Annotated in this window: 59 protein-coding genes, 3 tRNA genes and 1 other RNA gene (1 of these 63 running past the window's edge); 29 read left to right on the forward strand and 34 right to left on the reverse strand. The window is 68.3% G+C overall.

Features of this window, described 5'->3' with window-relative positions:
• A partial coding sequence (locus tag KBY88_RS00005) for an integrase core domain-containing protein (protein WP_254937858.1) occupies nt 1–335 on the forward strand: 335 nt, incomplete at its 5' end.
• A 406-nt stretch (nt 336–741) separates the two neighbouring features.
• Here KBY88_RS00005 and KBY88_RS00010 read toward each other — a convergent pair.
• Nucleotides 742–885 (reverse strand): CAB/ELIP/HLIP family chlorophyll-binding protein, encoded by a 144-nt coding sequence (locus tag KBY88_RS00010; RefSeq protein ID WP_254937859.1) that lies wholly within the window; start codon nt 883–885, stop codon nt 742–744.
• 906 nt (nt 886–1791) lie between these two features.
• Between KBY88_RS00010 and KBY88_RS00015 the strand changes: the two genes are divergently transcribed.
• Nucleotides 1792–1968 (forward strand): hypothetical protein, encoded by a 177-nt coding sequence (locus KBY88_RS00015; RefSeq protein ID WP_254937860.1) that lies wholly within the window; start codon nt 1792–1794, stop codon nt 1966–1968.
• 1108 nt (nt 1969–3076) lie between these two features.
• Here the strand turns inward: KBY88_RS00015 and KBY88_RS00020 are convergent.
• Nucleotides 3077–3319, reverse strand: a complete 243-nt coding sequence (locus tag KBY88_RS00020) for a DUF8674 family protein (protein ID WP_254937861.1) — start codon at nt 3317–3319, stop codon at nt 3077–3079.
• 105 nt (nt 3320–3424) lie between these two features.
• Between KBY88_RS00020 and KBY88_RS00025 the strand changes: the two genes are divergently transcribed.
• Complete coding sequence (locus KBY88_RS00025; protein ID WP_254937862.1) at nt 3425–4618, forward strand: glycosyltransferase; 1194 nt, start codon at nt 3425–3427, stop codon at nt 4616–4618.
• 50 nt (nt 4619–4668) lie between these two features.
• Nucleotides 4669–5421 carry an undecaprenyl-phosphate galactose phosphotransferase family protein gene (locus tag KBY88_RS00030; protein WP_254937863.1) on the forward strand — a complete coding sequence of 251 codons (753 nt, stop codon included), beginning with the start codon at nt 4669–4671 and terminating at the stop codon, nt 5419–5421.
• Between the two features lie 24 nt (nt 5422–5445).
• On the opposite strand, the gene cbiB is transcribed toward KBY88_RS00030, so the two are convergent.
• The 6 genes from cbiB to KBY88_RS00060 all read right to left on the reverse strand — a co-directional run bounded on the left by cbiB (nt 5446) and on the right by KBY88_RS00060 (nt 11148).
• Nucleotides 5446–6444 carry an adenosylcobinamide-phosphate synthase CbiB gene (gene cbiB, locus KBY88_RS00035; protein WP_254938464.1) on the reverse strand — a complete coding sequence of 333 codons (999 nt, stop codon included), beginning with the start codon at nt 6442–6444 and terminating at the stop codon, nt 5446–5448.
• A 38-nt stretch (nt 6445–6482) separates the two neighbouring features.
• Nucleotides 6483–7550, reverse strand: coding sequence for a hypothetical protein (locus KBY88_RS00040; protein ID WP_254937864.1), 1068 nt, complete (start codon nt 7548–7550; stop codon nt 6483–6485).
• A gap of 64 nt (nt 7551–7614) precedes the next feature.
• Complete coding sequence (gene ilvC, locus KBY88_RS00045) at nt 7615–8610, reverse strand: ketol-acid reductoisomerase (RefSeq protein ID WP_254937865.1); 996 nt, start codon at nt 8608–8610, stop codon at nt 7615–7617.
• Between the two features lie 62 nt (nt 8611–8672).
• A complete protein-coding gene (locus KBY88_RS00050) occupies nt 8673–9275 on the reverse strand; it encodes an ATP-dependent Clp protease proteolytic subunit (protein WP_254937866.1) in 603 nt (200 codons plus the stop codon).
• Between the two features lie 84 nt (nt 9276–9359).
• Nucleotides 9360–10031: an ATP-dependent Clp protease proteolytic subunit gene (locus tag KBY88_RS00055; protein ID WP_254937867.1), complete on the reverse strand. Its 672-nt coding sequence runs from the start codon at nt 10029–10031 to the stop codon at nt 9360–9362.
• Nucleotides 10032–10065: 34 nt separating this feature from the next.
• Nucleotides 10066–11148, reverse strand: a complete 1083-nt coding sequence (locus tag KBY88_RS00060; RefSeq protein WP_254937868.1) for a PIN/TRAM domain-containing protein — start codon at nt 11146–11148, stop codon at nt 10066–10068.
• A 92-nt stretch (nt 11149–11240) separates the two neighbouring features.
• Here KBY88_RS00060 and hemW point away from each other — a divergent pair, with 92 nt between their 5' ends.
• A complete protein-coding gene (gene hemW / locus KBY88_RS00065) occupies nt 11241–12467 on the forward strand; it encodes a radical SAM family heme chaperone HemW (protein WP_254937869.1) in 1227 nt (408 codons plus the stop codon).
• Here the strand turns inward: hemW and panB are convergent.
• Nucleotides 12391–13206: a 3-methyl-2-oxobutanoate hydroxymethyltransferase gene (gene panB, locus KBY88_RS00070; RefSeq protein ID WP_254938465.1), complete on the reverse strand. Its 816-nt coding sequence runs from the start codon at nt 13204–13206 to the stop codon at nt 12391–12393. The two genes, hemW and panB, sit on opposite strands and share 77 nt — an antisense overlap.
• Nucleotides 13207–13251: 45 nt before the next feature.
• Here panB and ffs point away from each other — a divergent pair.
• Nucleotides 13252–13348, forward strand: an RNA gene (ffs, locus tag KBY88_RS00075) — signal recognition particle sRNA small type.
• A gap of 23 nt (nt 13349–13371) precedes the next feature.
• Here the strand turns inward: ffs and ftsZ are convergent.
• The 5 genes from ftsZ to miaB all read right to left on the reverse strand — a co-directional run bounded on the left by ftsZ (nt 13372) and on the right by miaB (nt 18479).
• On the reverse strand, nt 13372–14535 hold the full coding sequence (ftsZ, locus tag KBY88_RS00080; RefSeq protein ID WP_396102205.1) for a cell division protein FtsZ: 1164 nt from the start codon (nt 14533–14535) through the stop codon (nt 13372–13374).
• Between the two features lie 137 nt (nt 14536–14672).
• The gene (locus KBY88_RS00085) at nt 14673–15542 is read right to left on the reverse strand and encodes a cell division protein FtsQ/DivIB (protein WP_254937870.1); all 870 of its coding nucleotides are present in this window, start codon (nt 15540–15542) and stop codon (nt 14673–14675) included.
• Nucleotides 15539–15949 (reverse strand): hypothetical protein, encoded by a 411-nt coding sequence (locus KBY88_RS00090; RefSeq protein WP_254937871.1) that lies wholly within the window; start codon nt 15947–15949, stop codon nt 15539–15541. The genes KBY88_RS00085 and KBY88_RS00090 overlap by 4 nt, the downstream gene beginning before the upstream one ends.
• Complete coding sequence (locus tag KBY88_RS00095; protein WP_254937872.1) at nt 15946–17085, reverse strand: D-alanine--D-alanine ligase family protein; 1140 nt, start codon at nt 17083–17085, stop codon at nt 15946–15948. The genes KBY88_RS00090 and KBY88_RS00095 overlap by 4 nt, the downstream gene beginning before the upstream one ends.
• 29 nt (nt 17086–17114) lie before the next feature.
• Nucleotides 17115–18479 (reverse strand): tRNA (N6-isopentenyl adenosine(37)-C2)-methylthiotransferase MiaB, encoded by a 1365-nt coding sequence (gene miaB, locus KBY88_RS00100; protein ID WP_254937873.1) that lies wholly within the window; start codon nt 18477–18479, stop codon nt 17115–17117.
• A gap of 89 nt (nt 18480–18568) precedes the next feature.
• Between miaB and KBY88_RS00105 the strand changes: the two genes are divergently transcribed.
• Both KBY88_RS00105 and KBY88_RS00110 read left to right on the forward strand, forming a co-directional pair.
• Nucleotides 18569–19648: a dipeptide epimerase gene (locus KBY88_RS00105; RefSeq protein WP_254937874.1), complete on the forward strand. Its 1080-nt coding sequence runs from the start codon at nt 18569–18571 to the stop codon at nt 19646–19648.
• A complete protein-coding gene (locus tag KBY88_RS00110) occupies nt 19648–20739 on the forward strand; it encodes an N-acetyltransferase DgcN family protein (protein ID WP_254937875.1) in 1092 nt (363 codons plus the stop codon). The genes KBY88_RS00105 and KBY88_RS00110 overlap by 1 nt, the downstream gene beginning before the upstream one ends.
• A 23-nt stretch (nt 20740–20762) precedes the next feature.
• Here the strand turns inward: KBY88_RS00110 and KBY88_RS00115 are convergent.
• Nucleotides 20763–20835 (reverse strand) — tRNA-His (locus KBY88_RS00115).
• Nucleotides 20836–20882: 47 nt separating this feature from the next.
• On the opposite strand from KBY88_RS00115, the gene KBY88_RS00120 reads away from it, so the two are divergent.
• Genes KBY88_RS00120 through KBY88_RS00130 form a run of 3 tightly spaced genes read left to right on the forward strand, consistent with a single transcriptional unit; the run spans nt 20883 to nt 23988 of the window.
• Nucleotides 20883–21317: a DUF4359 domain-containing protein gene (locus tag KBY88_RS00120; protein ID WP_254937876.1), complete on the forward strand. Its 435-nt coding sequence runs from the start codon at nt 20883–20885 to the stop codon at nt 21315–21317.
• Nucleotides 21314–22603, forward strand: a complete 1290-nt coding sequence (locus tag KBY88_RS00125; RefSeq protein ID WP_254937877.1) for an amidohydrolase family protein — start codon at nt 21314–21316, stop codon at nt 22601–22603. The genes KBY88_RS00120 and KBY88_RS00125 overlap by 4 nt, the downstream gene beginning before the upstream one ends.
• A gap of 5 nt (nt 22604–22608) precedes the next feature.
• Nucleotides 22609–23988, forward strand: coding sequence for an FAD-binding oxidoreductase (locus KBY88_RS00130; RefSeq protein ID WP_254937878.1), 1380 nt, complete (start codon nt 22609–22611; stop codon nt 23986–23988).
• Here the strand turns inward: KBY88_RS00130 and KBY88_RS00135 are convergent.
• The 5 genes from KBY88_RS00135 to murA form a co-directional block, all read right to left on the reverse strand.
• Nucleotides 23969–24526: a pentapeptide repeat-containing protein gene (locus tag KBY88_RS00135; RefSeq protein ID WP_254937879.1), complete on the reverse strand. Its 558-nt coding sequence runs from the start codon at nt 24524–24526 to the stop codon at nt 23969–23971. The two genes, KBY88_RS00130 and KBY88_RS00135, sit on opposite strands and share 20 nt — an antisense overlap.
• A 13-nt stretch (nt 24527–24539) precedes the next feature.
• The gene (locus KBY88_RS00140; protein WP_254937880.1) at nt 24540–25796 is read right to left on the reverse strand and encodes a bifunctional folylpolyglutamate synthase/dihydrofolate synthase; all 1257 of its coding nucleotides are present in this window, start codon (nt 25794–25796) and stop codon (nt 24540–24542) included.
• A gap of 4 nt (nt 25797–25800) precedes the next feature.
• Nucleotides 25801–26988: an aspartate aminotransferase family protein gene (locus KBY88_RS00145; protein WP_254937881.1), complete on the reverse strand. Its 1188-nt coding sequence runs from the start codon at nt 26986–26988 to the stop codon at nt 25801–25803.
• An 11-nt stretch (nt 26989–26999) separates the two neighbouring features.
• A tRNA-Leu gene (locus KBY88_RS00150) sits at nt 27000–27081 on the reverse strand.
• A 52-nt stretch (nt 27082–27133) separates the two neighbouring features.
• Complete coding sequence (gene murA / locus KBY88_RS00155) at nt 27134–28435, reverse strand: UDP-N-acetylglucosamine 1-carboxyvinyltransferase (protein WP_254937882.1); 1302 nt, start codon at nt 28433–28435, stop codon at nt 27134–27136.
• 197 nt (nt 28436–28632) lie between these two features.
• Here murA and KBY88_RS00160 point away from each other — a divergent pair.
• The 6 genes from KBY88_RS00160 to KBY88_RS00185 all read left to right on the forward strand — a co-directional run bounded on the left by KBY88_RS00160 (nt 28633) and on the right by KBY88_RS00185 (nt 33292).
• Nucleotides 28633–28716, forward strand: a tRNA-Leu gene (locus tag KBY88_RS00160).
• Between the two features lie 41 nt (nt 28717–28757).
• Complete coding sequence (locus tag KBY88_RS00165) at nt 28758–29006, forward strand: DUF8653 family protein (protein WP_254937883.1); 249 nt, start codon at nt 28758–28760, stop codon at nt 29004–29006.
• A 42-nt stretch (nt 29007–29048) separates the two neighbouring features.
• On the forward strand, nt 29049–29870 hold the full coding sequence (locus KBY88_RS00170; RefSeq protein ID WP_254937884.1) for a TrmH family RNA methyltransferase: 822 nt from the start codon (nt 29049–29051) through the stop codon (nt 29868–29870).
• Nucleotides 29871–29916: 46 nt separating this feature from the next.
• Nucleotides 29917–31386, forward strand: a complete 1470-nt coding sequence (locus KBY88_RS00175; RefSeq protein ID WP_254937885.1) for a dihydrolipoyl dehydrogenase — start codon at nt 29917–29919, stop codon at nt 31384–31386.
• Between the two features lie 3 nt (nt 31387–31389).
• The gene (gene trpC / locus KBY88_RS00180; protein ID WP_254937886.1) at nt 31390–32274 is read left to right on the forward strand and encodes an indole-3-glycerol phosphate synthase TrpC; all 885 of its coding nucleotides are present in this window, start codon (nt 31390–31392) and stop codon (nt 32272–32274) included.
• 52 nt (nt 32275–32326) lie between these two features.
• Complete coding sequence (locus KBY88_RS00185; protein ID WP_254937887.1) at nt 32327–33292, forward strand: amidohydrolase family protein; 966 nt, start codon at nt 32327–32329, stop codon at nt 33290–33292.
• Nucleotides 33293–33426: 134 nt separating this feature from the next.
• On the opposite strand, the gene rpsD is transcribed toward KBY88_RS00185, so the two are convergent.
• Nucleotides 33427–34035 carry a 30S ribosomal protein S4 gene (gene rpsD / locus KBY88_RS00190; protein ID WP_254937888.1) on the reverse strand — a complete coding sequence of 203 codons (609 nt, stop codon included), beginning with the start codon at nt 34033–34035 and terminating at the stop codon, nt 33427–33429.
• 120 nt (nt 34036–34155) lie between these two features.
• Here rpsD and yidD point away from each other — a divergent pair, with 120 nt between their 5' ends.
• The 4 genes from yidD to aqpZ all read left to right on the forward strand — a co-directional run bounded on the left by yidD (nt 34156) and on the right by aqpZ (nt 37143).
• Nucleotides 34156–34386 carry a membrane protein insertion efficiency factor YidD gene (yidD, locus tag KBY88_RS00195; protein WP_254938467.1) on the forward strand — a complete coding sequence of 77 codons (231 nt, stop codon included), beginning with the start codon at nt 34156–34158 and terminating at the stop codon, nt 34384–34386.
• A gap of 28 nt (nt 34387–34414) precedes the next feature.
• Nucleotides 34415–34705, forward strand: a complete 291-nt coding sequence (locus KBY88_RS00200; protein ID WP_396102212.1) for a glutaredoxin family protein — start codon at nt 34415–34417, stop codon at nt 34703–34705.
• A gap of 55 nt (nt 34706–34760) precedes the next feature.
• Entirely contained in the window at nt 34761–36290 is a 1530-nt protein-coding gene (locus tag KBY88_RS00205) for a UDP-N-acetylmuramoyl-L-alanyl-D-glutamate--2,6-diaminopimelate ligase (RefSeq protein ID WP_254937889.1), read from the forward strand.
• A gap of 109 nt (nt 36291–36399) precedes the next feature.
• Nucleotides 36400–37143, forward strand: a complete 744-nt coding sequence (gene aqpZ / locus KBY88_RS00210; protein WP_254937890.1) for an aquaporin Z — start codon at nt 36400–36402, stop codon at nt 37141–37143.
• A gap of 713 nt (nt 37144–37856) precedes the next feature.
• Here aqpZ and KBY88_RS00215 read toward each other — a convergent pair.
• The 11 genes from KBY88_RS00215 to sppA form a co-directional block, all read right to left on the reverse strand.
• A complete protein-coding gene (locus KBY88_RS00215) occupies nt 37857–38999 on the reverse strand; it encodes an aminotransferase class V-fold PLP-dependent enzyme (protein WP_254937891.1) in 1143 nt (380 codons plus the stop codon).
• Nucleotides 39000–39109: 110 nt separating this feature from the next.
• Nucleotides 39110–39271: a hypothetical protein gene (locus tag KBY88_RS00220; protein ID WP_254938519.1), complete on the reverse strand. Its 162-nt coding sequence runs from the start codon at nt 39269–39271 to the stop codon at nt 39110–39112.
• A 104-nt stretch (nt 39272–39375) separates the two neighbouring features.
• On the reverse strand, nt 39376–40854 hold the full coding sequence (locus KBY88_RS00225) for a Ycf46 family AAA ATPase (RefSeq protein WP_254937892.1): 1479 nt from the start codon (nt 40852–40854) through the stop codon (nt 39376–39378).
• Nucleotides 40855–40860: 6 nt separating this feature from the next.
• Nucleotides 40861–41376: a YceD family protein gene (locus tag KBY88_RS00230; protein ID WP_254937893.1), complete on the reverse strand. Its 516-nt coding sequence runs from the start codon at nt 41374–41376 to the stop codon at nt 40861–40863.
• Nucleotides 41373–42509, reverse strand: a complete 1137-nt coding sequence (gene yidC, locus KBY88_RS00235) for a membrane protein insertase YidC (RefSeq protein ID WP_254937894.1) — start codon at nt 42507–42509, stop codon at nt 41373–41375. The genes KBY88_RS00230 and yidC overlap by 4 nt, the downstream gene beginning before the upstream one ends.
• 73 nt (nt 42510–42582) lie before the next feature.
• The gene (locus KBY88_RS00240; protein ID WP_254937895.1) at nt 42583–43017 is read right to left on the reverse strand and encodes a PH domain-containing protein; all 435 of its coding nucleotides are present in this window, start codon (nt 43015–43017) and stop codon (nt 42583–42585) included.
• The gene (rnpA, locus tag KBY88_RS00245; RefSeq protein WP_254937896.1) at nt 43014–43403 is read right to left on the reverse strand and encodes a ribonuclease P protein component; all 390 of its coding nucleotides are present in this window, start codon (nt 43401–43403) and stop codon (nt 43014–43016) included. The genes KBY88_RS00240 and rnpA overlap by 4 nt, the downstream gene beginning before the upstream one ends.
• A gap of 37 nt (nt 43404–43440) precedes the next feature.
• On the reverse strand, nt 43441–43578 hold the full coding sequence (gene rpmH, locus KBY88_RS00250; protein WP_006170261.1) for a 50S ribosomal protein L34: 138 nt from the start codon (nt 43576–43578) through the stop codon (nt 43441–43443).
• A gap of 55 nt (nt 43579–43633) precedes the next feature.
• A complete protein-coding gene (locus KBY88_RS00255; RefSeq protein ID WP_254937897.1) occupies nt 43634–44251 on the reverse strand; it encodes a DUF2808 domain-containing protein in 618 nt (205 codons plus the stop codon).
• Between the two features lie 99 nt (nt 44252–44350).
• A complete protein-coding gene (aroH, locus tag KBY88_RS00260) occupies nt 44351–44731 on the reverse strand; it encodes a chorismate mutase (protein ID WP_254937898.1) in 381 nt (126 codons plus the stop codon).
• Nucleotides 44728–45540: a signal peptide peptidase SppA gene (gene sppA / locus KBY88_RS00265; protein WP_254937899.1), complete on the reverse strand. Its 813-nt coding sequence runs from the start codon at nt 45538–45540 to the stop codon at nt 44728–44730. The genes aroH and sppA overlap by 4 nt, the downstream gene beginning before the upstream one ends.
• Before the next feature lie 53 nt (nt 45541–45593).
• On the opposite strand from sppA, the gene KBY88_RS00270 reads away from it, so the two are divergent.
• Genes KBY88_RS00270 through KBY88_RS00280 form a run of 3 tightly spaced genes read left to right on the forward strand, consistent with a single transcriptional unit; the run spans nt 45594 to nt 49572 of the window.
• On the forward strand, nt 45594–46544 hold the full coding sequence (locus tag KBY88_RS00270; RefSeq protein WP_254937900.1) for a DMT family transporter: 951 nt from the start codon (nt 45594–45596) through the stop codon (nt 46542–46544).
• Nucleotides 46534–47619, forward strand: a complete 1086-nt coding sequence (locus tag KBY88_RS00275) for a glycosyltransferase (protein WP_254937901.1) — start codon at nt 46534–46536, stop codon at nt 47617–47619. The genes KBY88_RS00270 and KBY88_RS00275 overlap by 11 nt, the downstream gene beginning before the upstream one ends.
• A 39-nt stretch (nt 47620–47658) precedes the next feature.
• Nucleotides 47659–49572, forward strand: coding sequence for an ArnT family glycosyltransferase (locus KBY88_RS00280; RefSeq protein ID WP_254937902.1), 1914 nt, complete (start codon nt 47659–47661; stop codon nt 49570–49572).
• A gap of 21 nt (nt 49573–49593) precedes the next feature.
• Here KBY88_RS00280 and KBY88_RS00285 read toward each other — a convergent pair whose 3' ends face one another.
• The gene (locus tag KBY88_RS00285) at nt 49594–50121 is read right to left on the reverse strand and encodes a DciA family protein (RefSeq protein WP_254937903.1); all 528 of its coding nucleotides are present in this window, start codon (nt 50119–50121) and stop codon (nt 49594–49596) included.
• A gap of 91 nt (nt 50122–50212) precedes the next feature.
• On the opposite strand from KBY88_RS00285, the gene KBY88_RS00290 reads away from it, so the two are divergent.
• The 5 genes from KBY88_RS00290 to KBY88_RS00310 all read left to right on the forward strand — a co-directional run bounded on the left by KBY88_RS00290 (nt 50213) and on the right by KBY88_RS00310 (nt 54521).
• Nucleotides 50213–50989, forward strand: coding sequence for a PspA/IM30 family protein (locus tag KBY88_RS00290; RefSeq protein ID WP_254937904.1), 777 nt, complete (start codon nt 50213–50215; stop codon nt 50987–50989).
• A 68-nt stretch (nt 50990–51057) separates the two neighbouring features.
• Entirely contained in the window at nt 51058–51378 is a 321-nt protein-coding gene (locus KBY88_RS00295; RefSeq protein WP_254937905.1) for a thioredoxin family protein, read from the forward strand.
• Entirely contained in the window at nt 51365–52573 is a 1209-nt protein-coding gene (locus tag KBY88_RS00300; protein WP_254937906.1) for an aminotransferase class I/II-fold pyridoxal phosphate-dependent enzyme, read from the forward strand. Before KBY88_RS00295 ends, KBY88_RS00300 begins: the two co-directional genes overlap by 14 nt.
• Before the next feature lie 16 nt (nt 52574–52589).
• Nucleotides 52590–53327, forward strand: a complete 738-nt coding sequence (locus KBY88_RS00305; protein WP_254937907.1) for a biotin--[acetyl-CoA-carboxylase] ligase — start codon at nt 52590–52592, stop codon at nt 53325–53327.
• Nucleotides 53328–53357: 30 nt separating this feature from the next.
• Nucleotides 53358–54521: a M23 family metallopeptidase gene (locus KBY88_RS00310; protein WP_396102220.1), complete on the forward strand. Its 1164-nt coding sequence runs from the start codon at nt 53358–53360 to the stop codon at nt 54519–54521.
• Between the two features lie 15 nt (nt 54522–54536).
• Here the strand turns inward: KBY88_RS00310 and KBY88_RS00315 are convergent, their stop codons facing one another.
• Nucleotides 54537–54629, reverse strand: the final stretch of a protein-coding gene (locus KBY88_RS00315; protein ID WP_254937908.1) for an ABC transporter ATP-binding protein. Its footprint extends 582 nt past the window's final position; 93 of the gene's 675 nt are visible here — the last part of the coding sequence; its start codon lies off the right edge, out of view; its stop codon occupies nt 54537–54539.

Genomic DNA, 54629 nt, shown 5'->3' on the forward strand with positions numbered 1-54629 from the left:
AGGAGCTCACCAGCCTCTACCCGGCGCCGACGTTCATCCGCTCCGACAACGGACCGGAATTCATCGCCGAGGCCCTGCGGGACTGGTGCGAGGCCAGTGAGACCACCAGCACGGCCTACATCGAGCCAGGATCCCCGTGGGAGAACGGCTATGCCGAATCGTTCAACGGGCGATTCCGTGATGAGTTCCTCAACACCGAGCTGTTCAGCACCGCTCCAGAGGCTCAACTCCTCGCCGATCGCTGGCCAACGCGAGGAATAAGGACGCTCAGGCCCCACTCGGCCCTCCAGGGGCGTACGCCCCTGGAGGCAGCTCAACCAAGAGCTGCCGCATGACCAAGACCACCCACTCTCATAAGCACTGGACCGATAAAGGGGGTCACGTCACCTTGACCTCCCTTTCAGCAGCGTGGTCCCGCTGGGTCCCTAGGGACCAGGTTGACGTTGCTGATGCCGCCCCCAGGGACCAGGGCCTCCTTACCCAGGGGTGCAGGCCGATCTCAACGGGCACCCCCATCACAGACGCTGTTCAGGAACGAACAAGAACTCTTCAAGCGAGCGGCAACGCAGGTTGCGTGGAGTGCAGGGCTCTGATGAGGGTGAGCCCGCCGGCGTTGGAGCCAACGGGGTCTCAAGGGCAGATCAGAGGAACCGGTGACCACGAACGTCACCCGGGCTGTGGGCACCACCCCATGGGCGAAGACCGCGGCGATGACTGTCGGGTCATTGGAGGACAGGGTGTTCAGACCAGACTGATCTGGGCCAGAACGCCCTGGCCGGTCAGCAGCTCAGTGCCCAGGCCGATCGCAAAACCAAGCATGGCAAGGTGGCCATTCCAGGTTTCAGCGAAAGCAACGAATCCAAAGCGGGGAGTGGGCTCAGCCAAGAACGTGATCAGTTGTTGCACTAAACGCAACAAGATATAAAGAAAATGGGGGGGGGCTTGGTTCGGCCAGCCGATCGACAGCCCAGTCCAGGGTGTGGATCCCCAGCAAATTGGGCCCAGGGGCCCGTCAGGGGGAGCCGGCCCCAGCCAGGTCGCCCGTGCGCCAGCACTCCGCTGACACCGCCTCATGCCGACCTGGCTGGCGCCCATGCTGCTGCTCCTGGCCGCTGGGCCATCGCAGCGGGCCTCCCCGGCCCAGTTGAGGACTCCATCAAGGCAACGGTCAAACTCAACCCAGCCGTGCCAGGACCCCATCAGCGCGTCTTGTCCTGCGGCTCCAAGGGGAGCGCCATGGGGCAAGCAGGTATCCAGGACGGTGATCCCATGGGGGAGGACCGCACCTTGAACCCCCGACCCGGTTGTTTGCAAGACGACGCTGCAAAGGTGGGGTCGTGCTGCAGCCGTGGGTGGGACGGTCACCGGAGGCGGTGCCGACGCCGGCGTGGTGAGCTCGGCTGAGCTGCTCCCTGCGACCCATCAGCTGGACAAGCACGGTCTTGGCTCAACCCGGGCCAGATGAGCGTCGACAACCAGCGATCAAATCAACCGGGGGCTTAAAGCCCCAGTCAGCTTCCGCTGGCTCCGTCAGGCAGCATCTGGGCATCCAGCCATCGGAGTGGTAGTCCGACCATCTGGCTTGCCAGGACGAAAGCCGCGCTCCCGGCCATGGCCTGCACGAAACCCTGTCGGTGCTTTGAGGCAGCGCCCTAGGACTGGCAGAGGCGAGACCGTGACCCGGAACACATTTTGGTGTAATCAACGACAGACAGTTCGGCGTTTGACCGTCAAATACTTTCCTATGGTTGATGGGTGGATGATCCATCCGCTTCGTACCCAACCTTCCCAATGGCCAAAGCCACCACGAGTCCTGCCCGCGAGCAAGCCCTTCGGGACTCCCTTCGCGTCCGTTACGCCGCCGCCGCCGCCGCTGGCAACATCGACCTGAAAAAGGCTCTCAACCACGAAGCCACCTATCTGGGCATTCAGCTCAGCAGGATCGACGGCTCGCCCGACAACCACTGAACTCAGCTGGTTCAAGGCTCCTCGATCGATGCTGGCTGAAGGTTGGTGGTGTGATCCACCCCTTCTTCTTTTTCTACACGGTCCTTGGACGTTCGTGCCTTCTTGACCCCTGGGTCGTTCCCACCCTGGCTGCAGGAAATGGCGGGCAGGGCTTTAGGGGCGAAACGAACCTCCCTAGATGTGACCTCCCAGCGGGTTGTTCAGTTGACGATGGGGTGAGAGCTCGCCATGGTCGGAGCGTCGCCGCCTTCGACAGGCCTCACCCCTCCATGCCTGGCTCACCCAATGGCAAGTGCTGATCAGCCTTTGGTCGTCCTGTAAGTGGCGGGCTCTTCCCGTGAGGGGTTGTTGTGGCATCGGCGGATCGATGCCGTAATCGTCGCAGCCAGCGGCGGATGCTCAATCAGCAACTGCTGCAGGCTGTGCCACCTGCGGACCTGCGCAGCGCTCCGCCGTATCGCCGGGGTCCTCTGAGTTCCCCTTGCCACCGTTGGCCGGCCCATCAAGGGCAGCGGTCCGCGATGACACTTGCCGATGGCATCTCCGAAGAAGTGGAACCTTGATCCCATCCATCCTTTTGGTCGCCACCAGTGGGACCCGACGGGCGACAGGCTCCCATTTCGACAGCTAGCCGCAGACTTCCGCTAAGCAGTGAAAGGCAGTGGCCGTTGGATAGGGATGACCGGCTCGGCCATCGCATCACAGGCGATCGCAGGCTGGGCTGCGCACGGGAAGCCGGCTATGGAGCACGCCAGCCGCCTGGCCCGTGCCGTCTGGTGCCTCTCTGAATAGGGGATCAACGGCCACCGGGTTCTCCTGGGCATCGCCTCCCTCTATTGCTCGGGTACTGGCGCAATGCTTGCCGCCTCCTGGAGCTCAATCCCATCCGCACCGGGTCCCCACAGCCCGCTGACCAACGGGAATGCCGAACGCTATGGCCTCCGGCCGACTTCGCCTTCATCAAGACGATTCTGGCGGAATGGGTCTACATGAGCAGCTGCCATGCCTCCAGGTGCTGCTGATCGCTGCATGGCCTGATGAGAAAACACACTTAGACCACGCACACCGCCACCTTCCCGTCCGGCCGGCTGCCCAGATTCACCGATCCTCAAGAGTGGAACAGCAGCACCAGGCCATTGGTGAGCTGGTGAAACTCCCGCTCCTCGCGGCTGAGGTCAAGGCCCACCTGCAGCCCTTCCTTGAGGGCGTCATCGAAGGGTGGCGCACCCGGGGGCTGGCCCGCCCGCCAGAGCGCGGCAATGCCCACGGGGGTGGCATGCCAGCTGAAGCAGGCCGTTGTGCCAATTGATGGCTCCTTCAGCGCGTCTTCAAGCAGCTCGCGGATCGCCATGGCCCAAGGGAACTGGGCACAGCATCGGAATCTCTGCGCTGGGTCGCAATCAGCTGAGAGCTTTCGTGACGTCTAACGTGGTGGAGGGCCATCTACGGTGCGCCCATGCATGGCCTTCCCGCTCCGATCGCCCTCGTGCACGAGTGGTTCACGCCCCGGTCCGTGGGCGGATCCGAGCAGGTGGTGCGTGCCCTCGACCCGGTGCTCACGCCCCAGCTGTTCGCCTTGGTGGATGGAGAAAGCCGCCGCGACGACAGCTGGCTGGCCGGCCGGAGCATCCGCACGTCTTTCATCCAGCATCTGCCCTGGGGGGTCAGCCATGTGCAGCACTATCTGCCGCTGCTCCCCCTGGCGATCGAGCAGCTTGATCTCGCTGGATTCCCTCTGGTGCTGAGCAGCAACCATTTGGTCGCCAAAGGGGTGCTCACGGGTCCCGACCAGCTTCACGTCAGTTACGTACATACGCCCGTGCGCTACGCCTGGGACCAGATGCACGTCTACCTGGCCCACTCCGCCCTGGCCCGCGGACCCCTGGGTCCCTTGATCCGCTGGCAGCTGCACCGGCTGCGCCTCTGGGACACGGTCAGCAGCGGCAGGGTTGATGCCCTTGTGGCCAATTCACGCTTCACGGCACGCAGGATCAGCCGTTACTGGCGCCGGGACAGTGTGGTGGTGCCGCCGCCGGTGGCGCTTGATCGTTTCCACCCTGGCGCCACCCGCGACGACGTCTATCTTTCCGTCTGTCGCCTGGTGCCCTACAAGCGGGTGGACCTGGTGATCGAGGTCTTCAATCGCCTCGGCCTGCCGTTGCTGGTGGTGGGTGATGGCCCGGAGCGGCGACGGCTGGAGGCGATGGCGGGACCCACCGTGAGGCTGCTGGGACGGCGCAGTGCGGCTGAGGTGAGCGAGTTGATGGGGCGCTGTCGCGCCTACGTCTATGCGGGGCTCGAGGATTTCGGCATTGCGCCGGTGGAGGCCATGGCGGCTGGAGCGCCCGTGATCGGTCTCGGCCAGGGAGGGCTTCTCGACAGCGTGCGCTGTTTGAGCACCGGTGTCTCCGGCCCCACCGGTCTGCTGTTTCCCGAGCAGACCGTGGCTTCGCTGCAGGCAGCCCTGTCCCACTTCCACGACCAGGCCCTCTGGCGGCGCTTCTCCGGCGAGGCCCTGCGCGTCTGGGCCGAAAGCTTCTCCCCTGAGCGCTTCCAGCAGCGAATGCTGAGCGTTCTCGAGCGCAACTGGGATCAACATCAGCGGAGGCTCGCCCATGACAGTCGCCCCGGTGCTGTGCCTCTGCTTTGAGTGACCCCGTGGGCTGGAACGCCGCACCCGGGGATCATTGAATGTTGTCCATGGCTGATAGCACGCTGAGCCCATCCACCTGCCTTTTGCCCGAATGCCCTGGGACTGTGTTGCTGGTGGATGTTGATCACCAGGGCCTGTCTGTGGCGCCAACGGCCCAGGATCTGATCAACGCCCAGGCCAAGGGGTCACGGGTGCTCAAGCGCAGCGGTGATCTGGTCTTTGCCGCCCTCGTCCTGACGCTGGGCTCCCCGGTGCTGTTGGCCCTGGCCTTGGTGGTCAAGCTGAGTTCGCGCGGGCCGGTGTTCTACGTGCAGCGGCGGGTGGGCCGTGGCTACCGTGATTTCGGCTGCATCAAGTTCCGCACGATGCGCAGGGACGCCGATCGGATCCTGCCTGATCTTCTGAAGCGCTCGCCTGAGCTGGAGGCTGAATTCAGGAACGATTTCAAGCTCAAGGACGACCCGCGCATCACACCGATCGGCAAGTTCCTCCGTCGCTCCAGTCTTGATGAGCTACCCCAGTTCGTCAATGTGCTGCGGGGTGAGATGAGTGTGGTCGGTCCACGCCCGATTGTGCGTGCAGAGTTAAAGCGCTACGGCCGACAGATGGATGAGGTGTTGGCGGTTCGGCCCGGGCTCACCGGCCTCTGGCAGGTCTCGGGGCGCAACAACCTCAGTTATGAAACCCGTGTTGGGTTGGATGTGAGCTACTCGCGCCGACGCACCCTTGTGATGGATCTGGGTATCATCCTGCGCACCATTGGCGTGATCCTCTTCCCCCGCGACCGCGGTGCCTACTGAGTCCTCGGCCAGGTTCTCAGTCGCTTAAGCCCCTGGAGCCATGGGGAGCGCCAGGGTTGCCGCGAGGGCCACCCCCAGGCTGATCCCCAGCCAGAGGGCCTCCAGCTGCCGGCTGCGCCCCAGGAGGCTCCGCACACCCGCAGCCGTCACCGGTGCCAGGCCAGCTCCCACCACGGGCTTGTCCACCCATTGGCCGCCGTAACGGTTGGCTCCCCCCAGCCGCAGCCCAAGGGCGTGGGCGTAGGCGGCCTGGGAGACCCCCGCATTGGGAGATGGATCCGATGCACCATCGGCCAGGGCTTGCTGGAGCCGCTTGATGGGCTGCCCAGCCAGCAGCCCCAGACCCAGGGCCACCAACCGGCAGGGCAGCCACGTGAGCCCATCGTCGAGGCGGGCCCCGGCGGTGCCCAACCAGCGCAGGCGTCCCCGGCGGTAGCCAAGCATCGAATCGAGCGTGCTCGTCGCCTTGAAGGACCAGGCCAAAGCCAAGGGCCCTGGGCCGCCCAGGGGCCAGAGCAATCCCCCCAGCAACATCCAGAACAGCGGCGCGAACAAGCCATCGACGGCGTTCTCGGAGGCGGTCTCCGCCGCCCCCCGCAGAATCTCCGCCTCAGGGAGCCCCTCCACGTCGCGGCCGACGATCCAGCCGAGGCGCTCTCGCGCCTGCTCCAGATCATCGCCATCCAGGGCGGCGAGCACCCCCTCGACGGCCTGCTCGAGGCTGCGGCCGGCCAGGGCGCTGGCCAGGCCGATCATCATCAGCGGCAGCCCGAGACCCGGCAGTGCCAGCGCCAGGTGTTCCACCGCCAGAGCGGTGGCGGCGCTGCCCCCCACCAGCACGAGGGTGATCAGCACCCCCGCCAGCCGCAGGGCAGCGGGCCGATCACCCGCCCAGGCCTCCCCAAGCCGGCGCAGGTCAGTGATCACCCAGCCCATCACCTGCACCGGGTGCAGCCAGCGGTGCGGGTCACCGACGAGCCGATCGAGTCCGCAGGCGCAGGCCACCAACAGCCAGGCGACCATCGGCCAGCAGGCCGCAAAGGACGCAAGCAGCGTGGGGCTCAAGCCCCCGCGCCGCGATGACCCGGTCGGTGCAGCACCAGGGCCGCCGCCGCGAAGGCCGCCACCTCCAGGGGCAAGGCGAACCGGAGCCCCAGTACCTGGGTGAGAAGACCGATCCCCAGTGCTCCCAGCAGCCCGCCGAGGGCACCGCCCCGTTCCAGGAGCAACCAGCGCAGGGGTTCGTCGCCCCGATCAGCCAGGCTCACCACCACATGACGGTCACTGCCGGCAGCCAGCAGCCCCATGGGCAGAAAGAGGAGCACCGATCCCCAGCCAGGCAAACCTGGAAGCTGGGTGGCCGCCAGCAGGATGGCGATCAGCAGGTAGGGCAGTTGGGGCCCCAGGGGGGGGCGCAGCCGTGATCCCTCCAGGGTGCGGCCCAGTCCATAGGCCGTCAGCACCATGCCGAAGTCAAAGCAGTTCCCGGCCCCCACCGTTCGCACCCAGAGCGCCAGGAGGCCAAACAGGCTGCCAAAAAGGGCCCCCTGTGCGACCGTGCGGCCGACGAAGCCAAGCCGCAGGGATGCGGCTCCATCGCTGGAGCCCTGATCAGCTGCAGCGGCCCCGGGATCATGGGTCCGCCAGACGATCGGGAGCAACGGCAGCAGCAACACCATGGCGTTGAGGTATTGCAGAACGGCCTTGCCGATCGGGAACAGCACCCCGGTGAGCAGGTTGCCGATCAACTGGCCAAGGGTGCTTCCCTGACGCAACTGGTCCATGGACGTCCAGGAGCGCCGCAGCAGGCTCTGCTGCAGCGGCAGGCCACTCATCTGCCCACCGAATCCGAACAACAGCATCGCCAACAGGGGCCAGACCACCGAGGGTCCGGTGATTTTCAGACTCACCAGCAGTAGCAGCAACGCGCTGGCGATCTGTAGGCCATAGCCCGTGCTGGCACGGAACGGCAATGGCACGAGGGCCGGCAGGGCCCCGAGAGCGGGCAGGAGGCTGTTGACCAAGGGGGAGGGGCTGAGCCCACTCACCAGCCAGCCGGTGGAGGCCACCGTAAGGGCACCGCTGGCCTGGGCACTGGCCCAGGCCAGCGAAGGAAGCAGACTGCTCATGGCACCAGGCGATCGGGGTCAGTTTGCCCCTGACCACCGATCGAGGCAGTGCCTGGGGCGTCGCTCAGGCGGCCTTGAGCCAGCTGAACATGGCGCGGAGGCCGGTGCCCACCTTCTCGATCGGGTGCTGGCTGTCCCGCTCGCGGATGCGGGTCATCTCGGGCTTGCCGGCATCGCATTCGGCCACGAAGTTGCGGGCGAAGGTGCCGTCCTGGATGTCGGTGAGGATGCGTTTCATCTCCGCCTTGGTGTCGGAGGTGATCAGGCGAGGGCCACTCACGTAGTCGCCGTACTCGGCGGTGTTGGAGATCGAATCGCGCATGGCGGTCAGACCGCCCTTCACCATCAGATCCACGATCAGTTTCACCTCGTGCAGGCACTCGAAGTAGGCCAGCTCGGGCTGGTAGCCCGCCTCCACCAGGGTTTCAAAGCCTGCCTTCACCAATTCGCTCAGACCGCCGCAGAGGACCGCCTGCTCGCCGAACAGGTCGGTTTCGGTCTCTTCCTTGAAGTTGGTTTCCAGGATCCCGGCGCGGGTGCCGCCGATCGCCTTGGCGTAGGCCATCGCCAGGGCGCGGGCGTGGCCTGAGGCATCCTGCTCGATCGCGAACAGCGCCGGGACCCCCTGGCCGTTCTGGTATTCCCAGCGCACGGTGTGGCCAGGGCCCTTGGGGGCGATCATCACCACATCCACATCGGCGGGGGGCTTGATCAACCCGAAACGGATGTTGAAGCCATGGGCGAAGCTCAGCACCTTGCCGGCGCTCAGGTGGGGCGCGATTTCAGCGTCGTAGACCTTTTTCTGGAATTCATCGGGCAGCAGCACCATGATCCAGTCAGCCTTGGCGCAGGCGTCGGGGACGCTCAGCACTTCAAGGCCATCGGCTTTGGCTTTTTCGGCCGACCGGCTGCCTTCGTAGAGGCCGACCACCACAGCGACGCCACTGTCCTTGAGGTTCAGGGCGTGGGCATGGCCCTGGGAGCCGTAGCCGATAATGGCCACCGTCTTGCCGTTCAGCAGGCTGAGGTCGGCGTCGGAGTCGTAGAAGAGCTGGGCCATTCCGGACGGTAAGCGGGGCAAACGAGGAGCTTACGAAAGCGTCCGGCCCCCCGGGGCTGGCCTCAGGCGTCGGTGGGATGGGAGATCACCCGGTCGATCAAGCCATACTCCTTGGCCTCGGCGGCGCTGAGGAAGTAGTCGCGGTCCGTGTCCTTGGCGATTTTCGCCAGGTTCTGCCCCGTCATGTCGGCCAACGACTGATTGAGCATGTCCTTGATGCGCAGGATCTCGCGCGCCTCGATCTCGATGTCGCTGGCCTGGCGCTGGCTGGTGCCCCCCAGGGGCTGATGGATCATGATCCTGCTGTGGGGCAGGGCGACGCGCTTGCCCTTGGTGCCCGCCGCCAGCAGGAACGCCCCCATGGAGGCCGCCAGGCCCACGCAGATCGTCACCACGTCTGATTTGACGTACTGGATCGTGTCGTAGATCGCCAGACCGGCGGTGACCGACCCACCCGGTGAGTTGATGTAGAGGTAAATCGGCTTGCTGTTGTCGTCGGAGTCCAGATAAAGCATCTGGGCCACGAGGCTGTTGGCGATGGCGTCATTCACCTCTGAGCCCAGAAACAGGATCCGCTCCACCCCCAGGCGGGTGTAGATGTCGACCCAGCGCTCGTACTGGCTGCCGGGGAGGCGGTAGGGAACGCTGGGGGTGCCGATGGGCATGACGAAGGCGGGAAGCGAGGGGGGTGCGAAAAAAAGAGGCGGGTTTGCTCCGGGGGCCAGGGCAGAGCGGCGGTTCCGACCGACTCAGAGAGCTGGCAGGGGCACCGGGAGGGCCTTCTGGCTGGTGAGAACCCGATCGATCAGGCCGTAGTCAACGGCCTCGGCGGCGGTGAGGTAAGTCATGCGGTCGGAGTCCTTGGAGAGCTGCTCGGGGCTGCGGCCCGTGTTCTCCGACAGCATTTCCAGCATCGTGCGCTTGTTGTGCAGCACCTCGGTGGCCCTGATCTGGATGTCTGTGGCCTGGCCCCGGGCGCCTGAACGGGGCTGGTGCAGCACGATCGAGGCGTGGGGCAGCGCGGCCCGGTGGCCCTTGGCGCCCGCCGAAAGGATCATCGCGGCGGTGCCCATGGCCTGACCGATGCAGATGGTGTGCACGGGCGGCTTGACGTAGCGGATCGTGTCGCAGATGGCGAAGGCCTCGGTTTCGAAGCCGATGGCGTCACCGGAGTACCAGCTGGTGCCGGTGGAGTTGATGTAAAAGAAAATTGGCTTCTCTGGGTTGTCGAACTCCAGATAGAGCAGCTGGGCAACGATCAGCTCGGTCACGTCGATCCCCATCTGACGCTTGGCTTCGTCGTCGGAGAACAGCGGCAGACCCAGGTAGACGATCCTCTCTTTGAGCAGCAGGGAGGGCAGATCCGGCGGCGGTGTGCGCATGACGGCCGAATCGCCGTAGTAGGGGGCCGACACCGACATAAAAGGGCTCACTCCAAAGCCTCTGCGCTGGAGCCTAGCGGGGGGGCGCGGGCTCCTGATCCCAGCGGGCGAAGACCATCCGGCCCGCAGGGGTCTGCAGGGCGCCGGTGATGGTCACCGGCAGGCGCTCGCCGATGCGCCCGCGGGCCGCTTCCACAACCACCATCGTGCCGTCCTCCAGGTACCCCACGCCTTGCTCAGCCTCCTTGCCCTCGCGCACGATCTTGAGCTGCAGGGCATCCCCCGGCCGCACCTCGGGGCGCAGGGCGATCACCAGCTCGCTGAGGTTCATCACCTTGAGCTCCTGCACCTGGGCCACCTTGGTCAGGCCGTAGTCGGTGGTCAGCAGGGTGCCACCAGTGTCGGCGGTGAGCTTCAGCAACTTCTCATCGGCGCCTGCGCCCTCGTAGCGGGTGGTGTTGACCACCAGCCGGCGGCCGTAGGTCTCCCGCAGGGCCGCCAGCAGGATCAGGCCCCGCCGCCCCTTGCCCCGCTTCTCGTTGTTGCTCGAATCGGCCAGGGCCTGCAGCTCGTCGATCACCGCCTGGGCGACGATCACCTGGCCCTCCAGCAGCCCCGATTCCAGCAGCCCACGGATGCGGCCGTCGATGATCACGCTGGTGTCGAGGATCTTGGCGGTGGCGGGCAGCAGCACCCCTTCGGCCACGAGCAGCGCCTCGGTGCTCGCGGGGTTGAACAGGCGCAGCAGGGTGCGGCCGTGCACCTCCGCCAGGTTGTAGCCCAGCACCCCGAAGAAGACGTTGCTGAGCACCGCCGCCAGGGGTTTGACGAACACCACCTCCCAAGGCAGGGGCAGCAGCAGGATCGGCGCCAGCAACAGGTTGGCCACCAGCAGTCCCAGGATCAGCCCCACCGCCCGGCTCACGAGCAGGTCGGTGGGCATGCTGCGCACCTGGGCCATCAGCCGGCGCCGCAACTGCTGGAAGAACAGCCCAGCCAGCAGGGCGACGAAGGCCCCGAATCCCCCCAGCTCCCAGCGCAGCTTGGCCAGGTCGCTGACCTGGATCAGCAGGTCCTCGGGCAGCAGATCGACCCCCAGCCAGCCCGTGGCGGCGCCGGAGACCAGGAACAGCACCAGGATCAGGGTGTCGACCATGGTCGGCCTGCGGCGATCCTGCGCTTTAGGAGCAGCATGCCGGATGCTGGCCGGTTTGACTGGGCCAGGTATCCGCACCTGGGGGCCCACCCGTGCTCCAGCCCCGCAGCGCCTATCTCCACATCCCCTTTTGCCACCGGCGCTGCTTTTATTGCGATTTCGCAGTGGTGCCCCTGGGGGACCACGCTGACGGGGCCCACTCGGGCTCGATTGCCGAGTACTTGAAGTGGATCGAAACCGAAATCGAGCGTTCGGGGGGGGGGCCTCCGCTCTCGACGGTGTACCTGGGGGGCGGCACCCCCTCGCTGCTGACCCCGGCCCAGGTGGGGACGCTGCTGACGGCGCTGGCCTGCCGGTTCGGCCTGGCCCCCGGGGCGGAGATCAGCCTGGAGCTGGATCCCGCCAGCTTCGATCAAGGGCGGCTGGCGGGCTACCTGGCCGCCGGCATCAACCGGGTGAGCCTGGGGGGCCAGAGCTTCGATGACGCCGTGCTGGTGCGTCTGGGCCGGCGCCACCGCCGCGGGGACCTGCTTGAGGCCGCCGGCTGGCTGCGCCAGGCCCACAGGGCGGGGGGGCTGCGCAGTTGGAGCCTGGATCTGATCCAGGGGCTTCCAGAACAGACCCTGGCGCACTGGGGAGATCAGTTGAACCAGGCCCTCGCCCTATGCCCCCCCCACCTCTCGATCTACGACCTCACCATCGAGCCCGGCACTGTGTTTGAGCGCCTCCAGGCCCGGGGCCAGCTGCCCCTGCCGGAACCCGACCTGGGCGCCGACCTGATGGAGCTCAGCGCCGAGCGGTTACGGGCGGCGGGGTATGGCCACTACGAGATCTCCAACTACGCCCTTCCAGGCCATGCGTCCCGCCACAACCGCGTATACTGGAGTGGGGCTGGCTGGTGGGGGTTTGGCCTCGGGGCCACCTCCGCCCCCTTTGGTCGGCGCCTGGCTCGCCCCCGCACCCGGGAGACCTACGCCGCCTGGCTGGGGGAACGCCTGGCCCCGGCGAAGCCCCTGATCGAACTCGATCCCACAGCAGCCTTGCCCCTGCCCTTCGATGAGCGCGTGCTCGTGGGTCTGCGGCGCCGGGAGGGAATCAACATGGCCGAGCTTGCTGCCGAGCATGGCTTGGGGCCCGGCGAGCTCGACCTGCTGCGGGAACTCTGCGGACCGTTCATCACTCGGGGGCTGCTGGGGATCGAGGGCCCCCGCTGGCGCCTGAGCGACCCGGAGGGCCTGGCCCTCAGCAATGCGGTGCTGCGGGAGCTGCTGGCGTGGTGGGAGCAGCGGGTTGCCGCTGCTGCACCAGCCAACCCCTGAGCGCCTCCACCGCCAGCGCCCGGCCCGGCACCAGCGGCGGGCAGAACGGGGGCTGGCTCGCAGTGAGCCCCAGCAGGTCGGCGGTGACGCGCACCTGGCCGTCACAGTCGTCGCCGGCGCCGATGCCGATCACGGGGATCGAGAGGTCCCGCCGCAGGGTGCCCGCCAGGGTGGCCGGCACGTGCTCCAGCACCAGGGCGAAGCAGCCGGCGGCCTCCAGGTCGAGGGCTGCCCGGCGCAGGCGCTCCTGGCTGATCGGATCGTTCGCCTGGCGGCGATAGCCCAGGCGGTGCACCGACTGGGGGGTGAGCCCCAGGTGGCCCATCACCGGAATACCGCTGCGCACCAGCCGGTCCACCACGGCGACGGTTTCGCTCTCGCCCCCCTCCAGCTTCACGGCGGCGGCGGCGGTCTCCTTGAGTACCCGGCCGGCGGCTTCCACGGCCTGGTCGAGGCCGCACTGGTAGCTCAGAAAGGGCAGATCGCAGACCAGCAAGGGTTGACTGGCCGAAGGCCCCCCCAGGCCCCGGGCCACGGCCCGGGTGTGGTGGATCATCTCCTCGAGGGTCACCGGAAGGGTGGTGGCGTGTCCGAGCACCGCCATCGCCAACGAGTCGCCCACCAGCACCACATCGGCGCCGGCCTCCAGCACCAGGGCGGCCGAGAGGGCGTCCCAGGCGGTCAGCACCGCGAAGCGCTGGCCGGCCTGCTTCCGCTTGATCAGATCACCGGGACGCAGGGGCACAGGCCAGAGGTGCGCAGGGGCCATTGCTAGCATCCAACCGACTCGGACCCACGCGGCTCGGACGCCCAAACCTGGTCAGACCCGGAAGGGAGCAGCCAAACGGGATGCTCAGGGCAGGCGTGGACTCCGGGTCACCCCATTTATCGTCGGGAGCTGACCTCAGCCTTCGTTCTTCTGGCGGTTGAGCAGGAAGGCAGGGATCGTGGCGCCCCGCAGTTCCGGCTCGCTGGAACTGGAGGTGCCCAACGACGAGACGAAGGTACTGATCGAGGGCTCCGGGCGGTAGCTGTTGCCGGAATCGAAGCCAGTGGCGATCACCGTGACGTGGATCTCACCCTCAAGGCTTTCGTCGACCACAGCGCCCACGATGATGTTGGCTTCGGGATCGACCACGTCATAGATCACCTCGGCGGCGCTGGTCATGTCCTCAAGGGTCATGTCCTTGCCGCCGCTGACGTTGATCACCACCCCTTTGGCGCCGTCGATGCGGGCCGCCTCCAGCAGGGGGCTGCTGATCGCCGCCTGGGCCGCCTCGGTGGCCCGGGAGCGGCCTGAGCCCACGCCGATGCCGAGCAGGGCGGTGCCGGCTTCGGCCATCACCGAGCGCACATCGGCGAAGTCGACATTCACCAGGCCGGGCTTGGTGATGATGTCGCTGATGCCTTTGACACCGCTGCGCAACACGTCGTCGGCGGCGCGGAAGGCCTCCTGCAGCGGTGCACCGGCGATGGCCTCCCGCAGCCGGTCGTTGGGGATCACGATCAGGGTGTCCACATGCTCGGCCAGGCGAGCGATGCCCTCTTCGGCCTGGCGCATGCGTTTGCGGCCCTCGAAGCTGAACGGCTTGGTGACGATCGCCACGGTGAGCGCACCGACCTCCTTGGCCACCTCGGCCAGGATCGGGGCCGCACCCGTGCCGGTGCCGCCACCCATGCCGGCGGCGATGAAGACCAGATCAGCGCCTTGAAGGGTCTGGGCCAGCTCGGCGCGGGATTCTTCCGCCGCCTTCTGGCCGATCACGGGGTTGCCCCCGGCGCCGAGGCCGCGGGTGAGCTTCTGGCCGAGTTGCACGCGCTGCTGAGCCGCCGACTGGATCAGGGCCTGGGCATCGGTGTTGAGCACCCGGTAGCTCAACCCCTGGAGATCGGAGGCGATCATCCGGTTGACCGCGTTGCTGCCACCGCCGCCGACGCCGATGACCTCGATCCGCGCGGATTGGCTTGGAACGATGCCGTTGCTGCTGGCTGGGCTCAGGGACATCTCGGCGGGTTTCGCGGGTCGGGGGTTGGGGACGGTGGGGAGGTCTTCGGGGGGCTTCTCCATCTGATGTTCCGCTCCGAAGACCTTGGCCAGCATTATGTCGGTGGGAGGCCCGATGGGTCTTTGTGTCCTGATACACCTTCGCGCGGATTCCCCCGGGCCGGCAACCGGCTCCAACCACTCCGAGGGGTTCGCGTGTCTTAGTCCACACCGGCCGCAGCGGACCCCTTGCGATCACCGTTGCCCTGAAGCGGGGCCGCTAGCCCCAGCTCGGGCTGGTCCGGGTTGCTCAGGTCGATGGCTTGCAGTTTGAGGTTGCGCACCTTGGCCGGCAACTCCTGGGACAGATGACTGATCACCTCCAGCCGTCGCTCCAGCTGAGCGTCGGGGGGGCCAAGGCGCAGCAGCCCGAGGGAGGCGGTGCGCAGCCAGAGGGAACCACTGGGTTCGAAGCGCACCTCCAGCAGGGGGCTGCCCAGGTCGTCGCGGCGGGCCAGCACTTGCCCCAGGGCCGGGCGGTAACGCTGCTGCCAGCCGACGACCGAGGTTCCGGCCGCTGGGCCGGAGCCCCCAGCCCCCTGCTGCTGCCGCCGGCTCATCCAGTTGCCGTAGCGGTCCACGTAGCCCTGCTCCATCCCCTGGGCGGTGCGGCGCTGGGCCCGGGCCACCGCCTGCCGGTCCACGAGCTGGACGCGCAGCCGGGGCGGCAGCATCAAGCGGCTCACGCGCACGTTTTCCACCGGCAGGGCCGCCCCCAGCGCGGCCGTGATCGCCTGGGGCCGCAGTTCCAGCAGTGGCACCGGAAAGGTCAGTCGGGCCGCCTGGATCACCTGCTCGCGGCTCACCTGCTGGCTTCCGCTGACGTCCACCTGTTCAGGACCGCGCAGGATCCAGCCCTGGCGCAGCAGCAGCCAGCCCAGTCCCGCTGCAGCGGCGGAGAGCACCACCACCTGCCAGCTATGGCGCAGCAAATCCTGGCGCCGTTGCTCACGCATCAGCCGCCGCCGTTCGGCCCCGGGGGAGAGCACCTGGCGCGGGCCCGCCGAGGCCGACTCCTTCCTGGGACTCACAGTTCGCAGCGGGAGCGCGCCATCAGATCGTCCATCCAGCGCCGCGCCCGCTCGGCATCGGCGAAGGGCAGATCCTTCTGCAGGCCTCCGCCCACCAGCCGCAGGCGGCAGCTGCCCTGGCTTTCCTCCGTGAGCGGCGCCTCACCGGAGCCTAAAGAGAGCAGCTCCACCAGCTCCAACGATTTGATCGGAAAGCTGCCCTGCCGTTCCAGGTTGCCGGCGTGGAAACGGCTCCAGCTCAGTTCGCCGTCGATCAGCCGGGCGGCACCGCAGCCGTCGAGCTTGGCGAGCTCCGAGCCTTCCGCCCACTCCCGAAACAAACGCTGGCGCCGCCGTTCCAGCCAGCCCAGGGCGGTGAGCAGCACGAACACCACCAGGAGTGGCAACCAAAGCAGCCCATGATTCATGCCGCCTGTGCCTCCGCGCCGTTGGGGATGTTCCATTCTCCGGCGTCTTGCACCAAATGGTGCACCAACTCCTCCAGCGGCAGACCGCTGGCGGCCCAAAGCATCGGATACATGCTCTGGCTGGTGAAGCCTGGGAGGGTGTTGATCTCGTTGAGCCAGAGGGTTCCCGCTCCAGCTTCGGCAGTCGCCCCGGCGCCGTTGGCGTCGCTGGGACTTTCTTCATAGAAGAAGTCGACCCGGGCCAACCCCTCGGCCGCCACCGCCCGGCAGGCCTCAATCGCCAGCGTCCGGGCCCGCTCGCTGACGGCCGCTGGCACCGGGGCGGGGATCACGGTGTGGCTGAGCCCTTCGGTGTATTTCGTGGTGTAGTCGTACCAATCGGCGTCAAAGCGGATTTCGCCGAGCACGGAGGCCCGCATGGATTGGCGGCCCAGCACGGCGCATTCGAGTTCCCGGGCGACGATCCCCTTCTCCACAACCAGCCGGCGGTCGTGGCGGGCCGCCGCGCGCAGGCCACCCACCAGGGCGGAGCGGTTGGTGGCCTTGCTGATCCCCACAGAGGAACCCAGGTTGGCAGGCTTGATGAAGCAGGGATAGCCGAGCTGAGCTTCCAGGCGCTCCACCAGGGACTCGAAGCGCTGGGGCTCCCCCAGCTCGACGGCGTCCACGCAGCGGTAGGGCACCTGGGGCAGGCCAGCGGCGGCGAAGGCGGCCTTCATCGCCTGCTTGTCCATCCCCACGGCCGAACCCAGCACGCCGGAGCCGACGAAGGGCACCTGCATCAGGGTGAACAGTCCCTGGATCGTGCCGTCTTCCCCATTCGGGCCGTGCAGCACAGGAAACCAGACATCCACCTCGGCGGCTGGGGCCGGCAGCCCCTGGAAGCCCGGCCGCACCGGCCTGGCGGGCACCTCTTCAGGCTCCAGAGGGTGCCCTGTCGCCAGCACCGCGTCGGCCACCGCGGGCGGCCACCAGTGGCCCTGCTGGTCGATGTAAAAGCACAACAGCCGGTAGCGCTCAGCATTGGAACCGCAGCCGAGGGCGCCGGCCACGGTGGCCGCCGAGCGAATCGAGACCGCGTGCTCTCCGGACACACCGCCGAAGACCAGACCGATGGAAGTGGGCGCAGACGGCACAGGGAGCTGGCCCAGGGGCGCCAAACGTATCAGCGCCGCAGGGCCGGGGCGAGGGCACGGCCACTGAGCGAGAAGGGCCGTGTCTGCTCAATGCGCACCGGCACCAGTGCGCCGATGGCCTGGCCGTCCGAGGGGAAGAAGGTGAGCCGGTTGCTGCGGGTGCGGCCCATCAGCTGGCCAGGATCGCGGGGGTTGAGCCCCTCCACCAGGACCTCCTCCACCCGGTTGAGGTAGCGGGCGCTGCGAGCATGGGCGGTGCGCTCCACCAGGGCGTTGATCTCCTGCAGGCGCTCCACCTTGATGGGCTCGTCGAGCTGGCCGGGCCAGTCGGCGGCGGGGGTGTTGGGGCGGGGGGAGTAGGCGGCGGTGTTGACCAGATCGAAGCCGATCTCCTCGATCAGATCGAGGGTGCGGCGGAACTGGGCGTCGGTTTCGCCCGGGAAGCCGACGATCACATCCGCGCTGATCGAGGCCTCCGGCATACGCACGCGGATGCGCTCGATGATCCGCCGGTAGCTCTCCACCGTGTAGCCGCGGGCCATGGCCTTGAGCACGTCGTTGTCGCCGCTCTGGAACGGGATGTGGAAGTGCTCGCAGACCTTGCTCAGATCCGCGCAGGCGTCGATCAGGCGCTCGGTGAAGTAGCGCGGATGGCTGGTGGCGAAACGGATCCGCTCGATTCCTTTCACGTCATGGATGTGATGCAACAGGTCGGTGAGGGTGTGCTGGCGGCGACCTTCGGGGGTGATGCCGGGGAGATCGCGGCCATAGGCATCGATGTTCTGCCCCAGCAGGGTGATCTCCTTGAAACCCTGGGCAGCCAGCCCCTCGATCTCCAGCCGGATCGCTTCCGGCCGCCGCGACTGCTCCTTCCCCCGCACCGCTGGCACCACGCAGTAGGTGCAGCGCTCGTTGCAGCCGTAGATCACATTCACCCAGGCGCAGGTGGCGCTGTCCCGCCGGGGGGTGGTGAGGTCTTCGAGGATGTGGTGCTCGCCCGTGGCCACCACCTGCTGGCCGAGCTCCACTTGTTCCAGGAGCGTGCCGAGCCGGTTGGCGTGCTGGGGGCCCATCACGAGATCGAGTTCGGGCACCCGCCGCAGCAGCGCCTCACCTTCCTGCTGGGCCACACAGCCGGCCACCACCAAGGTGAGGTGGGGATTGAGGCGTTTGCGCTGGGCCTGGCGGCCCAGGTAGCTGTAGACCTTCTGCTCGGCGTTGTCGCGGATCGTGCAGGTGTTGTAGAGCACCAGATCGGCGCTGTGCTCGTCGCTGCCAGGGGCATAGCCCATGGTTTCCAGGATGCCGGCCATGCGCTCGGAATCCGCCTTGTTCATCTGGCACCCGAAGGTGGTGATCCAGTAGCTGCCCCTCACGGCTGGTTGCGCGCCCATGGGGCCAGTTTCGTTGATCGCCGGCCCATGCGCTGACTTCGCTGGCGCTGGCTACGGTGCAGGCCTTCTGCGGACAAGGCCCCGCCCCCATGGAGCTGCGCCTCGATCGCTTCGTGCTCACCAAGGCCGTGCCGCTGGCGATCAGCCGCGGCACCACGGCCACGGTCACGCGTCTGCGGGTGCGGCTGATCCATGAAGGGATCGAAGGCCAGGGGGAAACCGGCGGCTTCGAGACCGGTCACCGGGCTTACCACCTGGAGCCGGTGGAAGCCGAACTGCGGGCCCTGGCACCGGCCCTGGCGGGACGGGACCCCGCCGATCGCCAGGCCCTCGAGCCCCTGCTTACGCGGCTCTCGCCGCCGGCCCGCTGCGGCCTGGATCTGGCCCTGCATGACTGGTGGGGCCAGCGGCTGGGGCAGCCCCTCTGGCGGCTCTGGGGCCTGGATCCAACCGCCGTGAAGCCCACCAGCCTCACCCTGGGGCTGGGCAGCGTGGAGCAGGTGCTCTCGCGGCTGGAGCGCTGGTGGCAGCAGCTGCCGGCGCGCCGTCTCAAGCTCAAGCTGGGCAGCCCCGATGGCGTGGACCATGACCGCGCCCTGGTGCGGGCGGTGACGGAAGCCCTGGCGCGCCGGGGCCAGGCCCAGGGCGAGGCGCTGGAGCTGCAGGTGGATGCCAACGGCGGCTGGGACCTGCAGGCGGCCTGCCGGCTGATCCCCTGGCTGGCGGAGCAGGGGGTGGTGCTGGTGGAGCAGCCCCTGGCGCCCCTGGCGGATCCCGAGGCCGATACGGCGGGGTTTGCCGCCCTCGATCTGCACTGCCCGATCCCACTGGTGGCCGATGAGAGCTGCTGGAACCTCGAGGATCTGCTGCGGCTTGCTCCCCATGTGGATGGGGTGAACCTCAAACTTCTCAAGACCGGGGGCCTCAGCGAGGCCCTGTTGATGGCCGGCGTCGCCCAGCGGCTGGGGCTTGATCTGATGCTCGGCTGCTACTCCGACAGCGCCCTGCTCAACGGCGCCGCCGCCCAGCTGCTGCCCCTGGTGCGCTGGCCCGACCTGGACAGCCACCTGAACCTGGTGGATGACCCCTTCGAGGGCCCGCCGCTGGAGGGCGACCGGGTGCGGCCGTCGGAGCGGCCGGGGTTGGGGGTGTCCTGGAAGGAAGGTTGATGAACATCCGTTCGCCCCTGGATCCCCAGTCACCCGTGGTGCTGATGCAGCACGGTGGCCTCGACAATCTCTCCGGCAAGACCGGCCTGGCGCTGTTGCGCTATCGATCCGGCCCGATCGTGGCGGTGGTGGATCCGGTCCATGCCGGCGTCGACCTGGAGACGCTGACGGGGATTCGTCGGGCCGTGCCGGTCGTGGCGTCCCTGGCGGAGGCCCTGCCCCTAGGGCCCGAGGTGGCGGTGGTCGGCCTGGCCCCTTCCGGCGGAAGGCTGCCGGAGCCGCTGCGGAGCGATCTGCGCTCGGCGCTGGCGGCGGGATTGAACGTCGCCAGTGGGCTGCACACACGCCTGGGCGACGATCCCGAGCTGGCAGGCCTGCTAATCCGGGAGGGCCAGTGGATCTGGGACCTGCGGCAGGAGCCGGAGGGGCTGCAGGTGGCGGCGGCAAGGGCCGCGGCGCTGCCGGGACGACGGATTCTGGCGGTGGGCAGCGACATGGCCGTGGGCAAAATGAGTGCCTGCCTGGAGCTGCGGGCGGCGGCCCTGGCGCGGGGGCTCGACGCCCGCTTTGTGGGCACGGGCCAGGCGGGGATCCTGATTGCCGGCACGGGGGTGCCCCTCGATGCGGTGCGCGTCGACTACGCCGCCGGGGCGGTGGAGCAGGCCGTGCTGGAGGTGGGTCAAGGGCTGGGGTCCGATGGGCTGCTGCTGGTGGAGGGCCAGGGCTCCCTTTGCCATCCGGGCTCCTCAGCAACATTGCCCTTGGTCCGCGGCAGCCAGCCCACCGAGCTCCTGCTGGTACACAGGGCAGGACAGGAGCGCATCCGGGAGCGGTCTGGAGCGTTGCCGGTGGCGATCCCGCCGCTGGGGCAACTGGTGGAGCTGCTGGGGGCACTGGCGGCTTTGGCCCGACCCATGGGGGCCAGCGCTGGCCCCCCCCGCGTGCGTGCCATCGCTCTCAACACTGGTGGTTTGGATGGGGCCGCGGCGTCAGCGGCGATCGAAGCGTGCCGAAACGCCACCGGCTTACCCACCCATGATCCGGTGCGCCACGGGGGGGAAGGGTTGCTCGACGCCCTGCTCAGAAGATGAGGGCGAAGGGCGAAGAGAAAAAGGGCGAGCGAGGGGAATTGAACCCCCGAATGGCGGAATCACAATCCGCTGCCTTAACCACTTGGCTACGCCCGCCGTGGACTGCGCGATCCTATCAAGCAGTCCTCACCTGACCTGCGCCGTTGAGCCGACCCACCTCTGCCTCGACCGGACGCGTTCGGCCCCTGCTCCTGGGGGGTGGGGTGGCGGTGGCCGCCGGTGTTGCCCTGGTGTTCACGAACCCCTCACCGGCCGACTTCCAGAGCTATGCGGCGGAGCGACTGGTGGACCTCAGCACCCGGGAGATCTGCGGCGACGGGGGGCTGCCGATGCTCCTGCGCCTGGTGGTGCAGAACTGCCCGGAGCTGGTTCACAGCCAGCGCAAGCTGCTGGGGGAGTTGGCGGTCCGGCACACCCGACGCCTCAACTTCGGACTGTTCAGCGTCTACAACACCGATGTGGGCGGCCAGGAGCTGCTGCCCTCGCTGCACCTGCCGCGCTATCACGTGTCCACCTTGGCGGGAGCCGGCCAGTTCCTGCAGCTGGAGGCCACCAGCCGGCCGGTGGGGCAGCAGTGAGCCCCGCTGGCGGTCCTCTGCCACCCCTGCGCCTCCCGCGGGCGCTGCTTGATCCCCTTTGGCACGCTTGCCCCGCTGCCGACGCTGAGGGTCTGGTGGCGGTGCAGCTGCGGGTGTCCGAGGGACGCATCAGTGCCTTGGAGGCCCCTGGGCCCAGGGCCGGCGCCGCGCTCCCCCTGGCTTTGACCGCGCCGGTTGAGCCCCACGCCCACCTCGACAAGGCCTTCAGCTGGTCGATGCATCCCAACCAGGCCGGCACCGTGGCGGGGGCCTTGGCGGCCAACGGCCAGGAGCACCTGAGCCGCACGCGCGAGCGGGTGCTGGAGCGGGGGGAGCGCGCCCTGCAGCTGGCCTGGGCCTCGGGGCTGCGGGCCGTGCGCAGCCACATCGACAGCCTTGGTCCAGCGGCCGAAGCCAGCTGGGAGGCCTTGCTGGAGCTGCGCAGGCGCTGGCAGGGGCGGATTGAGCTGCAACTGGTGGCCCTGGTGCCGATCGATCACTGGGCGACCCCCGAAGGAACGGCCCTGGCGCGACGGGTGGCGGATGCCGGTGAACGGCTGGGGGGCGTGCTCGGTCCGGGGTTCGTGGCTCCCCAGGCGGCGGCGGCGGGGGTGCTCGCCCTGCTGCGTTTGGCGGAGGGGCTCGGTTGCGGCGTCGATCTGCATGTGGATGAGGCCGACTCCCAACCGGGTGCCGGTGTCGCCCTCGTCACTCGCCTGGTGCGCCAGCACGGGTTTGGCGTGCCCCTGGCCTGCAGCCACAGCAGCAGCCTGGGCTTGCTCGGCACCAAAGCCCTCGAGCGGCAAACGGAAGCGATCGCGGCGGCGGGCCTGAGCGTGATCGCCCTGCCGCTCACCAACCTCTGGTTGCTGGGTCGCCATGGGGAGGCGACCCCCAGCCGCCGGCCCCTGGCGCCCATCCGCCAGCTGCAACGGGCTGGGGTGACCGTGGCTGTCGGCGGCGACAACGTCCAGGACCCCTGGTACCCGGGCGGCTCCTTGGACCCGATCGAGTTGCTGCGTCAGTCGTTAGCGGCGGCCCAGCTGGCCCCCTGGCAGCGCCTGGGCCTGGCCCCGTTCACGACGGCGGCGGCCCGGGTCCTGGGCCTGGCCTGGGATGGGGTGGTGCGGGTGGGGGCTCCGGCCGATCTGGTGGTGCTCTCCGCCGGCACCTGGGGCGAACTGCTGGCCCGGCCGCCCCAGCGGCGCGTGCTGCGCGCCGGCCAGTGGCTGCCGCCCGAACCGTCCGATCACCCGCTGCTGGCGGGGCTCTCCCCGCTGCCCTAGCTCCCATGACCCGTCCCGCCCACCAGCGGCCTGCCCCGGCCAGCCCTGAGGTGCTCGAGGCGCTCGTTCAGGAGCTCGTGGGCCTTGATCTCGTGCCGGCGGGCCATGAGCTGGAGCGGCTCTCGCACGACTACTTCGACTATTCCCCCGTCTTGCAGCCCCAGCTCCAGGGGAAGCGGGCCCAGTTGGTGGTGCGGGCCCAGACCGTTGAGGAGGTGCGGCGGGTGGCGGCGGCCTGCGCCCGCCACGAGCTGGCACTCACGGCCCGGGGCGCGGGCACCGGCAACTACGGCCAATGCGTGCCCCTGGACGGCGGCGTGGTGCTTGATCTGAGCGGCCTGAACCGGCTGAGGGCCGTTGATCCGGCCAGCGGCATCGTCACGGCCGAAGCGGGCTGCCTGCTGGCGGCACTCGATCGCCAGCTGGAGCCCCATGGCCGTGCCCTGCGCCTGGCCCCCAGCACCTACCGGACCGCCACCCTCGGCGGCTTCATCGCCGGGGGCTCCGGTGGCATCGGCTCGATCCGCTGGGGGTTCCTGCGCGATCCCGGCCACCTGCTCGGCCTGGAAGTGGTCACGGTGGAGCGCGAACCCAGGTTGCTGCAGCTTGATACCTCCGCTAGCCGGGCGCTCAACCATGCGTATGGCACCAACGGCCTGATCACGGCCCTCACCCTGGCCACCACTGAGGCGGTCCCCTGGCAGCAGCTGGTGCTGGAGTTCGAGCACTGGGACACAGCCCTGGGGGCAGCCCAGGCTCTCCCGGCCTCAGCCTTGCTGCTGAATGCCCTCTGCCTGCTGGAGCGTCCCCTCGCCCGGCAGCTCCCAAACCCCGTGGGCTGCCAGGCGGCCACCGGCCATCGGCTGCTGCTGTTGGCGGCACCCGATGCCCTGCCGGTGTTGGAGGCCTGGGTTCCCCAGCTGGGGGGACGGATCGTCTGGTCGGCGCCCCAGGCGGGCGGGAAAGGCCTACCGCTGCGGGAGCTCACCTGGAACCACACCACCCTGCACGTGCGCGCCCAGGATCCGAGCTGGACCTACCTGCAGCTGCTGCTGCCCCAGCCGGAGGGCCCGGCGATCGCCGCCCTGCGCCGGCGTTGGGGCGATGACCTGTTCTGGCACCTGGAGGCCGTGCGGCAGCAGGGGGCGGCGCGGCTGGCGGCCCTGCCCCTGGTGCGCTGGCGGGGCAATGGCCCCCTGGCGGAACTGATGGCCCAGGTGAAGGAGCTGGGGGGCGTGCTCTTCAACCCCCACGTGCTCACCGTCGAAGACGGCGGCCTCGGGGTGATCGACGGCGATCAGGTGGCCGCCAAGGCCGCCCACGACCCTGGGGGTTTGCTCAACCCAGGAAAGCTGCGGGGCTGGCTCAGGAGCACTCCAGGCTGAGACGGGTGTCGATGCCGGTGATCGGGTTGGTGCCCGCGGCCCGCTTGCAAAGACTGCGCTGGTCGTCCCGGTCCAGCAGGGCGCCGGTGAAATCGGCCCCCTCGATGTGGGCCTGGCTGAAGCTGCTGCCGCTGGCGATCACGCCCGCTAACACCGCGCCGGTGAGGTTGGTGCCGCTGAAATCCGTGCGGTCCATCAGGGCATTGGAGAGGTCGGCGCCGCTGAAATCGGAATCGGCGAAGTTGGCCTGGGTGAGGATCGAGCCCTGCAGCTGGGCACCGGCGAAGTTGGCGCCCCGGGCCACCGCCCCGGCGAAGGAGGTGCCCACAAGCTCCTGGCCATGGAAATCGGCGCCGTTCTGGTTGGTCAGCGTGAAATCGACGGCGGCGGCGGGGGGGGCTTCAAAGGGTCCGGGGCCCCCCAGCACCAGGGCCAGCAGCAGCGTCAGGCTTGCCGCCATGCGCCACCACTGGTTCCAGGCTCCAGGCCCCACCGCCTGGCGCAGCGCCGACCGGCAAGGCTGGGGAAGGGCAGGCATGGCGGTGGGGCGGCTACTCCTGGTCTAGGTCCGCCGAGGCCAGCAGGTCGCCCAGCAGGTACAGGGAGCCGGCCACGATCACCGGACGGTTGGGGCTTCGGGTCGTGCCAGTGGCTTCGATCAGGGCCGCCTCGGGGTCTTTGGCGCCTGTGAGCTGGTGGGCCAGTTCAGGGCAGGCCGCTAACAGCTCCGGCAGCCCCCAGCTGCTGTGGCCGCCCACCGGCACGATCCAGGCCCGATCCCGCGGAGCCAGGAGGGCCTGAAGCATCTCCGGTGCCTGCTTGTTGGTCAGGATGCCGATCACCCAGTGGATGGGGTCATCTCCGAGCCGGTCCCGCTCACTCCGCAGGGCCACCGCCGCCGGTGGGTTGTGGGCTCCATCGAGGATCAGGGGGTGGCCGCGCCAGAGCACGCGCTGCAGGCGGCCGGGCCAATGGACCTGGCTGAAGCCGGCGCAGATGGCCTGATCAGGGATCGCCCAGCCCAGGCGCCGGAGATTCTCGATCACCCCCAGGGCCACGGCGCCGTTGAGGCGCTGCACCGCCCCCGGCAGGGCGCTGGGCCAGCGCAAGTCACCTGCCACCAGCTCATCCCCCTGCTGCTCCAGGGGCTCAAGCCACTGCAGCCGGCAGCCCCGCGCCTGGGCCTGGGCCTCCAGCACCGACCGCACCTCGGGCGTCTGGGGGCCACTCACCACCAGGGCGCCCGGGTGCAGCACCCCAGCCTTTTCGGCGGCGATGCTGGCCAGATCGGGGCCGAGGAACTCCCGGTGATCGAGGCCGATCGAAGCCAGGGCGATCACCTCACGGCGGGGATGGACCGTGGTGGCGTCCAGCCGTCCCCCCAGCCCCACCTCCAGCACCGCGATCGCCACCCCCGCCTCGGCGAAGGCCGCGAAGGCCGCTGCCGTGATCAGCTCGAACGGGGTCAAGTTGTGGCGGCGGGCCAGCGGCTGCAACTCCGTGAGCCACCGCCGCAGCACCGCGGGGGCGATCGGCTCGGCCCCCAGCCGGATGCGCTCACACCAGCTGAGCAGGTGGGGTGAGGTGTAAAGCCCACTGCGCAGGCCCGCGGCCACCAGGGCCCCATGCACCAGCGCGGAGATCGACCCCTTGCCGTTGGTGCCGGCCACCTGCACGGCCACGAACCGGCGTTCGGGGTGATCGAGTTCAGCCAGGGCTGTGGCCAGGCGTTCTAGGCCCAGGTCCACGCCCCGGCGCTGGAACGGTTCGATCAGATCCGCGAAGAGATCAAGGCGGGGGGCGCTCACCCCTTCAGCCGGCGGCGGTGACGTGGATCAGGGTGGCTTCGAAGCGCTCCACCGCTTGCTTGAGTTCCCGGGGGCGGATCACCAGCGGTGGCACGAAGCGCACCACCGCCGGGCCCGCAGGCACCAGCAGGAGGCCGTGATCGATCGCCGCCTTGACCAGTTCCGGTGCGCTGGGGGCTCCAGGTTTGAGCACCAGGCCCTGGATCAGCCCCCAGCCCCGCACCGCCTCCAACTGGTCGGGGTGGCGGCGCACCAGCTCCTCCAGCAGGGTTCTGAGCTTGGCGCCAAAGGCCTCCACATGGGCCACCAGATCGCGCCGCTCCAGTTCGTGCACGACGGTGAGGGCAGCGCGGCAGGCGAAGGGATTGCCGCCGAAGGTGCTGGCATGGTCACCGGGTTGGAACAGATCAGCTTTCGCGGCGGTCACCAGGGCCCCGATCGCGAAGCCGCCCCCCAGGCCCTTGGCCAGGGTGAAGGCATCGGGGAGCACCCCCAGGCGCTCGTAGCCCCACAGCTTGCCGCTGCGGCCCACCCCCACCTGCACCTCATCGAAGATCAGCAGGATGTTGCGCTGGTCGCAGAGCTCGCGCACCCGCGCGAAGAAAGCCGGGTCGCCGGGGTTCACTCCGCCTTCCCCCTGGAGCGGCTCGATCAGCACCGCCGCCACCCGCGGGCCGTCCGCCTCGGTTTCTTCGAGCAGGGTCTCAAAGGCAGCGGTGTCGTTGTAAGGGAAGAAGCGGAACCCCTCCACCAGGGGCTCGAAGCCCTGGTGGTATTTGGGTTGGCCGGTGGCGCTCACCGCCGCCAGGGTGCGGCCGTGGAAGCTGGCCTCGGCCGTGAGGATCACCGGTCGCTCGATGCTGCGTTCCTGGTGGCCGTGCTTGCGCGCCAGCTTGATGGCCGCCTCATTGGCCTCGGCGCCGGAATTGCAGAAGAAGACGCGCGTGCCGATGCTGTGATCGCTGATCCAGCGGGCCAGTTCCTCCTGCTCGGGGATCCGGTAGAGGTTGGACACATGCTGCAACCGGCCCAGCTGCCTGCTGAGCGCCTTGCGCAGGGCGCCGCTGCTGTGGCCCAGGGTGCAGGTGGCAATGCCCGCGACACAGTCGAGGTAGGTGCGGCCGCGGCTGTCCTTCACCCAGACACCCTTGCCCTTGACCAGCTCCAGATCGAAGCGGTTGTAGGTGTCCATCACCGACGAGATGGGAGCGGTGGGACTCGAACCCACAAACCCGAAGGCGCTCGATTTTGAGTCGAGTCCGTCTACCAATTCCGGCACGCTCCCGCCTGGAGACTGTAGGGGAGGGCCTTCCGCCCTGGGCTGGGCCCTGCCCGGATCAGCCGCCGTGGCGGCGGATCGATGCACCGACGGCGTTGAGCTTGCCTTCGAAATCGGCGTAGCCCCGATCGAGGTAGTCGAGCCCCTGGACGGTGGTGATGCCTTCCGCCGCCAGGCCCGCCAACACCATGGCCGCAGACGCCCGCAGGTCGCTGCCCTGCACGGGAGCGCCGCTGAGGCGGTGGACCCCTTCGATGAAGGCGGTGTTGCCCTGCATGCGGATCGCCGCTCCCATGCGCTGCAGTTCAGCCACATGCTGCAGGCGGTTCTCGAAGATGTTCTCAGTGATCACGCTGGTGCCTGTGGCCGTGGCCAGGAGGCTCATGAAGGGGGCCTGGAGATCGGTGGGAAAGCCCGGGAAAGGCTGGGTGCGCAGATCGACGGCGATGAGGCTCTCGGCGGAGATGGTCAGGGCGCTGCCGTCGGCTTCGAGCCGGGCGCCGGCCTCTTCGAGCTTGGTGAGCACGGCGCTCAGATGCTCGGGGATCACCGGTGACACCCGCAGGGTCGAGCGGGTGATGGCGGCAGCCAAGAGGAAGGTGCCGGCTTCGATCCGGTCGGGGATCACGGCATAGTCAGCCCCGTGCAGACGGTCAACCCCCACGATCGTGATGCTGGGGGTGCCGGCGCCGCGGATGCGAGCCCCCATGGCGATCAGCAGACCGGCCAGGTCGACCACCTCAGGCTCGAGGGCCGCGTTATCGATCACCGTCTCGCCATCGGCGAGTACGGCGGCCATCATCAAGGTCTCGGTGGCACCGACGCTGGGGCAGTCCATGTGGATGCGCCCGCCGCTGAGCCGGTGGCCGCGGCCGGGAACCACTGCCGAGACCACCCCGTGCTCGATCGTCACTTGGGCGCCAAGGGCCTTGAGCCCCTTGACGTGCTCCACCACCGGGCGGGTGCCGATCTGGCAGCCACCGGGCAGGGGCACCCGGGCCACGCCGAGGCGGGCAAGAAGTGGCCCAATGCAGAAGAAACTGGCCCGCAGGCTGTTGACCAGCTCGTAGGGCGGCGCCGATTTGCTGAGCGTGCCGCCGTCCATCTCGATCCAGTCGCCTCCCCGGAGCACCCCGACTCCGAGGGAGGCGAGGATCTCGCCCATGGCGGTGATGTCCGTGAGCGGAGGAACGTTGCGCAGCCGCAGGCCGTCCTCGCTGAGCAGGGAGGCGGCCATCAGCACGAGGGCTGAGTTCTTCGCACCGCTGACGCGGATGTCACCACTGAGCCGGCGTCCACCGGCAATCTCCAACTGGGGTGTGAGCACGTGCTGGGACGGGACAGCAGCCGTCAGGGTCATGACTTGTACGGTCCCGCTTTTTGTGCCGGCATCTTGACAATGATTCGTCGCACCGTCTAGAGGTCCGCCACCCGAACTGTCTTGGAACCCTTCCCTCTCGCCGCCCGACGGCCCCCGGGCAGGGCCTGGCGCTGGGCCCTCAGGCCGCGGCCGGTCGATGTTTTATGGTGGCCGGGTCGCAACAGCGACGTACGCCCGCGGATGTGGCGGAATTGGTAGACGCGCTAGTTTCAGGTACTAGTGGCAGCAATGTCGTGGGAGTTCAAGTCTCCCCATCCGCACTTCACTCTTCTCGCTTCAGCACCTCGCCTGAGCCCCAACAATGATCGTGCTGAAGATCACCAACGCTTCAGAAGTGGTGGCCTCGAAGCTCGGCAAGTTTCTTGAGAGCCTCACCCCTGACAGCCTTGATGAGTCGACGATCGAAGACATTCTCCTCAAGAAACTGATCGAGAACCTCTCCCAAGAGGGTCTCAAGGGCGAGGTGGCCTCGGTCAAGGGCTTGGACCTGGATCAATCCAAGCTGGTGCTCAACGACAAGTTGCATGTGCGCCGTCACCATCATTTCTGAGCGACGGCAAGCGGCCCATCAGCTCTTGCTGTTGCTCTGCCCATGAAGGGTGGCCGTTTCTGGCCCGAGCTGATCACCAGCCGGCGACATCCTCAGGTGGCCCGTTTTCGTGCCCTCCAGGGGGCCCGAGGGCGGCGGGAGCATGGACTGCTGCTGGTCGAAGGCACCCATCTGCTCGAGGAGGTGCTGAGCCGGGGCCTGCGGCCCGAGAGGGTTCTGGCCACGGAAGCCTGGATCGCGCGGCATCCGCCCTTGGTCCAGTTGCTTCCACTCGCCGTTCCCCTGCAGCCCGTGGCCGAGCCGGTGCTGGCGGCGGTGGCCACCACCGAGCACCCCGATGGGGTGGTGCTCAGCCTCCCCCTCCCCGATCACCATCCAGCCCCTGGCGCCGATCTGTTGCTGGCCCTCGACCGGCTCCAGGACCCCGGCAATCTCGGCACCTTGATGCGCACGGCCCTGGCGGCCGATGTGGGGGCGCTCTGGCTGGCGGGGGGCGCCGATCCCTGGCAGCCCAAGGTGCTGCGGGCCTCCGCGGGGGCGGCCCTGGCCCTGCCCCTGCGGCGCCTGGAGGGGACGGCGGAGCTGATCGAGCGCCTGGCGGCCGCCCAGGGGGAGGGGCTGCAGGTGGTCGCCACGGTGGTGCGGGGCGGTCTTCCCTACTGGCAGCTGGATTGGCGCAGGCCCACGGTGCTTCTCCTGGGCAACGAGGGCGCTGGGCTCGCCCCGGAATTGCTGGAGCATTGCAGCCACCGGGTCACCATCCCCCACAGCCCCCAGGTGGAGTCCTTGAACGTGGCTGTGGCCGCCGCGCCGCTGCTGCTGGAGCGCAGCCGCCAGCGTTTCGGTTCAGCCGGCGGGGGCTGAGGGGGCGGCGCCAGGGGAGAATGCCAGCCTCAGTTGCCAGCGGCCGGTGTCCGACGCAAGCGCGCCTTTCGACTTCGATGTGATCGTGATCGGCGCCGGCTACGGCGGCTTCGATGCGGCCAAACACGCCGCCGACCACGGCCTGCGCACGGCGATCATCGAATCCCGCGACATGGGCGGCACCTGCGTGAACCGCGGCTGTGTGCCCTCCAAGGCCCTGCTGGCGGCGAGCGGCCGGGTGCGGGAGCTGGCGGATGTTGAGCACCTCCGTGCCTTCGGCATCCATGCCGCCCCGGTGCGTTTCGAGCGCCAGGCGATCGCCGACCACGCCGCCCAGCTGGTGGCCGCGATCCGCACCAACCTCACCAAAACCCTTGAGCGCTCCGGGGCCACGATCCTGCGGGGCAAGGGCCGGCTGGAGGGGCCCCAGAAGGTGGGGGTGCGCCAGAGCAATGGCGTTGATCGGATCTACTCGGCCCGGGAGGTGATCATCGCCACGGGCTCCGATCCGTTCGTGCCCCCCGGCATCGAAACCGACGGCCGCACCGTGTTCACCAGCGACGAGGCGATCGAACTGGCCACGTTGCCCCGTTGGATCGCGATCATCGGCAGCGGCTACATCGGCCTGGAGTTCGCCGACGTCTACACGGCCCTGGGCTGTGAGGTCACCTTGATCGAGGCGCTCGATCGCGTGATGCCCACCTTCGATCCCGACATCGCCAAGCTGGCGGCCCGCAAGCTGATCGAGGGCCGCGACATCGAGACCCGCACCGGTCTGCTCGCCCGCAAGGTCACCCCCGGCAGCCCCGTGCGCATCGAGTTGGCCGACATGGCCAGCAAGGAGCTGGTGGAGGTTCTGGAGGTGGATGCGGTGCTGGTGGCCACCGGCCGCGTGCCCACCAGCAAGGAACTCAACCTGGGGAGCGTTGGCGTCGAGACCAACCGGGGCTTCATCCCCGTCGATGACAGCCTGCGGGTGCTGGTCGATGGCGTGCCGGCGCCCCACCTCTGGGCCGTGGGCGATGTGACCGGCAAGCTGATGCTGGCCCACACCGCCGCCGCCCAGGGCACCGTGGCGGTGGACAACATCCTGGGCCACCCGCGCACGATCGATTACCGCTCGATCCCGGCGGCCACCTTCACCCATCCCGAGATCAGCTCGGTGGGGCTGAGCGAAGCCGACGCCAAGGCCCTGGCTGTCGCCGGCGGCTTCGAACTGGGGGTGGTGCGCAGCTACTTCAAGGCCAACACCAAGGCCCTGGCCGAACTCGAAAGCGATGGGCTGATGAAGCTGCTGTTCAACAAGGCCAGCGGCGAGGTGCTCGGCGCCCACATCTATGGCCTCCACGCCGCCGACCTGATCCAGGAGATCTCCAACGCCGTGGCCCGCCGCCAGAGCGTGCTGCAGCTGGCCACCGAGGTGCACACCCACCCGACCCTCAGTGAGCTGGTGGAGGTGGCCTACAAGCAGGCTGCCGCAGCGGTGAGCTCCGCCCGTCAGCCGGTGGGGGTCTGAACGTTGGAGATCCGTCGCCGCCCGCCCAATCCGCCGGTGAAGGTGGCCCACCTGGAATTCGGCATCCCCCATCCGGAGGCCGAACCGCGCCACATTCTCGAAAAGATTGTCTGGGCGAAAGATAAAGAAGTGGAGGCCTCCCGCTCTCGGGTGCCCCTAGAGGAGCTCAAAAGGCAGGTGGAGGAGCTGCCCGCCACCCACGATTTTCTCGCTGCCCTGCGTGCCAGTTGCCGCAAGCCGGCGGTGATCGCCGAGATCAAGAAGGCCAGCCCCAGCAAGGGGGTGATCCGGGAGGATTTCGATCCTGAAGCGATCGCCCGGGGTTACGTCGCCGGCGGGGCCAGCTGCCTCTCGGTGCTCACCGACAAGGCCTTTTTTCAGGGGGGCTTCGAGGTGCTGGTGGCGGTGCGCCAGGTGGTGGACCTGCCCTTGCTCTGCAAGGACTTCATCCTTTCGCCTTATCAACTGTTCCAGGCCAGGGCGGCCGGAGCCGATGCCGCTTTGTTGATCGCTGCGATCCTCACGGACCAGGACCTGGCCTACCTGCTCAAGGTGGCCCAGGCCCTCGGCCTGGCAGTGCTGGTGGAGGTGCACGACGGCGGCGAACTGGAGCGCGTGCTGGCCCTGGGTGGTGTGAGCTTGATCGGCATCAACAACCGCGATCTGGCCACCTTCCACACCGATCTGGCCGTCACCGAAACTCTGATGGCCACCTACGGCGAGCGCGTGCGCGCCTGCGGGGCGCTGCTGGTGAGCGAATCGGGGCTGTTCGATCGCGGCGATCTGGACCGGGTGGTGAGCGCCGGCGCCGACGCGGTGCTGGTGGGCGAGGCGCTGATGCGTCAGGCGGATGTGACGGTCGCGCTGGAGACCTTGATCGGCGGCTGATCGCCTCTCCCCGTCCAAGTCTGGTTCCGCTGGTCAAGAGCGGTTTCTCCCCATGCCATCGATCACCGACAAGGTTGCCCTTGAAGAGCACTTCACGGCGCCTGGCCTTGAGCCATCGATCAACGACGTGGCCTTTTTCGATCCCGACGTGCTGCGCACGATTGAGGTTGCACTTCCGGAATTTTCGGATCAGCGCCTCAAGGCCATGGATCTGGCTGGGATCTCGCTATCCGTTCTTTCCCAGACAGCACCTGGGGTGCAATCCATTCAGGATGCCGCTCTGGCGGTTGAGTTGGCCCACCGCGCCAATGATTTTCTGAACAAACGGATTGATCTTGCCCCCAAGCGTTTTCGCGGGTTTGCCTGTGTGGCTTTGCAGGATGTGGAGGCAGCTTGCAGCGAGCTCAAGCGTTGTGTGCTGGAGCTCGGCTTTGTCGGGGTGCTGATCAACGGTGCCACCACTGGTGCCTACCTTGACGAGCCCCGATTCGCTCCTTTCTGGCACACGCTTGAGCAGCTTGATGTTCCCCTTTATCTGCACCCGGGCCTGGTGAGCGAGCACACCCAGGCGTTCCGCGGTCATCCTGAGCTGGAGGGGGCCGTCTGGAGCTGGACCTGTGACACCGCCACCCACATGCTTCGCCTGGTGTTCGCCCGGGTGTTTGAGCGCCATCCGCGGGCGCGGCTGATCCTTGGCCACATGGGAGAGACCCTGCCGTACATGCTTTGGCGGTTCGACAGCCGTGCCGCTGTGACGCCCCTCGGCCGTTCCTTGAGTCAGCCCCCTTCAGAAACGTTGAAGCGGCATCTCACGGTGACAACCTCCGGGGTCTGCGCGGACGCACCTCTGCGCTGTGCCCTTGAGGCGATGGGCGATCACGCGGTGATGTTCTCCACGGATTACCCCTACGAAGACATTCAGCTGGCATCTGACTGGATCGAAACCGCCGCCATCTCCCCAGACCAGCGTATTCAGGTGTGCCGCAGCAATGCTCAGCGCGTGCTGCGGCTGGGATGAGCCGCCGAAACGGACCCAAGCCTGAAGGGGACGTGCTGCGTTCTACCCCTGTGGCGCGACCAAAGGGCGCAAAAAAAACCCGCCGAAGGCGGGGGGAGGAGACCAAGCCAGGCTTGGTGGGTGACTCTCGGGGGTCACACCTTGCGGGAGTAGAACTCGACCACCAGCAGTTCGTTGATCTCCAGGGCCACCCATTCGCGCTCGATCCTGCCGTTGACCTTGGCGGTCAGCTTGGCCTTGTCAAGTTCGAGGTTGGGGGGGATGTTGGCCAGGCCGGGGAACTCCAGGTTGCCTTCGGCAAGGCGCTTGCTGGCCTTGCGTTCCCGGATGACGATCACATCGCCGGCCTTGCACTGGTAGCTGGGGATGTCGACGACCCGCCCGTTGACACTCACGTGGCCGTGGTTCACCAGTTGGCGGGAGCCGGGGATGGTGGGGCCGAAGCCCAGACGGAAACAGATGTTGTCGAGCCTGTTTTCCAGCAGCTTGAGCAAGTTGGTTCCGGTGGAACCGTCCTGGGCACGGGCTTTCTTCACGTAGCGCACCAGCTGACGTTCGGAAATCCCGTAGTTGAAACGAAGCTTCTGCTTCTCTTCGAGGCGGATGGCGTATTCGGAGCGCTTGCGACGGGCTTGGCCGTGCTGACCGGGGGGATAAGCCCGCTTGGCGGACTTACGGGTGAGACCAGGAAGGTCTCCCAAGCGCCGCGTGATCCTCAGGCGAGGGCCGCGGTATCGAGACATTGAGGAAGGAAATCAAGGGTTGAATGGTCGGACGTGGGCCAAGGCCGGGGCATGCTGGAGGGAAGACCTTCACGGGGCCCCGGCTTGGAACGCCAGCCAACGATCCTATCCGCTGGCCTGATGGGTGTTTCAGGGGCTGTCGCCATGGTGCTGGTGGCCCTGATCGGCATCTATCGCCGCTGGATCTCGCCGTTGCTGGCGCCCCGTTGCCGTTTCATCCCCAGTTGCAGCGCCTATGGCCTTGAGGCGATCGGCCGCCATGGCCCCTGGAAGGGGAGTTGGCTCACCCTGCGGCGGCTGCTGCGCTGCCACCCCTTCACCCCCTGCGGCTGCGATCCCGTTCCAGATTGAGCGCCTTTCTGTCTCTCCATTCCTGACTGTGCCCCCCTTGCCTGAGGACGTCTCGTTTCGGCTCTACACACGCTCGGGCTGCTGCCTCTGCGAGGGTCTGGCGGAACGGCTCGCGGCACTCGATCCGGCGCCGGTGCTCGAGTTGATCGATGTGGACGCCGATCCCGAGCTCCAGGCCCGCTACGGGCTGGAGGTGCCGGTGCTGGCCCAGCGCTGGGAGGGGCGCTGGCGGGACCTGGCGCGGGTGTCACCGCGGCTGTCGGGGGACGGGCTGCGGGTTTGGTTGCAGAGGAACAGTTTTCCGCTCCCGCCCGCTTAAAAAGGCCCCGCCCCTCCGCCCGGGGATCCCTCCGGGTGCCGCGACCTCCCCACCCATGAGCCCGTTGCTCCACCCCCTACTGCAGTCGGTCGGTCTGGCGGTCCCCGAGGGCCTGGCCGATGGGGAGGTGGCGGCGGTGAGCTGTGATTCGCGCCGCGTCGGCCCCGGCACCCTGTTCGTGGGCCTTCCTGGCCAGACCGTCGATGGGGGGAGCTTCTGGCCGGCGGCCCTGGCGGCCGGGGCCGTGGCGGCGGTGATCAGTCCGGCGGCGGCGGCGGCGGCCCCGCCCGCGCCGGGGGAGGCCGTGCTGGTGGCCACCGAGCCCCTGGCCACCGTGGCGGGGGAACTGGCGGCGGCCTTTTGGCGCCATCCGAGCCGCAGGCTTGCTCTGATCGGGGTCACCGGCACCAACGGCAAAACCACGATCACCCATCTGATCGAGCATCTGGCGGCGGCTTGCGGCCGCCCCAGTGCCCTGTTCGGCACCCTGGTGAACCGTTGGCCAGGCCTCAGCCAGACCGCCCACCACACCACCCCCTTTGCCGATGAGCTCCAGACCCTGCTGGCGGAGGCGGCCCAGGCCGGCGCCAGCGTGGCGGCCATCGAGGTGAGTTCCCATGCCCTTGATCAGGGGCGGGTGGCCGGATGCGACTTCGCCGGTGCGGTGTTCAGCAACCTCACCCAGGATCACCTCGACTACCACCCTTCGATGGAGGCCTATTTCGAGGCCAAGGCCCTGCTGTTCGCCGCTCCGTTGTTGCGGACGGGCGAGGACCCCCAGGTGGTGGTGAACGTGGACGATCCCTGGGGGCAGCGGCTGGCCGAGCGGCTGGGCCGCCAGTGCTGGCGCAGTTCCTTGCTGGCCAGCGAGTCCGGTGAGGCGGAGCTGCGCATGGCTGAGCTGAGCTTCAGTTCCAGCGGCGTGAGTGGGCGCCTGATCACACCGAAAGGAGAGGGACGCTTCGTTTCCCCCTTGTTGGGGCGGTTCAATCTGATGAACCTGCTCCAGGCCGTGGGTGCGCTGCAGCAGCAGGGGCTGCCCCTGGAGCCGCTGCTGGCGGCGGTGGCCCGATTTGCTGGCGTGCCGGGACGGATGGAACGGGTGACCGCCGGACCCGGCAGCACCGCGTCCGTCCCCACGGTGCTGGTGGACTACGCCCACACCCCCGATGGCCTGGAGAACGCCCTGAAGGCCTCACGCCCCTTTGCCGCCGGACGGTTGATCTGCGTGTTCGGCTGTGGCGGCGACCGCGACCGCGGCAAGCGGCCGCAGATGGGTGCCATCGCCGCCGCCCTGGCCGATCAGGTGGTGGTCACGTCCGACAACCCGCGCACCGAAGATCCCCAGCAAATCCTCGATGACGTGGTGGCTGGCATCCCCGATGGCACCGACCTGCTCGTGGAGGGTGACCGGGCCGCGGCGATTGCTCAGGCGGTGGCGGCAGCCCAGCCGGAGGATCTGCTGCTGATCGCCGGCAAGGGGCACGAGGACTACCAAATCCTCGGTACCACCCGCATCCATTTCGACGACCGGGAAGAGGCGGAGAAGGCGTTGCGAGGCCGCGCCGCGGCCTTAGCCAGTTGAAGGGCACCGGCCCATGTCTCCTGATTCACACCCTGGCCTGGGGATGGGGTGAGATTCGGGGGCCTGAGGGTAACTTTGCGGGGTTGTTCATCCTTTCGTCCCTGCGCCCATGGCTGCTGCTGTCCCTCTGTCGAGGAAGTTCCTGGCTGAACTGATCGGCACCTTCTGGCTCGTGTTCGGCGGCTGCGGCAGTGCCGTTCTGGCGCTGGTTTTTCCCTATGACCAGGCCGCCAACAACCCCCTGGGCCTTGGTTTGCTGGGGGTCTCTCTGGCCTTCGGTCTCACCCTGCTGACCATGGCTTACACCATTGGCCATGTCTCGGGGTGCCACATCAACCCTGCCGTGAGCTTCGGTCTCTGGGCCAGTGGCCGCTTTCCAGGATCCCACCTGCTCACCTACATCTCCGCCCAGGTGCTCGGCGGAGTGATCGCCGGTGGCCTGATCTACGGCATCGCCAGCGGTCGGGCCGGTGGCTTTGTGCTCACGGGCAGCAACCCCCTGGCCACTAATGGGTTTGGAGCCCATTCACCGGCGGGCTACGGACTTGTCTCGGCCCTGATCATCGAGGTGGTTCTCACGTTCATTTTCCTTCTGGTGATCCTTGGCACCACCAGCAAAGACGCCATCAAGGACCTCGCGGGTGTGCCGATCGGCCTGTCACTGGTGCTGATTCACCTGATCAGCATTCCGGTCACCGCTACCTCGGTGAATCCGGCCCGCAGCACCGGAGTGGCCGTGTGGGTCGGTGGTGAGGCGATCGGGCAGCTTTGGCTCTTCTGGTTGGCGCCGATCGTTGGTGCTCTGCTGGCCGGATGGGTCCATCGCAATCTCCTCGAGGGCCGCGCCGATTGAATCGGACAAGCCTCGGCGCGTGGGGAGATGGATCGACCCAGGTGGTGCGGTTGCTTTGTCCGATTGTTAACGATTGACGTCACGCGCCAGAGGGGCCTCATCGGCCCCTTTTTTCATGGTGCCGTCGAGGTTCCAGAGTCCAGAGGCGCCCAGGGGGCGGGGGCAGCACGGGTGTGTCCTGGGCGGCCGCACAGGACGATGGCTTCTCGCCCTGAGCGAATTTGGTGCCACTGTGCTTACCCGTGCCCCTTTGAGGAGAGCATCGGCGCCGGGGCAATCGGAGGGATTTTTCGGTTACGAGCGCCCTCGTGCCTGAAACGGGGCCCGCGGTGGTGACGAGGGCCGACCTGGGCGGATGGCGCGCCGGGAACAAGGACGCTGGATGGTTTCATTCCAACTGGGGGTGGTAACGAGGGAGGCAGACGGGATTCGGGTTCCATCCCACCACCATCCTGGGGAGCATCCAGAATCACCAGTACATGGGTCGCGCGGGATCCGAAGCAGAGATCCGCTTGGGGCAGAGGGAACCAACACCAGTCCCCTTGCAGGATCAACCAAAACCATGGATCGACGGAACTCCCCAACCAGGTCGTTCATCTGGGCCTGCGGAACCAGTCGACGGTGGGCGTTCTTCAGCCCAGGACTTCAATCCCAGATTGAGGACGGCCGCAAGGAATTAGCCCCTGCCTGGGCGGTGCTGAGAACGCTGCGGCTCAGAGGCTGGCCAGGGCTTCAAGCAAGTGATCCACTTCCCCTTCCGTCGTGGTGAGGTGGGTGCAGGCCCGGAGACAGGCGGGCTGTTCCAGGCTGCGGATCCACAGGCCCCGCTCCCCCAGGGCTTTCACCACAGCGGTGGGGTCGTGGCCCTCCACGTGGAAGCTCACCAGCCCGGCCGTGGGCGGTGCCTCCAGCACGGGCTTCACACCGGCCGCATCCTGCAGGCCCCGCCAGAGGCGTCCGCTGGGCTCTTTGATCAGCTCCAGCCGGCGCTCAATCGGACCCACCTGCTCGAGCAGCTCCAGGGAGTGCAGCAGGCCAGCGACCAGGGGCACGCAGGAGGTGGCCACCTCGAAACGGCGGCCATCGGGGTGCCAGCCGCCGTGCTCGTCGGTTTCCTGGCGCAGGTTGCGCCAGCCGATCAGCGTGGGGCTGGCCTGCTCCAGCACTCGCTCCGAAAGGGCCACGCCCCCCAGCCCCTCGGGGCCGCAGGCCCACTTGTGCCCGGTGAAGGCGTAAATGTCGGCGGCCCCGGCGGCGGGGCCGATGGGCAGGCTCCCAAAGGATTGAGCCGCATCCACCAGCAACCAGGGGCGGCGGGGGTGGGCCGCCAGGCGCTCGGCCACCGCTGGGATCGGCATCTCCACGCCCGTGTTCCAGAGCAGGTGGGAGAGCACCACCAAGCGGGTGGAGGGGGTAAGGGCACGCTCCAGGGCGTCCAGGGCCGCCTCTGGGGCGCTGGCCCCGTTCCCTCCCACCAGCGTCTTCACACCAAAACGGCCCAGCTGGAGACCCTGGCGCCGGGCCAGCTCCGTGCAGGCGGCCACCACGCCGTGGTGTTCGCAGTCGCTGATCAGGATCTGGTCGCCCGGCTCCCAGGGGAGACCCCAGAGCGGCAGCACGCAGCCACTGCTGACATTTTCGGTGAGGGCCAGCCGATGGGTGGGCACACCACAGCTGGCGGCCAGGCTGCGGCGCAGCCTGGATGTGAGCGTCTCCAGCCAGGGCCACAGGGCGCTGGTGAACGGCCCCAGCTCCTGAATCGTGGCGAAGGCCTCGCTGATCGCCTCAAGGGAGGGAGTGGGCAAGGGGCCCTGGCCGCCGTAGTTGAAGTAGGTCTTGTGTGTCAGGGCGGGCATCAGAGCCCGCAGCTGGTCTGGGGTCAGGGAGCCCCTCTGAGGGACACTCTGGGGCTCAGGCAGGGCCATGGAAGGAATCTGCCGTTTCTATCAGCGTTGGTTCGTGGCGCTCAGAGCACCTGGCCCACCATCACCGCAGCCACAGCGGAGAACAGCGTGATCCCCAAGGCGGTGAGGGGATTCTGACCCTGGGCCACCGCAAAGCTGGTGATCACCCCGGCCCCGATGCAGGCCACGGTCAGTTGCATGGCGATGGAAGGGCGTGTCTCCAAGGGATCACCGATCGGGTGGGCTGAAGCTAGGAGTCCTGCCCCGCTCCGCCTGAGCCTCCCCGGGGGCTTCGTTACGGTGCGTTGGCTTTCGTTACCACCCGCAATCAGGGGCGACGGGAGGCGGGGCGGGCTCGGCCGCTGCTGGCCCATTGCTTGAGGGCCTCAAGCTGTTCCCTGGCCGTTCGTGCCAGGGGCACCAGTTGGGCCGCCGCGCCGATCAGGTCGGCCTCGCCGAACTCCCGGCCCTCGCTGAAGGCCAGATGCATGGCCTCCACCACAGTCTGCTCCAGCTCGGCGCCGGAGAATCCCTCGCTGCGGTCGACCACCACCTCCAGCGGTATGGCGTGCTCGGGCCGCCGCCGCCGCAGTTGCAGATCGAGGATGGTCCGCCGCTCGATGGCATCCGGGAGATCGAGCAGAAAGATCTCATCGAAGCGGCCCTTGCGCAGCAGCTCCGCCGGTAACCGCTCAATGCCGTTGGCGGTGGCCACCACAAAGACCGCTGAGCTCTTTTCGGCCATCCAGGTGAGCAGGCTGGCCAGCACCCGCTGGCTGGTGCCGCCGTCGCTGCGGCCGTCACCGCCGAAGCCCTTGTCGATCTCGTCGATCCAGAGCACGCAGGGGGCCATGGCCTCCGCCCGCTGGATCATTTCCCTGGTGCGCGCCTCGCTCGCCCCGACCAGCCCGGCGAACAGCCGGCCCACATCCAGCCGCAGCAACGGCATCGCCCAGCCGTGGGCGATCGCCTTGGCGGTGAGCGACTTGCCGGTGCCCTGGGGTCCCACCAGAAGCACCCCCCGGGGGAGGGGCAGTCCGTAGCGACGCGCCTCGTCGCTGAAGGCCTGGTGGCGCCGCTCCAGCCATTGCTTCAGGGCCTCGTGGCCACCGATGTCGGCGGGACTGGCCTCACTGGGGCAGTACTCCAGCAATTCGCTGCGGGCGATCGCCTGGCGCTTCTCCTCCAGGATTTCGGCCAGATCGTCACTGCCCAGGCGGCCGCGGCGGGCCAGCCCCCGCGCGGCCACCTGACGGATGCGCTGTTCGCTCAGGCCACTGCAGCTATGGGCGAGCTGCTCCAGTTCGTTGGGCGCCAGGGGCTGTTCGCTGGCCTGGGCGATGCTCATCAGCAGCGCGCGGATCGCGTCGGGCTCGGGCAGGGGCAGATCGAGAACCGTGATGCACTCCTCCAGCTCCCGAGGCAGCTGCCACTCGGCGGCGGTGATCACCACGGTGTGCGGGTGTTGGCGCAGGCTGACGAACAGATTGCGCAGCTTGCGGCAGACGGCCCCGTCTTCGCTATAGCGGTGGAAGTCATGCAGCACAAGGATCGCTCCTTGCACGCCCGTGAGCCCATCGAGGCACTGGAGGGCCGCCAGGGGGTTGCGGGCGGCCTCACCCTCGCGGTTGGGCAGTCCGCGCAGGCCCTGGATGAAATCCCAGCGCAGCAGCAGGCGTTGGCCCAGCCGCCGCGCCCCCTCCCCCAGCAGGGTGGCGATGCGCTCCTCTTCGGGGCTGCGGATCCAGAGGATCGGCGTGCGGGCGCGGATCAGCAGATCCAGATGGTCTGACCAGGTCTGGCCCATGGCGACTCAGGGCAATGGCAGGTTGCGAAGGGCCGCCCATCGGGGGTCCCCGCCGCCGGTGCTGGATGGGTGCCCTGCGGGGGGCGCCTTCCCAGGCAGATCCGGGCCTGGGCAGTCCAGGCCGCAGTCGTTGCGCAGGGGCAGTTGCAGGTGGAGCTGCTCGAACAGCCAACGGGCTGGATCGAAACTGCTGCGGGGATCAAGGGTTTCCAGGGGAACGTCCGAATCCAGCTCCAGCACCGCCCCGGTTTCATCCCTGGGTTCACCCAGCTCGATCAGCTCATGGCTATCGGTCGCCAGGGGATGGTTGTAGGAGCCCAGGCAGCGATCACAGCAGAGGTTGACGATCGTTTCAGCCCGGGCCCGCACCTCAAGAACGGTGCCTTGGTGCCGTGCCTCCAGTTCCCCCCGCACCGGGGTGAGGCTGTCCAGGTCGTCGAGGGGTTGATCCACACTCCAACGGCGTCCAGCCGGCAGAAGCCTGAGCTCCTGCAGGGGCACCGGCCGGAGCGCATCGCTCACTTTTTGCCCTTGGGCTCGAAGGGCAGCCGATCGATCCCAGCCCCTCCGGCGCTGGCCGTCACGGTCTGTTGGGTGAGCTGCTGATCAAGGATCGCCTGGAGGTTGTCGGGCAGGGCCTCACGGGTGAGCAGGAAGGTCTGCAGGGCCTGGAAGATGTTGGCGACAACCATGTAGAGGAGGACCCCGGCCGGCAGGGGGAAGAACAGGAACATCCCCGTGATCATCACGGGTGTGATCTTGTTGGCGGTGGCCTGCTGGGGGTTGGCGGGCATGCCGAGGCCTGAGAGCACCTGGGAGGCCAGCAGGCTCAGGCCGAAACCTCCCACCAGGATGGCGATGTCCCAGTTGATGGCGCCATCGGTGTAGAAGCCCACCTGGCCGAGGGCCTTGATGAACAGGAAGCCGCTGCGGGCCGCGAGGCCCGGGATGGTGGCCTCCACGGTGGCATCACCGGGGGCCAGGGCCTCAACCGTGCCATCGCTGCTGACACGCACCACCTCCTCACCCTTGCTGACTTTCCAGGAGGGCTTGAAGGCCTCTCCGTTGTCAACACCCGCCAGCAGGGAGCTGAAGGATTCCCCTTGCTTGGTTTCGATGCGCACCTGCTGGCGCTCGCCGACGCCGAGCTTGGTGCCCCCAGGAAGGCTGGCAATCACCGGCACATGCTGGGTTTCAGTGACAAAGATCGAGTGACTGGCGCTGGTGAAGGGCTTCGGCTCCACGGCGGCGATCTGGTCGGCGGGCAGCACCTTGAGGTTGAGGGTGTAGGGCACATCCGCGAACGGTGAACCCCGCAGGGTGGCGAAGAGGGCGAACAGGATCGGCATCTGCACCAGCAGGGGCAGACAGCCCGCCAGGGGGCTGCCGAATTCCTTCATCAGCTTGCCGAGTTCCTCCTGTTGCTTCTGGGGGTCGGAGGCGTGGCGCGCCTTGATCTCGGCCTGGCGCTTCTGCATCACCGGCTGGGCGATGCGCATGCGCCGGGCGCTGCGGATGGAGCCGGCGCTCAAAGGGAAAAGGGCCAGCCGGATCACCACCGTCAGGGCAATGATCGCCAGCCCGTAGCTGGGAACCAATCCGTAGAAGAAATCGAGGATCGGGAGCAGCAGGTTGTCGGAGATGTAGCCGATCACGGCGTCGGGGCGTCAGAGGACGGGGTCGATGGGGCCAGTGTGCATGAGCGCAGGCCGTTGGCGCCGGGCAGCCTCAGGCGCTGGCGGCCTGGGTCGTGCCGAATCCATTGGGAGCTGCGGGGACGCGCGCGGCAATCTGTTCTTTGATGTAGGCCTCCGTTTCGCGGAACCGGGGCACGGCGCGCATCTCCAGGCGGGCTCCGTCGCTCAGCACCAACACCATGTCGCCCCAGAAGCCCAGGCCGCGGGGAATCGAGCGCACCTCCTTGATCTGGCTGTAGACCACCTGGCTGCGGTCCTGGCCCCGCCAGCCCCCCGTCACCGAGACCCGGCGACTGGTGATGCGGAAACGGAGCCAGAGGGCGCGCACGATCGCCCCTACGGCGAAGGGGATGCCGATCACCGTGAGCCCGAAGAGCAGGTTGAGGATCAGATCGCCCCGGGCGGGACCACCCTCGAAGAACAGGGATTCGGAGCTGGTCAGCGTGCTGCTGGGGTCTGTGGTCATGGGCGCAGTCCAGCTTTCAGCAAGAGCTGTGCGCATTCTCCCAGCAGATCGTCGTCGGCGACTTCTGCGCTTCCCGGTTTGAGGCTCAGCAGGAGCCAAATGCCCGGCCCCCGGGGTTCGAGAGCCGAGCAACTCAGCCGCAGACGCCCGTGGAGCAGGCGCCTCAGCCGGTTGCGCTGCACGGCCCGCTTGCTCACCTTGGTGCTGATCACGACGGCGCAGCGGCAGGGGCTGGGTGGTTGCCGTCTGAGTTCGGGTTTCAGCAGGGTGTCGCGGGCAGGAATCAAGCGCAGCACCATCCATAGGCCTTGGTGACGCACCCCCTGCTTGTACAGGTGGTCGAACACGGAACGGCCCCTCAGCCGATGTTCCCTGGGCAGGACCATGGCTGCGGGGCCGTTGTTGACTGCAGGTTGACGAGCTTCAGACCGCCAGACGGGCACGGCCGCGGCGGCGACGGGTGCGGATCACGCGACGGCCGGTGTGGCTGCGCATGCGCACACGGAAACCGGAGACCCGCTTGCGTTTGCGACTGGTTCCTTCAAGGGTCCGTTTGGTCATGGCTCCGGCTCTGCGGCGGTTTGGACAGGATGGATCAACTTATCAGCCGGTGCGCTCAGTTGGATGGATCGATCTGGATGATCCAGCTTCCCAGATAGCCGGCCATGGGCACGTCGCCAGGGGCTTGGGCCAAGGCGTTGAACTGGTACATGCCGATGTTGAAGGGGTTGAACAGGTTGATGTACACCCCGATCGTTTTCGCATCCGAGACCGGTGTGTTGGGGAAAATGTCGATCGATCCCCCCCCCTTGGGGATCTCCACCACAGCAGGAATCTCCTCTAGGCAGCGCGTACGAGAGAGCATCCCACCCTCCTTCATCACACATAATTTGACATCTTTTGGGTCGATTTTCACATCGAATGAGGGTGGGATGGAGATGCTCAGTTTGAGGATGGCGGTCTTGCGGTCTTTGGGTTTGAGGATGAGGTAATACTCCGAGCGCTTCAGTCGGCCGGAGTCGGTAATGAAGTAATAGAGCCTGCGGTAATCCTTATTGTTATCCCAGCGAAACTCCAGCAGGCCGGGTGTTCCCTGGGCCCGGGCCGGAGCAGATGCGGTGCCCTCCAGCAGGGCGAGGCCACCGGCCACAGCCAGTCCGCCGAGCAAGGTGGCACCGGCAGTAGCGGCAGCGATGGCCAGGGGACGCCGCAGGACGGCAAGCGGGGAGGTCATGGTGGTGAGGAGTGGCGGGCACCGAGGCGGAGCGCCATGGAATCGATTCTGTTCAGAATGGGGGATCACCAGCCCGGGCGGTGGGCGGCAGTGGAGCTGTCAGTTGTGACCAGATCGGTCCGGGCGCAGCTGGGCCGCCTCCCTGAGGTAGGGGTGGATCACTGGGCGCTCACGCTCCATCCAGGCGTGCGCCAGCAGCCGGATGCAGTGGGTCAGATCACCGGCCACGGCCATCTGCTGGCAGTCCAGTAGGGCGACGGCGTCCCAGCCCGCTTGGCGCCGGGCCACCGCCGCCGGAAAACAGGCATCCAGATCCGCAGTGCAGCTGAACGTGACGGACAGCACGTGATTACCGTCGAGCTGGTTGCGCTCGATCAGCGCTCCGATCAGCTCAGCCACCGCCTCACTAATGGCCTCGGCGGTGTTGGCGCTGGCGGTGGTGGCCCCCCGCAGGGCCCGCAGGGCCAGGGTCGCGCTCATGGGCGGTAGAGCCAGAGGGGCTGACCTCCCCAGGCCAGCTCGAGGCTGAGGGCCGTTTGCAGCTCACCCCAGAGGGCGCGACCGGGGATCAGCACCCCCAGTCCCTTGCGTGGTCTGCCGAAGGTCACCGGCCGGGTCTTCTCCTCATCGAGATCGGCCAGGCGGGCCGCCAGCCGCCGGGCGTCCTCCTCATCCCCCAGCTCATCCACCAGGCCCAGCTCCTTGGCCTGGGCGCCGCTGAACACGCGCCCGTCGGCGAAGCTGCGCACCACGCTCTCGCTCAGCCCGCGCCCCTCGGCCACAGCAGAGACGAACTGGCCGTAGCTGGAGTCGATCAGGGCCTGCAGCAGCTCCCGCTCCCCCTCGCTGAGGGCGCGGTCCGGGGAGAGGATGTCCTTGTAGAGGCCGCTCTTGACGGTTTCGAAGCTGATGCCGATGCGCTCCAGCAGCTTCGAGAGGTTGTTGCCCCGCAGGATCACGCCGATCGAGCCGGTGATGGTGCCGGGGTTGGCGACGATTCGCTCGGCGGCCACGCCCACGTACACCCCACCAGAGGCGGAGATGTTGCCGAAGCTGGCCACCACTTTGCAGCCCTTGGCCCGCAAACGCAGCAGGCCGGCGTGGATCTCCTGGCTGTCGCCCACGGTGCCCCCGGGGCTGTCGATGCGCAGCAGGAGGGCGGGGAATTCACGTTCCTCCACCTGGTGCAAGGCCTTGAGCACCCGCTCCCGGGTGGCACCGGCGATCGGTCCTTCGATGGCAATCCTGGCCATCTTGCGGCGGGACTTGCGGCGCCAGGGCCAGGGCATGAAACGCAGTGCGCAGTGGCTGGATCTTAAAAAGGGGCTCCCACTCCTGCCCAATGCCCTCTCTGCCGCGCTGGCTGCTGATGCTGCTGCCTTTCGCGCTCTGGGGCACGGCGATGGCCGCCATGAAACCACTCCTGCCGGGCGCGGGTCCGCTCACCCTCGCCTGGATGCGCCTGGTGCCCGCCGGTGCTCTGGTGCTTCTGGCCGCTGTCCTGTCGGGTCGCCCCCTGGGGGTCGATCGCCGCGACCTGGCCTGGCTGCTCCTGTTCGCCTCGATCGACGGCACCTTGTTTCAGGCGTTGCTGGCCAGGGGCCTGGGCCAGACCGGCGCTGGATTGGGGTCAGTGCTGATCGATTCCCAACCCCTGGTGGTGGCACTGCTGGCCCGCAGCCTGTTTGCTGAGGCGATCAATCCGGTGGGTTGGTTTGGCCTGCTGCTGGGGCTGCTGGGGATCGTGTGTCTGGGCTTGCCGGCGCCGCTCTTGCAGCACTGGTGGCTCGAGGCCCCAACGAGCCTGGGGGCACGGGCCTGGAGCCACGGCGAACTCTGGATGCTGGGGGCTGCCCTGGCGATGGCCTTCGGCACCGTGATCAGTCGTTATGCCTGCCGGTACAGCGACCCGGTGGCGATCACCGGCTGGCACATGCTCCTGGGGGGGCTGCCGCTTCTGGCCGGAGCGGCTCTCGCCCCCCTGGTGTTCAGTGCGGCCCCCCCCTTCTGGCCCGCCTGGTCAGCCCTGGATTGGGGCCTGATGGCCTACGCCAGTATTTTTGGCAGCGCCCTGGCCTACGGCCTGTTCTTCTGGTTCGCCAGCCGCGGCGACCTCACCGGTTTCAGCTCCCTGACCTTCCTCACCCCTCTGTTCGCCTTGGTCTGCGGCCAGCTGCTCCTGGGGGAAGAGCTGCGGCCCCTGCAGTGGTTGGGGGCGGCGGTGGCCCTGGCTTCAGTGTTGCTGATCAATCGGCGCCAGCAGCTCTGGGAGAGGGGGACACATGGCAGCTGAGGCCCTGCGGCTTCTGGTGGTGAGCACACCTGTGGGGACGCTCGGGAGCGGCAAAGGAGGCGGCGTGGAGCTCACCCTGGCCAGCCTGGTGGCGGGGCTGTTGGAACGCGGCCATGGACTTACCGTGCTGGCGGCCTCTGGCTCGCGCTTGCCCGCCGGTTGCGAACGCGCCCGGCTCTGGACGTGCCCCGGGGTTGACCAGCCCAGCTGGCAGCACCAGCGGCGGGACGCCCCGGTGCAGATCCCCGTGAACGCCCTGCTGCCGCGCCTGTGGCAGCGGGCGGTGGCGGAGCAGGCGGGCTTCGATGCCCTGATCAACCTGGCCTACGACTGGCTGCCTTTCTGGCTCACGCCGCAGCTGGCGACCCCCCTGCTGCACCTGGTGAGCATGGGCTCGGTGGCGGAGGCCACCGATGCGGTGATCGCGGAGGTGGCGCGCTGGGATCAACGCCGGTTGGCGTTCCACACCCTCACCCAGGCGAAGGATTTTCAGTTGCCCGAACCGCCTGTGGTCGTGGGAAACGGCTTCGATCTGCGCGCCTACGCCTTCTGTGCAGCACCGGAGCCCCTGCTGGGCTGGGTGGGGCGGATCGCTCCGGAGAAGGGGCTTGAGGATGCGGCCCGGGCGGCGGCCCTGCTGGGACGGCGCCTGGCGGTGTGGGGGCTGGTGGAGGATCCCGCCTACGCCGCCGCCGTGGAGGCTTCCGTGTCCGCCGGCACCATCGACTGGCGAGGCTTTCTGCCCACGGCCCAGCTCCAGGCCGAGCTGGGCCGCTGCGCGGCGCTGCTCAACACCCCGAAGTGGAACGAGGCCTACGGCAACGTGGTGGTGGAGGCGATGGCCTGCGGCGTCCCCGTGGTCGCCTACCGCCGCGGCGGACCCGGAGAGCTCGTGCAGCCGGGGGTCAATGGGCAGCTGGTGCCCCCCGACGATGTTCCCGCCCTGGCGGCCGCGGTGGCCGGCGCCGAGGCTCTCGATCGGCGGGGCTGCAGGACCTGGGTGGAGCGAAGCTGCTCTCGCGCCGCCTTCGCCGAACGGCTGGAGCGGTGGCTGCTGGCGGCCCTGGGGCGGTGACAGGCGTGACACCGGTCCGGGAATAGGTTCGGATGCCCCGTGTCCCTCCGCGTGATTCCTGAGCGACCTTCCCGCCTGAGCAGGGGAGTGGTGCTGGGCCTCACCGTCGCGCTCGGGGTGGTGCTGTTCGTCAGGGACCTGGGTAGCTCTGGTCTGGTGGATGAGACCCCGCCACTGTTCGCCGCCGCCGCCCGGGGCATGGCTGAGTCCGGCGACTGGCTCACCCCCGCCGTCAACGGGCTGCCGCGTTACGACAAGCCGCCGCTGGTGTACTGGCTGATGGGGCTGCTCTACCGGCTTCCATGGCAGGAGCAGTGGAACCCCCTGGGCACCTGGGCCGCCAATCTGCCCTCAGCCCTGGCTTCGATCGCCGTGATGGTGGCCCTGGCCTTCACCCTGCTGCGCTGGCCCCAGCCGGCGGGGGCCTTGAATGAGCGGCCACGGTGGCCGGCGTTGACCGCCCTGACGGCACCGTTGGCCTTTGCCCTTTCCCCCCTGGTGATCCTCTGGGGGCGCATCGCCGTCAGTGATGCCCTGTTCAGCGCCTGCGTGGCCCTCAGTCTGTTGCTGTTCTGGCAGGGCCAGGCGGATCCCCGGCGCCGCTGGTGGGCCCCCTGGCCGGTGCTGGGGCTGGCGGTGTTGGCCAAAGGCCCTGTGGCCCTGCTGTTGGTGGGGCTCACCGTGCTTGCTTTTGGGCTGCAGCAGGGCCGCCTTGGCGGTCTGGTGACGGGGTTTCGGCCCCTGCTGGGCCTGGGGATCACCGCCCTGGTGGCGGTTCCCTGGTTCGCCGCTGAGTTGATCGTCCAGGGGAAACCCTTCTGGGACAGCTTTTTTGGTTATCACAACCTGCAGCGGTTCAGCTCAGTGGTGAACCAGCACCTGCAGCCCTGGTGGTACTTCGGTCCGGTGCTGGTGGTGGCCAGCCTGCCGTTCACGCCGCTGCTGCTGCTCGGGCTTGTTCGGACCCTGGGGCGTTCCCCATCTCGGGGCTTGTCAGCGCAAGGCTCGCCCTTTCGAGGCGCATCGAACCCCAGCCTTCCCGCCCAAAGCCTTGGCGCTTTCGCCGCCTGCTGGCTCCTGGTGGTGCTGGCGTTCTTCACGGTGTCGGCCACCAAGCTGCCCAGTTACTGGCTCCCGGCCACCCCGGCGGCGGCCCTGCTCATTGCCATCGCCGCCCAGGGTGCCGATCAGCCGGCTGCGTGGGGCTCAGCGAACCAGGCGGGCGATCGGCCCCTGGACTGGGCCCGGGGCCTGACCTTGTTGCTCGGGGCCGTGCTGGCGGCGGCGCTCTGGGCTTCCCCCCGCTGGGTGCCTCTGATCAACGATCCGGAGATGCCCACCCTTCCGACGGAGCTGCTGGCGAGTGGTCTGGTGCTGCGGGCGGCCTTCTGCTTCTCCCTGGTGGTGGCGGTGGGCCTGGTGCTCTGGCGCTGGCCCCTGCGTCCCCCGGGCTGGTTGCTGGCCGTGCAGCTGCCGGTGGTGCTGTTCCATTCCCTGGCCGTGCTGCCGATGTGGAGCCTCGGGGACGGCGTGCGGCAGCGACCCGTAAGGGAGATCGCCTCGGAGGTGGTGCGCCAGAGGCGGCCGCAGGAATCGCTGGCGATGGTGGGAATCATGAAGCCCTCGCTCCTCTACTACAGCCGCCGGGTGGTGCTCTACGAGGGCCGCTCGCCCCACGCTCTGGTCAACCTCCAGGACCGCCTTTTGCATGAACGCCGCCGCGGCCAGGTCCCCACCAGCGTCGATCAGTCCCCCACCGTCTTGGTCGTGATCGATGCCACCACCTCCCAGGAGCCCTACTGGCAGGGGCTGGCGGCTGAGGAACTGGCCCGTGTGGGCCTCTATCGGCTCTGGCGTCTGGATCGCCGTCGCCTGGGCGCACGGGCCCAGGGGTTGATCGCCAGCTCCGAGGCGCGCCTTGAATGGCGTGATCCGCGACCGGAGCGTTTTTGAGGCTCTTGGCTGGGCGGCTGCTTACCCAGGTTCTTCCGGCTGACGCTGGCAGAAGCTGCAGTGGCCCCAGCGCTGGATTTCTCCCCCTGGGGAGGGACGGCCGCAGTGAGGACACGTGGCCATGCCGTGCACATCCACGCGGCTGGGGTGGACAGCCCAGGAGGCGGCCTCCGCCTCGGCGCCAGGGGTGAAGGCCGCGGCGGGTTGGAGCTGTTGGAAGCGCAGATCACGGACGCTGAAGCCAGCCCCACGCAGGGCCCCCAGCAGCTGGTGACGGTTGTAGCGGAGGCCCTGAAGCCACTGGGGGTGGCTGGCCCCCACCGTGAGCAGGCCGGCGCGGAAGCTCAACGGCTGGCAATGGGGCGCCAGCTGGGGACCGGCAATGCGTGGCCAGGCCTGCCAGAGGGCCGCCAGGTTTCCCCGCCGCTGCCATTCATGCTGAAGGCGCTCAAGGCAGTCACCCAGGGCCGTGGCCGGCGGCCGCGGCGCCGCCATCAGCAGGGAGAGGTTCCCGATCCGGCGGGTCTGGTCGGGGTGGGCGCGAGCCATGGGGGCAGGCTAGGTGCGGGCAACCGGCCGTGGCTGGACATCGTTCTTCAGCCACCTGCCGCTACCCTCCAACTTGCCCCCTTTTTGATCCATGGGCTTCTTCGATCGGTTGAGCCGCCTGCTGCGCGCCAACCTCAACGACCTGGTGAGCAAGGCCGAAGACCCCGGGAAGATCCTGGATCAATCGGTGGCCGACATGCAGGCCGACCTGGTGAAGCTGCGCACGGCCGTGGCCACCGCGATCGCCAGCCAGAAGCGCATCCAGAACCAGGCCGAGCAGTCAGAGGCGCAGTCCAAAACCTGGTACGAACGGGCCGAACTGGCCCTCAAGAAGGGTGAGGAGGATCTGGCTCGCGAAGCCCTCAGCCGCCGCAAGACCTACCAGGACACGGCCACTGCCCTGAACGCCCAGCTGAGTGGCCAGGCGGGCCAGGTGGAGACCCTCAAGAAGAGCCTGCTGGCGCTCGAGGGCAAGATCGCCGAGGCGAAGACCAAAAAGGACATGCTCAAGGCCCGGTCCCAGGCCGCCCAGGCCCAGGAGCAGCTCCAGAGCGCCGTCAGCGGGCTTGGCACCAATTCCGCCATGGCCGCCTTCGAGCAGATGGAGGAGAAAGTGCTGCAGCAGGAGGCCCGCAGCCAGGCGGCCGCTGAGCTGGCCGGTGCCGATCTGGAGAGCCAGTTCGCCTCCCTTGAGGGGGGAAGCGACGTTGATGACGAACTGGCCGCCCTCAAGAATCGGCTTGAGGGCGGAGCGGCCGCCATCCCCCTGCCTGCGGCCGATGCACCGCTGCCCAAGCTCGAACCCGCCAAGGCGGCCCAGGTGGATGCCGAACTCGAAGACCTCAAGCGCTCGATCGACAAGCTCTGAGCCGGCGAGAACCAGGGCCTGCCGGTGCCGTCCGGTCCATACAATCGGCCCAGCTTCCGTTCGCCGCCGTGGCTGTCGCCGAGTTCAACGATGCCAACTTTCAGGCCGCCGTGCTCGACGATCCCGGCGCGGTCCTGGTGGATGTCTGGGCGAGTTGGTGTGGGCCCTGCAGATTGATGGCGCCGTTGATGGACTGGGCCGCCAGCACCTATGCGGGCCGTTTGAGCGTGGGCAAGCTCGAATCAGACCCCAATCCCCTCAGCCGCGATGGCCAGAACGTGAAGGGGCTGCCCACCTTGATCCTGTTCCGGGGCGGCTCGGAGGTGGCTCGCCACGAGGGGGCCATGGCCAAACCCCAGCTGCAGGCGTTCCTGGATGCTCACCTCTGAGCGGCTGAAGCGGCTCGGTAGCGGTGTCTTTGCCCGCAACGACCAGCGCAAGGCCGCCTACCTGCAGCGCCGAATCACGGCAGCAGCAACTGGCCAGGTCCTGCCCCCGCTGCTGGATCTCTCCCTGGGCTCCACTGATCTGCAGCCGCCACCTGCGGCGATGGCCGCCATCGCTGAAGCCCTGCGGCAGCCCGCCAGTTCCAGTTACTGCCTCCACGCCGCCACGGGGCCCTTCCGAGAAGCCGTGGCCGCCTGGGCACGGCGCCGCTTCGACGTGGCCGTGGATCCCGAGCGGGAGGTGCTGCTGTTGGTGGGCTCCCAGGAGGGCACCGCCCATTTGCCCCTGGCGGTGCTGAATCCCGGTGACTCGGCCCTGCTGCTGGATCCCTACTATCCCTCCCACCTGGGTGGGCTGCACCTGGCCTCCGCGGAGCCCCGCTTTCTGCGGCTGCGGCCGGAGCAGGGCTGGCGCCCGGATTTTGATCAGATTCCTTCCAGCGCCTGGGACCAACTCAAACTGATGGTGCTGGGCTTCCCCCACAACCCCACCACCACCGTGGGCCAGCAGGCTTGGGTGGACGAGGCGGTCTCCCGGGCCGTGCGCCATGGGTTGGTGTTCGCCCACGACAACCCCTACGTGGATCTGGTGCTCGAGGGCGAGGCCCCGGCCCTCCTGCGCAGTCCGCTCTGGCGCCGCTGCGGGATCGAGTTCTTCTCCTTCTCCAAAGGCTGGTGCCTGGGGGGCTATCGGCTCGCTTTTGCCATCGGCGCCGAAGCACTGATCACGGCCCTGCGCCAGGTGAAGGCGGTGGTGGATTTCAACCAGTCGTTGGCCCTCCAGGCCGGCGCGATTGCCGCCCTGGAGCAGGCGCCAGAGTGGCCGTCCCAGCTCCTGGTCACCTACCGCCAACGGCGTGAGGTGATGGCAGAGGCACTTGAGCGCGAGGGCTGGCCGCTGCAGCGGCCGGAAATGGCGCTTTACCTGTGGTTGGCCTTGCCACCGGCGGCCCGCTCCGCAGGTCTCGATTCCGAAGGTTTCTGCGCCGGGCTGCTGGAGGCCACCGGTGTGGCCCTCACCCCGGGCCATGGCTTCGGGGCGGCTGGGGAGGGCTGGCAACGGCTGGCGCTGGTGCATCCGGTGGCGGAGCTGGAGGCCGGGGCCCAACGCATCGGTGCCTGGCTGCGCAGCCTCTGACGTCCTTGCACACCCCATGATCGGGCGTATCGCCGCCGCCCGACACCAGCTGCGTGGGAGCGCCTGTCGGGGGCTCCCCTGGCGGCTGCGGCGGTGGCCGGTCTGCGCCAGCACCGAGATCGAACTGGAGCGATGGCTGCGGGCGGGAGCCCAACCTCCGCTGGCGGTGCTCTCGGGCCAGCAGCGCTTTGGCCATGGTCAGCAGGGCCGGCCCTGGCAAGCGCCGCCAGGCGGCGTCTGGATCAGCGCCGCCTTGCCCTGGCCCCCGCAGCCCCACGGCACGGCGGCCCTTGGGCTTGCGGTGGCGGTGGGGCTGGCGCTGCAACTCGAAGCACTGGGGCTGAAGCCGCGCCTCAAGTGGCCCAACGATCTGTTGCTCGATGGCGCCAAGGTGGCGGGCCTGTTGCCGCGGCTGCGCCGCCGGGGTGAGCGGATCCGCTGGGCCCAGGTGGGGCTGGGGCTGAACGGCCACAACCCCGTACCCGCCGGTGCGACCTCCGTTGCAAGGGCCCTGGGCCGCCACCGCCTCGACACCGCCGTCCTCGCTGCCCGGGTATTGCTCGCGTTGGAGTGGGCCGCCGCCCAGGCCCTTGCCCCCGAGCGCGTGCGGCGGGAGGCGGAGGCGCGTCTGCTGCTGCCGACGCTGCCGGTGCCGTTCGAGGGGGAATGGTGGCAGGCCCATGGCCTCGGGAGCGACGGGTCCCTCGAGCTGGCCCTGGGCCCGAGGCGGGCGCAGCTACGGCGCCTTTTCTAAGCTTCCCTGATGCATAAGCCGCCCCAGCCTGTGCCCCCAGCGCGATCCGCCGCCGCGCTCGCGCTGCTGGTCACCCTCTCATCCCTCGGGGGCCTGCCCCCTGCAGGGACCCCCCTGGCCTGGGCCCAGCAGGAGCCAGCCGCCGCGCTGCTCGCGGCCCCATCTACGGGTGATAACTCCGGCCCCCTGTTGCCCCCCCCCTCGGTGACGGCGCCGGTGCCGCCACTCCGCCCCCCCCTCTCCGGCGCTGTGCCGGCGCCGCTGCGGCCCAGCGTCGACGAGTGGCAGGGGGCACAGGCGGCCCCCCGCCGCTTCGATCAGTCGCTGGATGCTCTGGTGCGCGAGGGAGTGGTGACCCCGGCGGAGCGGGCCCGGTTGCGCATGGGTTCGATCCAGGTGCCGATCGATGTGCCCGCCCATCAGCAAGCTTGTCGCACCGGCGCCCTCTCGGAACAGGAGTGTCGCTCCGGTCTGGCGATCCGCTGGCGCGGCCGCCATGGGGAGGGCGAGCTGGCAGGAAGCGCTGGTTTTGAGCGGATCGGCCCCGATGGGGTGCCCTTGCCACCGATCACTGTGCCCGTTTCGGCGCTGCTGGCGGGCAGTGGCGGCACCTACAACCTGGCCCAGGTTTTTGCCGTCACGCCAAGGCCTGCACCCCTGGTGGGCAACGGCAACAGCCGGCTGCTCTTCCCGGTGATCGGCTCGGCTCTCACCACCAGCAGCTTCGGCTGGCGTCTGCATCCGCTCATCGGCAGCTGGTTGATGCATGCGGGTCGAGACCTGGCCGCTCCGGAGGGCACCCCCGTGGTGGCGGCCCTCAGCGGAAAGGTGGTGAGCAGTGGCCTGGCGGGTGGTTACGGCATCGCAGTGGAACTGGAGCACCAGCGCCCCACGCGCCGCACCCTCTACGGCCACCTCTCGGAGATCTACGTGAAGGAGGGGGACCTGGTGCGCCAGGGGGAGGTGATCGGCCGGGTGGGCAGCACGGGCCTGAGCACGGGCCCCCATCTGCATTTCGAGCTGCGCCTGCCCCAGGATGGCGGCTGGGTGGCCGTGGACCCGGGCGAACTCGACCCCGGCAAGGGATCCGCCGGTGGTGATGCCATTGCTCTGCTCATGGGCCAGCTGCTCCAGACCCTGGAGCGCCCCAAGGCCGCCGCACCCCTCAGCAAGACACCCGACAAGGCGGGCTGAGCTGAGCCCGGCTGGTCAGCCCTCGATGCGGCCGTCGCGGAAGTGCACGATCCGCTGAGCTCGGGCCGCCACGTCGTCCTCGTGGGTGACGATCACCACCGTGATCCC

It is taken from the genome of Cyanobium sp. Morenito 9A2, assembly GCF_024345575.1.
Taxonomy (GTDB): Bacteria; Cyanobacteriota; Cyanobacteriia; order PCC-6307; family Cyanobiaceae; genus ATX-6F1.

Bases quoted from the DNA above. Each gene is read 5' to 3' on its own strand.
- KBY88_RS00015 (WP_254937860.1), top strand. From the start codon at position 1,792: ATGGCCAAAGCCACCACGAGTCCTGCCCGCGAGCAAGCCCTTCGGGAC.
- KBY88_RS00020 (WP_254937861.1), bottom strand. From the start codon at position 3,319: ATGGCGATCCGCGAGCTGCTTGAAGACGCGCTGAAGGAGCCATCAATT.
- KBY88_RS00025 (WP_254937862.1), top strand. From the start codon at position 3,425: ATGCATGGCCTTCCCGCTCCGATCGCCCTCGTGCACGAGTGGTTCACG.
- KBY88_RS00030 (WP_254937863.1), top strand. From the start codon at position 4,669: ATGGCTGATAGCACGCTGAGCCCATCCACCTGCCTTTTGCCCGAATGC.
- cbiB (WP_254938464.1), bottom strand. From the start codon at position 6,444: ATGGTCGCCTGGCTGTTGGTGGCCTGCGCCTGCGGACTCGATCGGCTC.
- KBY88_RS00040 (WP_254937864.1), bottom strand. From the start codon at position 7,550: ATGAGCAGTCTGCTTCCTTCGCTGGCCTGGGCCAGTGCCCAGGCCAGC.
- ilvC (WP_254937865.1), bottom strand. From the start codon at position 8,610: ATGGCCCAGCTCTTCTACGACTCCGACGCCGACCTCAGCCTGCTGAAC.
- KBY88_RS00050 (WP_254937866.1), bottom strand. From the start codon at position 9,275: ATGCCCATCGGCACCCCCAGCGTTCCCTACCGCCTCCCCGGCAGCCAG.
- KBY88_RS00055 (WP_254937867.1), bottom strand. From the start codon at position 10,031: ATGTCGGTGTCGGCCCCCTACTACGGCGATTCGGCCGTCATGCGCACA.
- KBY88_RS00060 (WP_254937868.1), bottom strand. From the start codon at position 11,148: ATGGTCGACACCCTGATCCTGGTGCTGTTCCTGGTCTCCGGCGCCGCC.
- ftsZ (WP_396102205.1), bottom strand. From the start codon at position 14,535: ATGGAGAAGCCCCCCGAAGACCTCCCCACCGTCCCCAACCCCCGACCC.
- KBY88_RS00090 (WP_254937871.1), bottom strand. From the start codon at position 15,949: ATGAATCATGGGCTGCTTTGGTTGCCACTCCTGGTGGTGTTCGTGCTG.
- miaB (WP_254937873.1), bottom strand. From the start codon at position 18,479: ATGGGCGCGCAACCAGCCGTGAGGGGCAGCTACTGGATCACCACCTTC.
- KBY88_RS00105 (WP_254937874.1), top strand. From the start codon at position 18,569: ATGGAGCTGCGCCTCGATCGCTTCGTGCTCACCAAGGCCGTGCCGCTG.
- KBY88_RS00110 (WP_254937875.1), top strand. From the start codon at position 19,648: ATGAACATCCGTTCGCCCCTGGATCCCCAGTCACCCGTGGTGCTGATG.
- KBY88_RS00130 (WP_254937878.1), top strand. From the start codon at position 22,609: ATGACCCGTCCCGCCCACCAGCGGCCTGCCCCGGCCAGCCCTGAGGTG.
- KBY88_RS00135 (WP_254937879.1), bottom strand. From the start codon at position 24,526: ATGCCTGCCCTTCCCCAGCCTTGCCGGTCGGCGCTGCGCCAGGCGGTG.
- KBY88_RS00145 (WP_254937881.1), bottom strand. From the start codon at position 26,988: ATGGACACCTACAACCGCTTCGATCTGGAGCTGGTCAAGGGCAAGGGT.
- murA (WP_254937882.1), bottom strand. From the start codon at position 28,435: ATGACCCTGACGGCTGCTGTCCCGTCCCAGCACGTGCTCACACCCCAG.
- KBY88_RS00165 (WP_254937883.1), top strand. From the start codon at position 28,758: ATGATCGTGCTGAAGATCACCAACGCTTCAGAAGTGGTGGCCTCGAAG.
- KBY88_RS00170 (WP_254937884.1), top strand. From the start codon at position 29,049: ATGAAGGGTGGCCGTTTCTGGCCCGAGCTGATCACCAGCCGGCGACAT.
- KBY88_RS00185 (WP_254937887.1), top strand. From the start codon at position 32,327: ATGCCATCGATCACCGACAAGGTTGCCCTTGAAGAGCACTTCACGGCG.
- rpsD (WP_254937888.1), bottom strand. From the start codon at position 34,035: ATGTCTCGATACCGCGGCCCTCGCCTGAGGATCACGCGGCGCTTGGGA.
- yidD (WP_254938467.1), top strand. From the start codon at position 34,156: ATGGGTGTTTCAGGGGCTGTCGCCATGGTGCTGGTGGCCCTGATCGGC.
- KBY88_RS00205 (WP_254937889.1), top strand. From the start codon at position 34,761: ATGAGCCCGTTGCTCCACCCCCTACTGCAGTCGGTCGGTCTGGCGGTC.
- aqpZ (WP_254937890.1), top strand. From the start codon at position 36,400: ATGGCTGCTGCTGTCCCTCTGTCGAGGAAGTTCCTGGCTGAACTGATC.
- KBY88_RS00215 (WP_254937891.1), bottom strand. From the start codon at position 38,999: ATGCCCGCCCTGACACACAAGACCTACTTCAACTACGGCGGCCAGGGC.
- KBY88_RS00225 (WP_254937892.1), bottom strand. From the start codon at position 40,854: ATGGGCCAGACCTGGTCAGACCATCTGGATCTGCTGATCCGCGCCCGC.
- KBY88_RS00240 (WP_254937895.1), bottom strand. From the start codon at position 43,017: ATGACCACAGACCCCAGCAGCACGCTGACCAGCTCCGAATCCCTGTTC.
- rnpA (WP_254937896.1), bottom strand. From the start codon at position 43,403: ATGGTCCTGCCCAGGGAACATCGGCTGAGGGGCCGTTCCGTGTTCGAC.
- rpmH (WP_006170261.1), bottom strand. From the start codon at position 43,578: ATGACCAAACGGACCCTTGAAGGAACCAGTCGCAAACGCAAGCGGGTC.
- KBY88_RS00255 (WP_254937897.1), bottom strand. From the start codon at position 44,251: ATGACCTCCCCGCTTGCCGTCCTGCGGCGTCCCCTGGCCATCGCTGCC.
- aroH (WP_254937898.1), bottom strand. From the start codon at position 44,731: ATGAGCGCGACCCTGGCCCTGCGGGCCCTGCGGGGGGCCACCACCGCC.
- sppA (WP_254937899.1), bottom strand. From the start codon at position 45,540: ATGCCCTGGCCCTGGCGCCGCAAGTCCCGCCGCAAGATGGCCAGGATT.
- KBY88_RS00270 (WP_254937900.1), top strand. From the start codon at position 45,594: ATGCCCTCTCTGCCGCGCTGGCTGCTGATGCTGCTGCCTTTCGCGCTC.
- KBY88_RS00275 (WP_254937901.1), top strand. From the start codon at position 46,534: ATGGCAGCTGAGGCCCTGCGGCTTCTGGTGGTGAGCACACCTGTGGGG.
- KBY88_RS00285 (WP_254937903.1), bottom strand. From the start codon at position 50,121: ATGGCTCGCGCCCACCCCGACCAGACCCGCCGGATCGGGAACCTCTCC.
- KBY88_RS00290 (WP_254937904.1), top strand. From the start codon at position 50,213: ATGGGCTTCTTCGATCGGTTGAGCCGCCTGCTGCGCGCCAACCTCAAC.
- KBY88_RS00300 (WP_254937906.1), top strand. From the start codon at position 51,365: ATGCTCACCTCTGAGCGGCTGAAGCGGCTCGGTAGCGGTGTCTTTGCC.
- KBY88_RS00305 (WP_254937907.1), top strand. From the start codon at position 52,590: ATGATCGGGCGTATCGCCGCCGCCCGACACCAGCTGCGTGGGAGCGCC.